This window comes from Thermovirga lienii, from assembly GCF_036847465.1.
GTDB classification, from domain to species: Bacteria; Synergistota; Synergistia; order Synergistales; family Thermovirgaceae; genus Thermovirga; species Thermovirga lienii.
The window spans coordinates 1-42,810 of record NZ_DAITZW010000011.1 but is presented as its reverse complement, the minus strand read 5'-3'; the positions used below and the strand labels follow the sequence as shown (position 1 = coordinate 42,810).

Genomic DNA, 42,810 nt, shown 5'->3' with positions numbered 1-42,810 from the left:
CATCCATTCAAATGAAGCGTTCCGCCGTGGATGCAGAGGCTTCCCCTAAGCCCAAGAAATCTGAGAAGGCCGTCGAAGAGAAACCTGTCGAAGAAGAAACTAAAAAAGAGAATTAGTGCTCGTGTAGCTCTGCGTATGGGGAGTGGATGCCACACATCCGCTCCATTTTTTATGAAATAAATATGTTTTTCTTTTCTTTTTCCATTTTTGAAGTTTGATAAAAGGAGGACAACGATGATGCTGAGAAGCGATAAGTGGCGGCTGATGATTGTGATTTTGGTCATCCTGGCTGCTGCTTTCACCATTTACCCAATAGATGGGAAGATAAAGTTAGGGTTGGACCTAAAAGGAGGAGCCCACATACTGCTCAAGGCCAAGGGCACTCCCGAGAATCCTGTTACCAACGATAGCATAGACAGACTCATAGCAGTTTTGAGAAACCGCGTAGACCAGTACGGAGTCACTGAGCCGGTCATTCAGAGAGAAGGGCAAGATAGGGTCATTGTGGATTTGCCGGGTGTCTCCGACCCTGAAGCTGCTTTGGAACTCATAGGTAAGACTGCCCAACTTGAGTTCAGAGAGGTCCTTAGCGCTCAACCTCCACTGCCACCAGGTCCCCAAAGACAGAATTACGACAGTCAGGAAGAATACGAGGAGGCCCTTTCCAGGTGGAATGCCTTGAAAGAGGAGCGCGATGCCTTTATCTCTCAACTTAAGGATGAGGTAAAAGGAAAGGCAGGTCTTGCCATATCCACTGATGACGAGGGAGCTGTGTATTTGCTCGGCAAGGTATATGTTACTGGTAAGTCCCTGGTGGATGCCAAGGCCACATACGACAATATAGGCAGGCCTGTGGTGTCCCTGGAGTTCGATAAGGAAGGAAGCAAGCTTTTTGAAGAGGCGACAGCTGCAAATGTAGGTAAGCAGATAGCCATAGTTTTGGACGGAAAGGTTATTTCAGCCCCTGTGGTCCAGGAGAGGATAAGCGGTGGAAGGGCCCAAATTTCGGGAAGGTTTACAGCAAAAGCAGCACAGAGGCTAGCTATAATGCTCAGGGCTGGTGCTCTGCCTGTACCAGTGGAGATACTGGAGAATCGATCCGTTGGCCCCACGTTGGGAGCTGACTCCATTCGTTCGGGGTTGAAGGCTGGACTCATAGGTGCCATACTGGTTGTGGTTTTCATGTTCATCTATTATCGCTGGCTCGGAGTCGTAGCGAATATCGCCCTCTTTACAGCCATGCTTCTTCTGTTCGCTGGTTTGATTAGCCTGAAGGCCACTTTGACCTTGCCGGGTATAGCGGGAATCGTGCTCAGTATAGGTATGGCCGTGGATGGCAACATCTTGATATATGAACGCATCAAGGAGGAGCTGCGTTCTGGAAAGACTTACTATGCTTCCGTTGATGCCGGGTTCCGCAAAGCCTTTACAACCATAGTGGATGCCAACCTTACCACCCTTTTGGCGGCGGGAGTTCTGTTTTATTTCGGCAGTGGCCCAATAAAGGGCTTTGCAGTGACCTTGAGCATAGGTATCCTGGCTAGCGTCTTCAGCGCAGTGGTGGTAACGAGGGCTCTGTTGCAGACCTTTTACAGATTACATCGGGCTAAGTCCGTAAGGTAGAAGCGGGGGAGGAGTATGATCATGACAAGGGGAAATTTTTCAATCAATTTCATGAAAATCAGGAGAATAGCCCTGCTTCTGAGTGCTGTCTTGATACTAGGAAGCATATCACTTTTGATGTCCCGTGGTTTGAACTTGGGGATAGATTTTAAGGGGGGCAATCTCCTTCAAATTGAGTTGCCTGAGCCAACGAATGTTTCCGAGGTGCGAAGCGCAATGAGCGAGGCTAAAGCGGAGCAGGCAGTGATTCAGGCCTACAGCGATCGGGGCTTCATAATAAGGTTGAAGACCGATAGCGATGAGGAGGTTAACAAAGTAATTTCAGTTATGAAGTCCAAATACCCTGGCATGGAGCTTTTGCGTCTGGAGAAGGTTGGGCCGGTGGTGGGACAAGCTCTAAGAAAGCAGGCGCTGATTGCGGTGTGCGTGGCCTTGCTGGGAATCCTTGCATATATAACTTTCAGGTTTAGATTCCGCTTCGCGGTCGTGAGCGTCCTGGCGTTGATTCATGACTCCCTGATAACTTTAGGAGTTTTCAGTCTGACGGGTAGGGAGATATCTCTGCCATTCATAGCAGCCATACTAACTATTGTAGGTTACTCCCTTAATGATACTATAGTTGTGTTGGATAGGATAAGAGAGAACTGGAAGCATGTGAGCAAAGAGGGGATCATCAACGTACTTAATATGTCCATAAATCAGACCTTGTCCAGGACAATAAACACCTCTTTGACGACCTTCTTGCCCGTTACGGCACTGTTCATATGGGGAGGTCCTGTTATTGTCAATTTCGCATTCGCTATAATGGTGGGGATCATAGTGGGTACGTACAGCTCCATTTATATAGCAAGTGCCCTTTTGGCGGAGTGGTACAAAGCGTCGCCGGAGAAAAGGTAGCTTGAAATAATTACACTGAAAGGAGTGTGCCGGGATGTCCATGTCAGCTTTTGACAAATTGAAAGGGATGGTATCGACCACTCTCGTAGAGAGAATAGTGAGGACGGTAGAGAGTGGGGACGAGAGGAAGCTGGCCAATTTGTTCGACCTCTTGTCCAAGTTGGCCCCTGCAAGATACCTTAGGGAAGGTTTTGCACAGTTAGCTCAGATGGCCAGAGAGAACCACCCTTTCGTGGGGGTTTTCAGAAGGGTCTTTACTGAACTCAACGAAAGCTGTAGGAAAAAGGCCATTCTGAACTTTATGGTCAACTTCATAATCCTGGGGAGAGCCATAAGAGAGAGAAAAGAGCAGCAGCTTGGAATCCACATACCAAACTTCATGGTAATAAGTCCTACCATGCGATGCAACCTTCACTGTAAGGGCTGTTATGCTTCGGCTTATTCCGAGGAAGATGACCTTCCCTTAGAGGTCGTTGATCGAGTCATCCGTGAGGGTAAGGAGCTGGGTATGTATTTTTATACTTTCTCTGGTGGAGAATGTTTCGTTAGGCCAGAACTCCTTGACCTCTGGGAGAAGCATGATGACTGTTATTTTCAGGTTTACACCAACGGGACCTTGTTGGACGAAGCTTTGACGGATAGATTGGCCAGAATGGGCAACGTAGCTCCTATGGTTTCGGTTGAAGGCTCGAAGGAAGAGACGGACTACCGACGGGGGCCGGGCACCTATGAGAAGGTTATGGAGGTTTTCGACCGTCTGAGGAGAAAAGGAATTTTATACGGGTTTAGTGCCACCTTTACCAAAAGCAGTGCCCAAAGCATTCTCAAGGATGAGTTCATTGAGCGGATGCTGGATAAAGGTTGCAAGGTAGGCTGGTTTTTCCAGTACATCCCGACGGGCAACAAGCCAGACCTCGACTACATGGCTACCCCTGAGCAGAGAGCAGCACTTCATGAAAAGGTGGAGGAGTGGAGGAACAAGTATCCCATATTTCTGGGAGATTTTTGGAACGATGGACCATACGTAGATGGATGTATGGCTGGAGGACAGCGGTATTTACACATTATCTCATCGGGAGACGTGGAGCCCTGTGTCTTTGTTCACTTTGCGGTGGACAACATAAAGGAGAAATCTTTAGTGGATGTGCTTCAAAGCGACTTTTTCAAGGCTATAAGGGAAGCACAGCCGTACGAGGACGACAATCTCCTATGCCCGTGTCTGATAATAGACCATCCCCAAGTACTGAGGGAACTAGTTGAACGCTACGGAGCCAGGCCGACCCACCCTGGTTCAGAAGCGCTGTTGAAGGATTTAGCCCCAGGACTTGACAGGTACAGTGAACGCATAAAGTCAATTTACGGCCCCCTATGGGAGAAAGAGGGCAGGGAGAAATACCTCAAGAGCCTTGAAAAAGAAGACGACAAAAGAGTCTGGGAGAGAGCTAGGAAGCATGCCAAAGGCAAATAGGTCGTTTTTGCTTTGAGAGGGAAGGTGGTAAAGGTGAGAAGTTACGCTCTAGCGATAGCGGTGGCCATGCTGGTTTCTGCGCTCTATGCTTTTCAGAACCCCCAGGAGGTACTTGTGAAGTTCTTTAGCTGGGAAAGAACTTTGCCGCAGGGCGTCTGGGAGGTTTTGATTTTTGCAGCTGGGGGAGTCTTGATGTGGCTAGTCTCCTTGTTTGCCCTTATGGAGAGCCGGGCCAAGCTGGTAAAGCAACTCAAAGAAAAGGATAAAAGGATAAAGGAATTGGAAACAGAAAAGGAATCCCTTATAAGGGCGATAGGGGAGACTAAGAAGACATCTGGCCTTGGGGAGGAACCCTCTTCAAAGGTTGATCCTGCGGCCAAAGACGAGACACAGCAGGTTGAGAACGAGATCAAGAAGGAGGAATAGTAGGGCGTTTTGAACGTTTGTCAATTAGAGAGACTTTCATTCAAATCCGTGGAACCCCAGGACCTGGAGCTGGCCGCCAGTTGTTCTTGTTCACCAGTGGTGGCAGCCCTTTTGAGGATAAAATACGGCTTCGACAAGAGCAACGTTTCCAAGGCTCGGGAGTGGCTTGACCCGAGCCTAAAAAACGTCGTGGACTCCCTGGAATTTACCGAAGAAGAGAAGCTTGCTGCGAAAGTATGGGAGAGGAACAAGGGAGCCAGGCGGGTAGTAGTTTATGGCGACTACGACGTAGATGGCGTCTCCTCTACGACCCTGGCAGTGGAGCTAGCCCTTAAAAGCTTCACGAACGTGCGCTATTTCATCCCTCACAGACATGAGCAGGGATACGGAGTCCACAAAAGTGTAATTAGAAATTTGATTAGCAACCAATGCGACCTTCTGATAGTGGTAGATTGTGGAACTAAAGACATAGAGGCTTTATCGGATGCAGCGAAAGCAGGTATGGACGTGTTGGTGTTTGACCACCATGTTCCAGGGGATGTCTTGCCTGAGGGAGCAATAGTGGTAAACCCTCACGTGAGGGGAAGTACAGAGAGCCAAACTCTCTGTGCTACAGGGGTTTTATGGAAATGGGCCTCAAAAAGTAGCCTTTTCGACCCTGACTGGTTGAAATCCAAGCTGGATTTGGTTGCCCTTGCAACTATTGCTGATTCTATGCCGCTGGGCCTACTGAACAGGGCATTGGTTAAAGAAGGAATGAAGGTTCTTCGAAAGCAGACCAGAAGCGGTCTTGGGACGCTGGCGAGCGAGATGGGCCTTATGGTGAGACTCATTGATGAGGATGACCTTGCAATGAAGGTTATACCTGCTCTCAATGCCGCAGGAAGATTGGATTTGGCGGAACTTTCGGTGAAGGTCCTTTTAGGGCAAGACGACGTCAGACTTTGCGTCCAAAAGTTGATATCGCTGAATAGGAAGAGACAGTATCTTTCCAGCAACCTGCTGGAGCAGTTGTGGCCTTTAATAGAACAGGGGGAGCATGTAGTATGTGACAAAAGATGGCCCGCTGGTGTTCTAAGCGGCGTTGCCAGTCGGTTGTGCAGTGAGACTGGCAAGGCCATAGCTTTGGCTGCCCCCGTTGGGGAAACCATCAGAGGAACACTGAGGGTGCCTAAAGGTTCAGATGCTCTTCAGGTTCTTACGGAGGTATCTCCCTACCTGGAGGCATGGGGTGGACACAAGTTTGCCGCTGGGTTCTCCGTTGATGTCAAGCACTGGGACAAGCTTAAAGACGCCATGACTGACATATTGAAGGACATAGAGCCAGTTTCCGAGGAGCTGGAAGTGTTAGAGCTTTCCCCTTCATCCCTCTCGCTGGATGAGGTCCGACAGATAAAAAGGCTTGGTCCCTTTGGAGTGACAAACCCTGCTCCTTTGTTCTTCGCCAAGAGGGAAGAGCCGCTAGTCCTGTTTCCTCTTGGCCGAGAGGGCAAACATTTCAGGATAAAATCAGGAAAGGACAGTTATATAGCCTTTAACGGAGCGCCATATAAGGATATAATAATAAATTCATACGGATGGGTTTATAGGCCTAAGATAAATTATTGGCAGGGTAACGTGAAATTAGATATGCTGCTGGAGCATGTGGTGCAGCTGTAGGGATATGCAGGATGGATGAAAAAAAAGAAAGATCCAAGCATGATGAAGTTGAAAAAGCAGACAATAAACCCAAGGAGCCCCTTTTAACCAGGGAGCGAAAGTCACTGCGTCTTCTGAGGGATAGTTTTGTTGGGCGTATTCCTGAGGATCAGAGGGATATGTCTGTGAAGATGGCGTGGCAGGAGTTTTGGGCCAGGGCATCTAGTTATTTGTCCAAGGAAGACCTGATAAAGTGCGGTGAGGCGTTTGTTTTTGCCGCCTTGGCTCACGATGGTCAATTTAGGCTTTCCAAGGAGCCTTACGTGGTTCACCCCATCAGGGTTGCAGCCATCTTGGCTGAGATGGAGTTGGACGTAAACACTTTGGAAGCTGCTTTACTCCATGATGTGTTGGAGGATACGTCGGTCACTCCAGAGGAACTTTCCAATAAGTTTGGAAGGGATGTCCTTCTCTTAGTGGACGGGGTTACCAAACTTGGTAAGATCACCTTTAAATCCTTTGAAGATTATCAGGCAGAAAACCTGAGAAAGATGTTTTTGGTGATGGCAAAGGATGTAAGGGTGGTGCTTATCAAGCTTGCCGACCGCCTCCACAACATGAAGACCATACAATATCTGAGGATGGACAAGCAAATCAGGATAGCGAAGGAAACCCTCGAGATCTATGCTCCTTTGGCTCATAGGTTGGGCATTTACCAAATAAAGAGAGAACTGGAAGATGCAGCTTTTAAGATCGCCGATCCAGAGGCATATTATGACATCAGGCGCAGGGTCAAAAAGAAGCTTCCGGAACGGGAAGAGATAATAAAGCAGGCCATGACCATCCTGGAGAAGAAGCTGAATGAGATGGGCATAAAAGCCCATATAACTGGCAGGGCAAAGCACTTTTACAGCATATACGAGAAAATGCGCAGAAAAAATTTATCGTTGGAGGAGCTTTTTGATCTTCTGGCGTTGCGCGTCATAGTTGACGATGTAGCCACTTGTTATACCGTGCTGGGTGTGGTTCACACGATTTGGAAGCCCTTGCCTGGGCAGTTTGACGATTACATAGCCAATCCCAAGAGCAACATGTATCAATCACTGCACACAGCGGTCATAGGCCCCAGCGGTGAGCCTCTTGAGGTCCAAATAAGAACGTGGGACATGCACTGGTTGGCCGAGTATGGCGTAGCATCCCATTGGCGGTACAAGGAAGGCAAGCAGAAACTTGACGAGCTGGATCAAAAGCTGTCTTGGATAAGACAGGCATTGGAGACTCAGGCTGAGACCTCTGAGCCTTCGGAGTTCTTGGAACATCTTAAGGCTGACGTTCTGTCATCTGAAGTTTTCGTCTTCACTCCAAAGGGTGACGTCATCTCCTTGCCGGCAGGCTCCACGCCATTGGATTTTGCCTATACCATTCACACTGAGGTGGGCAACAAGTTCATCGGTGCGATGGTGAACAACAGGATAGTTCCCATAGATTACGAACTTCAAAACGGCGATATAGTGAAGATCCTTACATCTCCTCACGGAAAACCTTCTAGAGATTGGCTTAACATCGCCAAAAGCAGTAGGGCCAAAAGTAAGATAAGGTCCTATTTTAGGCAGTTAGAGAAGAGCGATCGAGAAGAGAAGCTAGCCAAAGGAAAGGAATACCTCGTAAGGGAGATAAAGAAAAGGTTAAGCAAGGAAAAAGATGAAGATAAAGATAAAGAGGTGGTCCTATCAACAGCCGTCTTGAACAAAGTGGCCAAAGATGCGGGGTACTCCAACGCGGAGGACTTGCTGGTTGCTATAGGGTCCGGAGAGATGGGATCATCCCAAGTGGCTTCGAAGTATCTAGGGTTGGAGACTTCAAAAGCAATAAAAGAAGAACCCCCCTTAGATACGGCGAAGGAGAGAGAGGAAAGCAAAACCTATGACACTGAAATAGTGGTTCAGGGCATAGAAGGTCTTCTTGTCAGCAGGGCAAACTGCTGTAAGCCCATTCCAGGAGATCCAATAATAGGAGTGGTAACGAAGCGAAGAGGAGTAACGGTCCACAATCGAGGTTGTCCCAATGTAGAGAAGGTCCCTGAAGAGAGATTAGTTGAGGTGGAGTGGGGTCATAAGAGGTCAGATCGCTACAGCACCAGACTGCGAATAGATGGGACCGACCGGCCAGGTTTGTTTGCTGACGTGGCTCATACAATCAACACATGTGATGGAACGATCCTACAGGTAAGGGCCTCCGTCACTGGTACGGGGCGAGCGAGAATGCTTGTGGATTTGAAGGTAAGAGATATAGAGCATCTATATCAGATAATAGCTAAAATAAACGCTGTAAAGGGTGTAATAGAGGTAATACGGGGGTGAACGTTTTTGCGAGCGGTAGTTCAAAGGGTTGATTGGGCAAGGGTTGTGGTTGAGAATGATACTGTTGGAGCCATAGATAAAGGACTTTTGGTCCTTCTTGGCGTAACGGGTGACGATTCCGATAGGGACGTTAGCTGGATGGCGGAGAAAATCGTCAACTTAAGGATCTTTGAGGATGAAAACGGCAAAATGAACCTTTCCCTCAGGGACGTCGGAGGCAAAGCCTTGGTGGTCTCCCAGTTCACCTTGTATGGTGATTGCCGCAAGGGGAGAAGGCCATCCTTCGTCAAGGCTGCAGAACCTGCAATGGCTGAAAGATTATATGAATCATTCATGGATGCCGTAAAAGATCTTGGTGTTGCAGTAGAAAGGGGAAAGTTTGGGGCTCACATGAAGGTGGAGCTTTGTAACGATGGACCGGTCACTCTTATAGTGGATAGCAAGGAGGTCCTAGGACAATGAACATTAAGAGATTTCCCTTAGGAGATTTGTGGACCAATGGCTATCTGGTTTGGGATTCAAGGGGAATAGGTTTCTTTGTGGATCCTGGCGGGCCCGTGGATGAAGTTATAGAATTTATAGGGAACAACCAAATCCAACTGGAAATGGTGCTTTTGACTCATGGCCATTCTGACCACATTTGTGGTGTAGAAGGCATAAGGCCTTTAGCGAAAAAAGGAGTAGGAATACATGAGTTTGACGCCCCAATGTTGGAAAAGCCAGAGCTTAATCTCTCCTTATTCCTGAGCAAGCCCTGTGCTGCTGCTCCAGCGGAGATGATGCTGAAGGACGGACAAGTTTTGGAAATGGGTTCTTTGAGGATTGAGGTCATCCATACGCCCGGGCACACCAAGGGTAGTTGCTGTTTCTTGGTTAAGGACCAAGAAGAAAATATTCTTTTGTCAGGGGATACCCTTTTTGCCCGGAGTGTGGGAAGGACGGACTTACCTGGCGGAGACCCAAGAGCCCTGGAAGTCTCTCTTAGGAAACTGGCCCAGATGCCCGATGAACTCAAGGTGTTTCCAGGCCATGGCCCCGAAACGGTCATAGGTGCCGAGAGAGTGAATAACCCCTTTTGGCCTACAGAGAATTAAAGGCCTTCATAGAATTTTATTGAAAGATGGTGAAAGGGATGTTTGGTTCATTGGCTGGGATTTTTGGCAAGGACATAGGCATAGATTTGGGAACTTCCAATATAGTGGTGTACGTGAAAGGCAAAGGAATAGTGATAGACGAACCTTCAGTAATAGCTTACCGAAGGGCTAATCGGAAGAGTACGAAGGAGATAATCGCCTTCGGGCGGGAAGCCAGAGCAATGGAAGGCAAGACACCCAAAGGTGTTGAGGCTGTAAGGCCATTGCAGAATGGTGTGATAGCCGATTTTGAGATGACTGGAGCGCTGATAAGCCATGTATTGGATAAGGCCAGCGGAGGAGTGGGCTTTTTGAGCCACCCAAAGGTGGTTATCTGTGCTCCAGTGTACGTTACCGAGGTGGAGAGGAAAGCCTTCATAGACGTAACGTTGGATGGCGGAGCCAGGGAGGCATACGTAATAGAGGAGCCATTGGCTGCAGCCTTAGGTGTTGGATTGCCGATAAACGAGCCGAGGGGAAGCATGATACTCGATATTGGCGGAGGGACAAGCGAGATAGCGGTGCTTTCTCTAGGGGGGGTCGTTGTAAGTAATTCCCTTCGGATGGCAGGTAACGACATGGACGAGAGCATAATAAACATGGTAAGGCAAAAGTATACCCTCGTCATAGGACCTTCCACCGCAGAGGAGATCAAGAACTCCCTTGGCTCGGCGTTGCCCATGGACAACGAGAAAATAATGGAGATAAGGGGTAGAAACCTAAAGGATGGACTGCCCAAGTCCATATGTATCTCCAGCTCGGAGGTCCGAGAGGCTATCGATCCCGTCATAGTCAAGATAATAGAGATGGTTAGGGAGACATTGGAGGAGACCCCTCCGGAACTAGCAAGGGATATAGCTGATCAGGGGCTGGTGCTCACCGGAGGTGTAGCTATGCTTGAAGGTCTTGACCGGAGGCTTTCGGAGGAACTCAACGCTCCGGTTATAAGGGCAGAAGAGCCCAGATACTCCGTGGCCAAGGGATTGGGTAAGCTGTTGGATAACTTGGACTCCATGAGGAAAGTGATAATTTCCGTGGGGCACGGTATGCGCTGATAGAGAAAAAGCCTTTAAAAGCAGGTGAGTTAGTTGCTGAGACAGGTCAATTCGGCGATAATGCATGGAACTTTTGCGATTCTGCTGGGGGTAACGTTGCTTCTGGCATCTGCGAATAATCCCGGCGTCCATAGGATTTTCGACCTGTCGGAGAGAGTCCTGCGAATTCCGGAGTTTCCTGCCTTTGTTGCCAGGAGGTTTGTTGCCAAAGCGGTGTTCTGGTTTGATCAAGGTTTTGTCCTTAAGAAAGAGCTGGAGGCGTTAAGGGATGAGAACACAAGGCTCAAAGTTCTTCTTGCCTCCAAGGAAAAGAAAAAAGGACAAAGGGCTAAATCAAATATCCTGACTGCGGATGTAACTCTTCGTAGACCTGAGGAATGGTGGGTAAGCTTTAGGATAAACAAAGGAAGCCGCGATGGAATAAGGCCTGGATATGCAGTTTTAAGCAACGGCTTTCTGGTTGGTCGAATCTACAGAGTCGATGCTGACCAATCCTGGGTCAAGCTTCTGACAGGGTCAGAAATGCTTGTGCCGGCCGTTGTGGCCGAGACCAGGGACTTGGGGGTTGTTGCCGGCGACGGTAAAGGCAATTTACGGCTCCTTTATATCCCATCGGAAAGCCCAGTTGGGGCAGGAATGAACGTTGAGACGGCCCTGGTCAACGAGTACCTGCCAGCGGGTCTTGCAATTGGCACCGTTGGGGTCCTTTTGGAGTCCAAGGACGGGTATAATACCTTTGCCGTCAAGAGCAAGGCCAGTTTTTCTCGGTTATATGAGGTCCAGGTATACATACCTGGTGGTGATGCCAAATGATGGTTGCATCCCTTTTAATGTGGTTTTGTCAGGACCTGCTCCAGGTTTTTTTTATGGGATGGGTCCTGATGCCCCATCTTTTTTTCATGTACATGTTTTACCAAACTGCAGCTTTGGATCGTAAACTTTCAGGAGCTATATGGGTGACCTTTCTGGGAGGCCTTTTGTGGGATCTGAGGTGGTCTAGCCTTCTTGGGCTCAATGCCGTAGCGTACGTGGGAGCACTAATGCTTTCTTTCTGGCTATGGAACCTGATGCCCAAGAGTGGTCGCACCCCCCTAATTTTTGCCTCGATAATGTTTATAGGCCATTTGTGTGTGGCTGTTTTTCACCTAGTGGTTTTGGGTATTACATCCCAGCATATGTTAAATCAGGTTGTTCTCCAGCAAATATATGCCCTGGTGTTGTCTTTTATCTTCGGCTTTGTGTTTTTTAAGCGAGGGGAAAAGAGCAATGCCTCATAGGCTTGACCCAGGCGAGAAAAGAATCCAGGCACTCTTGTGGTTGGTGCTTTTTTCCATATCTCTGTTGGTCTTGGCGCTTTTCAGGTTTCAGATTCTTCAATCGGACAAATACATAAACTTGGCAGCCCAGAACAGGTTGCGATTCATACGTCTTCCTCCATCAAGGGGAGACATTGTGGATGCCAACGGAGCCATTTTGGCTACCAGCATGAAAGTGTTCGATTTGATAGGGTATCCGCAGGACTTGCTTAAGGATGAAAGTATAAACATCCTTGAAAGAGTGTTTTTGAGGCACGGAATTCCTTTCACGAAGGACAAGATAAAAGCGACGATAAAAAAGCAATACAGTGTTCCTTACAATGCTGTCACTGTCCTTTCCAACCTCACGATTGCGCAGGTTTCGGATCTGGTAAGCGATCCCGAGTATCCCGAGTTCCTCTATCCTTTGCCGGTAATGAGAAGGGTCTATCCTACGGGGAACCTGCTACCCCATGTTTTGGGATACGTGGGGGAAATTACCAAGGAAGAGCTCGAAAGCTTGGGAGGGAAAGGATATAGAGGGGGAGACATAATAGGAAAGGCCGGAGTAGAACTGATTTACGAGGATCAACTTAGAGGAGAATACGGAGAAGAGGCCATAGAGGTAGATGCCAGGGGAAGAAGAGTTAGGGTAGTGGATCGAAAGGAGCCCGTGCCGGGAGATAGGATAGCCTTAACCATAGACCTCAACGCGCAAAGCTATGCAGCTTCCCTTCTAGGCGACAGAAAAGGCGTGGTGTTTGCCATGGACGTGAGAAATGGAGATGTGAAAGTTTTGTATAGCTACCCTGGATATGACCCCAATGCCCTTGCTTGGGGATTATCAAGTAAGGAATGGGCCCTAATGCTTAAGGACAAGGACAAGCCCATGATGAATAGGACTATAAGTGGCACATATCCTCCGGCATCTACTTACAAGCTGTTGACGGCTTATGCGGCCTTAGCGGAGAAGAAGATTACCCCTAGTACGACTTACTACTGTCCGGGAGCCTTCAAGTTGGGCAACAGGACGTTTAGGTGCTGGAAAACTACCGGACATGGGACTGTGAACCTGGAGAAGGCGATCAGGGAGTCCTGTGACGTGTATTTCTATCAAGTGGGCCTTAAGACAGGTATAGATGCAATAACCTTTTGGAGCAGAAAGTTTGGATTGGGAAGCCCCACAGGCATAGATCTTCCTGGAGAAGCATCAGGTCTTGTGGCTGATCCTGTATGGAAAAAACGGGTATTTAATGAAAGTTGGTATCCAGGGGACACGGTAAATTATTCTATAGGGCAAGGGTTTTTGCTAACCACTCCTATACAGATGGCCAGGGTCTTTGCTGCCATAGCAAACGGAGGCAAGTTGGTGAGGCCCAGGCTGTATGCAGGACGCGCTGTTGAAGTAGATGATTTGGGTTTATCTGATAGATTTTTGAAGATTTTAAGGAATGCCTTATATCAAGTGGTCAAGTCGGGAACCGGTAGGCTTGCAGGAGGTTATGGAGTTGAGGTTTCAGGTAAGACTGGAACGGCTCAAAATCCCCATGGAGAAGATCACGCGTGGTTTGTGGGGTACGCTCCCTCTAAGAAACCTGAATATGTGGCTGTGGCCTTAGTTGAGGGTGGAGGTCATGGAAGCAGCGCTGCGGCTCCCATTGTGGGGCAGGTACTCAGTTTTCTTTGTCGCGGTCCCAGATGATGTGGTTATATGTAAAAAATGTGACATAATATTTATAATAAAATAACTGGCTGGCAAAATACTTGGGAAAGGTGACACGCATGGATTACTCTGGAAAAGTACAATTCAAAGGTGAAGGTGAAGGTATCCGATTGCTGATATCGGAGGACATCCCTATGGACTGTCTACATGATGCTGTAAACGCTGCCCTGGATAAGGCAGAAAAGCTAGCGATAGGGGTCCCGCTTATATTGGATTTCAAAATGCGACCCCTGACCCAGAAGGATGTTGTCAGTTTTTTGTCCAACGTGGTGATGAAAAGGCCATTGAAGATAAAAGAATGGAGGGCCTTGGATAGGGGGAGCAAAGAGGTCCTTGCGCGTATGGGATTTAAAACCCAAGAAGGGCAGAGAACCTATCAAGGTAAAGGGACCCTTTTCGTTCAGAGGTCGCTGAGGTCTGGGAATACCATAGAGCATGATGGCGATGTTATAGTGTTAGGCAACGTCAACGAAGGTGCGGAAATATATGCTACAGGTTCCGTTTGTGTGTGGGGCAAGCTGTGTGGTTTGGCCCATGCAGGATGTGAAGGTGACGATGATGTTTTCATAATAGCGGGCTCCTTTGAAGCAAACCAGGTAAGGATAAGCGATAAGATATCCTATGTTCAACCTGATACTTTCTGGACGGGCAAACCTGTAAAGGTTTATGTTGATCAAGGTAAGATAGTGGTCTCGGAGCTTTCTGGGTAGGAAGGTTATCAAGACTATATAAGATCTTATTATTAGAGTACAGCAAAACCACCTAAAAGCATGGAGGGATATTCCTTGGATACTAGGATAATAGTTGTCACATCGGGAAAAGGAGGCGTAGGGAAAACCACCGTCACAGCCAACATATCTGCGGCCTTGGCGAAGGAAGGCTACTCCGTAGTTGCGATTGATGCCGATATAGGGCTCAGAAATTTGGATGTGGTTATGGGGCTTGAAAATCGCATAGTTTACAATTTAGTGGATGTAGTGGAGAAAAGCTGCCGTTTGGAACAGGCCTTGGTAAGGGATAAGCGAGTCGATAATTTGTACCTTTTGCCCGCTGCTCAGACCAGGACAAAGGACGCTGTTTCTCCAGAACAGATGCTTGAGCTTTGTGAATCGTTGAGAGGGTCTTATGATTTCGTTATCATTGACAGCCCCGCAGGCATAGAGGGAGGTTTTAGGAATGCCGCGGTGGCTGCCGATGAGGCATTGGTGGTAGCCACTCCGGAAGTGTCCTCGGTCAGGGACGCAGACAGGATAATTGGCCTTTTGGAGTCTGATGGTAAAAGGAGCATAAACCTCATCGTGAACAGGTATCGTCCTCAGATGGTGAAGAAAGGCAACATGTTGGATGTGAGCGATGTAAGCGAGATATTGGCTGTAAAGCTGCTGGGAGTTGTTCCAGAGGACGAGGAGGTAGTGGTCTCCACCAATAAGGGGGAACCTTTGTCGTTGGGGCACAATTCTCCTGCTGCAAGGGCGTTTAGGAACATCTGCCATCGCCTCCTGGGGAAGGACATACCCCTACAGTATCCTAACGAGAATGAGGGCAAGGGGTTTTGGGAAGGAATAAAAAGTCTGTTCAGGTTATAAAGGAAAAGGAGTGAAGTCATGGGTTTCCTTTCTCGCTTTTTTAAACTCGGAGATTCTAAAAAACAGGCCAAGGAGAGGCTTCAGCTTGTTCTTATCCATGATAGGGCAGACATCTCTGCCGGCATGATGGAGATGCTTAGAAAGGACATCATAGAGGTTATAAGCCGTTATATGGAGATAGACGAGAGCCAAATAGAGCTCGAACTGGAGAAGGAGAACAAATCTGTGGCATTAGTCGCCAATATTCCGGTAGTGAGGGTCAAGAGAAATTGCCGCGACGTCAAGGTGGGCCCAGATAAGACGAAGTAGAAGACGGGAGGGTTATGAGAAAATTTTTAAAGTCTATGTTGGAGGGATTTTCTTCTCTCCGGAATATGGATTTTTGGGCGCTCGCTGCAGTGTTGCTGCTCTTTATGGTGGGCCTTATAAGCATATACAGCGCCACGGCGTCAAGAGGCTATATAGCAAGATATTTTGTCTATCGACAGATTATATGGGGCCTTATATCATCAGGGGCATTTTTATTGGTCTTTTGCGTGGGATACCAAAGGCTCTTGAAATGGTCTGCCATTATATATGCAATGGTGCTCCTTCTTATGGCCTTTGTTTTAGTTGCGGGAACCATATCGAGGGGCTCTCAAAGCTGGATAGACATAGGAAGGCTTCTCCATCTAGGTCAGGTGAGAATACAGCCATCTGAGCTAGGCAAGGTTTCTTTGGCTTTGGTGCTGTCCTCTTGGCTTTCCAGGTTCCCTCCCAGCAGGTTTAAAAATTTCCTGGGTGCTTTAATTATCGCAGGTTTAAGCGGTATGTTGGTGTTGTTACAGCCTGATCTTGGAACAGCGGCAGTGTACGCCTGTGTGACCCTGGGGATCTTGTTTGCTGCAGGGGCTCCTAAAAAATACATTGGTACCCTGATAGCGATCGCGTTGGCCTGTTTGCCCGTGGGATGGCATTTTTTGAAGGAGTATCAAAAACTGAGGTTGCTGGTGTTTATAAATCCTTATCTCGACCCCCTGGGAGCAGGCTATAACGTAATCCAGTCTCGAATAGCCGTAGGAGCGGGAGGCCTTTGGGGCAAAGGGTTTTTGAAGGGAACCCAAAGCAAGCTGTATTTTCTTCCGGAGCCTCATACTGATTTTATATTCAGCGTTTTTGCAGAGGAGTTCGGCTTCATAGGCGCTGCGTCGATAGTAGTGTTGTTTGGATTTCTGCTTTATAGATTACTGAAAACAGCGAGGCTCACAAAAGACAAGAGAGCGAAGATGTACATAGTAGGGATTTCAGCGTGGATATGGTTTCAGGTTGTGGAATCCATCGCTATGAGTATGGGATTAGCCCCGGTGACGGGGCTGCCCTTACCTCTCCTTTCGTACGGAGGTAGTTCTTTGGTCTCTATAAGCGTGGCCTTTGCTATTGTACAGAGTATTTATGCCTCTACAAAGAAACAATATAAGCTTGCGCCAGATTAAATTAGGAGGAGCGTTTTGATAGATGGATTTTCCAGAGAGGTTTGACCGACGCAAATATATATTGAGCAAAGTAAAAAAGCCCTGTCGCTATATTGGTGGCGAGTGGGGGGTAGACTTGTCTGCAGACTGGGAAGACCCCAAAAAAGTAAAGCTTTGTCTTGCCTTCCCCGACACATACGAAGTAGGGATGAGTTACTTAGGCTTCCAGATCCTGTTTGACCAGGCAAGGCGCATTCCTCACGTTTCTGTAGATAGGTGCTACTGTCCCTGGCTTGACATGGAGCAGGAGCTCAGAAGGGCCAACCTTCCTCTTACAGGTATAAATTCCGAAAAGCCTTTGTGTGAGTTTGATGTGGTGGGGTTTACTCTCCAGTATGAGCTAACCTACACCAACATACTGACCATGCTGGAGTTGGGCGGTATTCCGCTGAAAAGCTGCGACAGGAGCAATAGTGATCCGCTGGTAATAGCTGGAGGGCCGGGAGCTCTTTGTCCTGAACCCCTTGGGGATTTCTTTGACGTGTTTTGCCTTGGGGATGGAGAGATCCTTCTGCCTGAACTGTTGGATGTAGTAAAAGAGACAAAAAACGACAGGCTTGCTGCGATGGAAGAGTTGAGAAAGCGGCAAGGTTTTTACGTCCCCTTGCTTGAGGAAGCCCCTTTTGAGGAAGGGATCACATACAAAAGACGCGTGGTGCCCAATTTGGATGAGGCGTTTACCCCTACTTCAATGCTGGTCCCTCTTTCAGGTATAGTTCACGACCGGGCGGCCGTAGAAGTCTTCAGGGGCTGCACTCGGGGGTGCCGTTTCTGCCAAGCAGGAATGATATATAGGCCTTTAAGGGAGCGCTCTCCCAAGAACGTGGTAGAAATTGCAAAGAAGATACTGAAAGCCACTGGGTGGGAGGAGCTTGGTCTAGTGTCTTTGGCCTCCTGTGATTACTCTGGGCTAAAGGAAGTAATAGATGGCATTTCGCCTTTCCTGGATGAAAAAAAGGTTACTCTTAGCCTGCCCAGCTTGAGGATGGATGCCTTTTCAATAGAGCTGGCCCAAAACCTAAAGGCCGTCTCAAGGAGCGGTTTGACCTTTGCTCCTGAGGCCGGTACTCAGCGGTTGAGGGATGTAATAAACAAAGGCGTTACCGAGGAGGACATCAAGAAGACCTTCGAAGAGGTTGCAAAAAGAGGCTGGGAAGGTGTGAAACTTTACTTCATGATGGGGCTTCCAACGGAAAAAGAGGAGGATTTGGAGGGCATAATAGAGGTGGCCAAGGAGGCCATGAATAAGGGCAAAGGCTATGGGAAAAGGCTAAAAGTGAACGTCTCGGTGGCTGGATTTGTTCCCAAGCCCCACACTCCCTTCCAATGGGAACCTCAGGCAACAATGGAGTACCTGAATCAGGCGGGAAGATGGCTTAAGGGGCAGGCTAAAAAGGGAGGCTTCAAACTTAGCTATCACGATCCTGAGCAGACTTTCTTGGAGGGAGTTGTTGCCAGGGGAGACAGGAGCGTCGGAGCTGCCATAGAGGAGGCGTGGAAAATGGGTGCCCGGTTCGATGGGTGGTCTGAATGTTTTGATTTGGGCACCTGGATGAAAGCTTTTGAGGCCGTAGGAGTAGATCCTTACCAGTATGCGAACAGGGCAAGAACCCTGGAGGAGGTCCTTCCATGGGATCACATAGACGTAGGAATATCCAAGGACTTTTTGCGGAGAGAAAGAGCTAAAGCTCTGGCCGGTAAACTTACAGTGGATTGCCGGGGTGGTAAATGTAATGCATGCGGTTGGGAGACCCGAGGGTGTCCGGTAGTAGAAAGGGTAAGTGACAGATCATGATGAGGTTGAGATTCATCTATGAAAAAAGGGGACTTTTAAGTTTTGTTCCTCACGTAGAGTTGCCACCACTTATATGCAGAGCCATGCGTCGTGCAGGATACTCCATAGCCCGCACGATGGGGTTTTCCCCCAGAGACAAAATAAGCTTGGGTCCTGCCTTGCCAATAGGAGTTATAGGATTGGCTGAGCCTGCGGAGATATGGTTGGAAAAGCAAGATGTTCCCCAGGTCGAGCAGATCAATAGATACATGCCCGAGGGGCTGAGATTCCATTGTATAAAAGAAGTTGATGCAAGGGTGCCAAGTTTGAACAAACTCTGCACTGCGGCGCACTACAGGGTATACTTCAACGTCGAGAATGCCTTGGATAAGCTAAGGTCCTTTTCTGTAGAGGAATGGGACGCTTTGGGTAAGATTGAGCATCTAGTTTTTGGCAACGACTACATCGAATATGTTCAGCTTGATCCCGCAAGGGCAGGGCTTACCAAATTGGTTTCTGTGTTAAAAGAAAAAGGTGCAGTAAAAGGATGGGAGGACCTTTTCATGGTTCGACTCGCAGTTGGTGTTCTGAAGGGAGGAGAGGTGTGCCCCCCAATGGGGCCTGCGGAATTAGATGGTTAGCGAGCCAGTGGATAAGAAGATTTTTGCTAATTGCATAGATCCTGAGGAGATGAGGGTTGCTATAGTAGAGGATGGCAAACTGGTCGAATTGTTTGTGGATCGCCTCTGGGACAGCCAGAGGACAGGTGACATATACAAAGCGAGGGTTGACAGCGTTTTGCCCGGTATGAATGCCGCTTTCGTCGATTTGGGGCAGGGGAGAAACGCTTTCTTGTACCTCGCCGAGGCAAAAGGTTTGAAGATAGAGAAAAATCAAGAATTAGTGGTACAGATATCGAGGGCGGCCAGGAAAGGAAAGGGTGCCAGAGTTACCACAAGAATATCTCTGCCGGGCAGATATCTGGTTTTGGTTCCTGGCGGAACAGATGTGGGGGTATCAAGAAAGGTCCCTTCCGAGGAAAGGGAACGTTTAAGGGTTTTAGGCAGGAAGATACGTCCGGAAGGTTTTGGTTTGATCGTCAGGACGGCAGCGGTTGGGACCGATGAAGAATTTCTTTTGAAGGACGTTTCCGAACTGCTCTCTACGTGGAGAGAGATTGAGCATGAGGCCTCCATGCAGAACGCTCCATGCCTTCTGTACCAGGATATGGGCCTTTTGGGCAAGGTCATAAGGGACGAGTTGGACGAGTCCGTTACGGAGATAATAACCGATTCGGAAGAAGAGTTCCAAGCAGCGCTGAATTACGTTGAACGTTTTTGCGCCAAAGGAAACCAGCCAAAGGTCTTTTTGCATAGGGGCAAGATGCCTCTTTTCGAAATGTATGGAATCGAAAAGGAAATCGCCACGGCCTTGGATAGAAAGGTATGGCTCCACTCCGGAGCGTACCTGGTAATAGATCAGACTGAGGCCTTGACCGTCATAGACGTAAACACAGGGAAATACGTGGGAGACAAAGACCTCAGAAAGACAGTCCTCACGACGAACATGGAAGCAGCAGAGGAGATAGCCAGGCAGCTCAGGCTCAGAGCCATAGGGGGCATAGTCGTCATCGACTTCATAGATATGGAGAGCGAGGACGATCAGAAGGCTCTGCTCGAGCGCCTGGAGGATGTTTTCAGAAGCGACCGCTGTAAAGCCAAGGTTTTTGGATTGACTAGATTGGGGCTTGTTGAACTGACCCGCAAGAGAGCGAGGTCCGATATGAGAAGTACCTTTACCAGAGGGTGTCCCTTCTGTGGAGGGACGGGTCAAGTCCTTAGAGAGGAGAGTATATCAGCTGCCATAAAGCGTTTTTTGAGGAAAGTAGTCAAGTCCAGTGCCCCAGAAGCCATACTTATAGAAACTAGCAATGCCATAGCGGACTTTATACATGGGAGCATTCAAAGGCAGTGGGAAGAACAGCTGGGGATAAAACTCTTCATAATGGCCAACGATAAGATGGCGTGGGACAAATACAGAATAGAATATCAGGGGAAGCTAGAGCAGGTGCTCCATAGAGTAAACCTGCTCAAGGAGAGGGAGGCAGGATGCGTTGTTTATAGAACGGATCCTGCTTAGAGGTTTTAAAAGTTTCGGAGGGTTTCACCGATTGGATCTTTCGCCTGGTTTTACGGCGGTGGTGGGCCCTAACGGCAGCGGGAAAAGCAATATCCTCGATGCGTTGAAGTGGGCTTTGGGAGACTCTAATCCCGGAAGGCTCAGGATCCAGAGGCAGCAAGATCTTGTTTTTCAGGGAAGTGTGACTAAACCGCCGGCCAAGTTTGCGGAAGTGACCTTGTTACTCAAGGATGAAGGCAGTTTTTGCGAGATAAAAAGGCGATGGTCGCCCTCTGAGGGGGGGACTGTGCTGGTAGATGGAGAGAAGGTCAGGCTCACCGACCTGGATGAGGTCAAAAGAAAATGGAAACTGGGTGTCGACCGCTTTGCCTTTATAGGGCAGGGCGAGATAGCAGAGGTAATACAACAAGGACCATCTCAAAGGCGGGAGCATTTTGAGGCCCTTTTCGGCATTGATGTATACAGAGCACAGAGGGAAGGTGCTTTAGCGAGGCTAAAAGAGGCGAAAGACGAACTGGTCAGGTTGGAAACCCTGGCAGCGGAGCTAAGAAACAGGAAGGAATCTATTGCTCCAGAGGTATCTAGGGCTCTTAAGGCAAAGGAACTCTTGGACCGCCTCGATGAACTTAAGAGACGCTACTACTTTATCAAGAAAAACAATGCAGAAAAGATCATCTTGGAGGTTACCGAAAAGATCAGGTTGTTAGAACGAAACCAGCTCTTTGCGGCTCTATGGCCCCGCCTTTGGGGGATAGGGCTGGAGTACGGCGAATCCAAGAGACAAGAGCTTCAGGGACGGGTTAAGAAACTTTGGGATGAAAGCCAAAAGAAATCCATGTCCTTGGAAAACATGAAAAAAGAGATGTTTGGACATGGAACTACAATCAAAGATTTTTTGGGGCACGAGGAAGGAATTTTAGAGGATCTAAATAAAGAGAGGGTCTTTCTGGAGAATTTGTTGGAAGAGAAAAGCGAAGCAGAAAAGAGCGTAGCTGAAGCTCAGGAACGCCTGCTGCACAAAGAGGATCTCCTCAAGGCCATCAGGGAAAGACGGAAGCTAATCGATGAGGAAATAAAGGAGAGAGAGAGAAGAAGGAATGGGTTGCTCAAGAGGAAGGAACATCTTGAGAGAAACCTTGAACTTTTGCGCTCCGATTTATCCAAGACAGGAAAGATTTGTTTTGATTTTGGCAAGGAGAGGGACGAGCTTCAGCTCGAAATAACAGCTCTTCAGGGAAAAATATCAGCCCTGACTGAGGATGAGAGGAAAGCTCAAAAGGACCTAGAGGAAGCTTTGGCGAAGCATGGAGGATTCTTTTCAAAGCTTCAGGGTGCAGCCTCCCGTCTTCAAAAATTGAGAAAAGAGATAACCAAAACAGCTTCTGTTGTGGAAGACATAGAAGACACCATATATGGACAAAATTACCCAAAGCCTGTAAGGCATTTGCTTTCAGCTTCTAGATTGGGCAGGTTGGGAGTGAAGCTGTCAGTCGTAGCGGAGACCATTGAAGGACCTCAGAAGATACTTTCGGCAATAGAAGCTTTCCTTGGGGGACGCCAGTATTGGGTGCTTGTAGAGGATTTGGACGCTGCCGGTCAGTGTATCAAGAGCTTGAGAGATAGCGCTGCAGGTAGGGCTACCTTTTTGCCTTTGGAGAAGGCAAGACCGCGCACTCCATCAGCCGAATCTCTTATTGAGGGATTGGATGGGGTTATATCCTGGGCTTGTGACCTCATAAAGATAGACGAAAAATGGGAGACGGCCATCAGACATTTGATGGGTGATCTGTTGATCGTGAAGGACTACGACACGGCGAAAGAATTGTCGAGGAGGGGGTTTCCCTGTCCCATTGTCACATTGGAAGGAGACGTGCTCAATCCGTCAGGGACCGTCGTAGGAGGCTCCAAGGACAGAAAGACGGGGGCTATCACTTCTAGGGCCCATTTGTTGGAGAAGAAAACATACCTTGAACAGCTTGAAAGGGAGAAAGAATCTCTTCAGAGGGAAATAGAGCTTTTGGAGAAAGAAGAACATTCTTGGTCTTTAAGGAAACAAGCAGCTCTACGTGATGCCGATTTGGTGAAAAGCGCCTTGGAGGAAACACGAAAGAGGCTTTCTAGGCTTGAGCAAAGAAAGGAAGATGTCGAGTGCCTTAGGCAAAAGGCGTTAAAGAAGTTGAAAGAGCTGGGAAGAGGTTATTTAAATGTTTTGCAGGAATTGGAGCAACTAAAGGAAGATCTCCTTGTCGAGGAGGAAAAGCATTTATCCATAGGGGAACTCAAAAGGGAAGAGGAACAGGCCAAGGTAGCGGTAGAGATAGAGGCAGAGAAGTTGAAAGCTGCGCAGGATATCTTGAACAGAATCGCTTCCGAGGAAGAGCGCCTCAAAAAGAGCATCTCCTCCAGAGAGGAATCTGCCAGGCTGTCTGAACAGAGGAGAAAGTTCGCTTTGGAGGCGCTTAAGGCCCTGGGAAAGCAGTATTTATCCGAGTGGAATGCTCGCAACGAGTTGATTGGTCGTATCCATGAGATTGAGAAGGAAATTGGATTGTGGGAGGACAGGTTGTCTCACTTAAAGAAGAAAAAGGCCATGGCAGACATTAGGTTCAAGGAAAGGACATTGGAGATAGAGGAGTTGAAACTGAAAAAAGCATCGGCTGAGACGGAGCTGGCAGAGTTGGCGGAGATGTGGGACGGGCAGGCAATAGGACCGTCACCATTGGAGGAGACAGAAAGAAGGCCAGAGGAGATAAAGAAGAAGATAAGACAGCTGGAAAGAACACTAAAAGAGATGGGAAACGTCCAAATGGGTGTCCTTTCCGAAGATGAATCCCTGCAGAGAAGGTTGGAATATCTAGGGGAACAGCTAAGGGATGTAAGTTCCGGGATAGAGGAACTGGAGAGACTGATATCCAAGGCCGATGAACACGCAAGCCGGATTTTCAAAGATGCATTGAGGAATATAAACTCGCGTTTCAGCGAGCTGTTTAAAAACCTCTTTGGAGGAGGAGAAGCACAATTGAGGATGGCCGAGGGCGGAGATCTTTGGGAGTCTGGAGTTGAAGTCATTGCCTGTCCTCCAGGAAAGAGGCCCCAGCACATCGGCCAGCTATCTGGAGGAGAGCAGTCCCTTGCTGCCATTTCCTTGCTCTTTGCAGCCATGGAGGTTGCAGAAGTTCCTATAGCAGTTTTGGATGAAGTGGATGCTGCGTTGGACGAATCCAACCTGAGACGATTTGCCGCCCTTGCCGAGGAGTATGGGAAGAGGATACAGCTGCTTTGTATGACCCACAGGCGTGCAACAATGGAGCATGCGGATATCATGTACGGAGTCACCTTGTCTGAGCCGGGTTTGTCTCAGATTGTGGGGGTGCGCTTGGAGGATTGGGATTGATGGATATAACCCGTGACGATATTTTGTACGGAGAACTGGTACTGAAACAGCCAGTGGATGGCCCTAGGGTAAACGTGGATACCGTGCTTCTGGCTGCCTATTGTAGAGTGAGGCGTGGTGAGAGGGTTTTGGAGTTGGGGGCTGCTCATGGTGCAGTAGCTTTGCTTTTGGCCAAAAGGTACCCCCATGCCTCGAGCATAGAGGGTCTTGAGGTCCAAAAGGATCTATGGGAACTATCAAGGCAGAACGCTGAGGAGAACGGCCTTTCCGATAAGGTGACGTTCAGACAGGGGGATCTCAGGGAGGTAAGACGGCTTTACAAAAGCCAGTCCTTCGATGTGGTAGTAGTTAACCCTCCATATGACGAAATAGATAGGAGCAGACCTAGCCCTAATTTTAGAGAGGCCACTGCCAGGCACGGGGTGGCTTGTACTTTCGAAGATGTTGCGGCTGCAGTCAAGTTCCTCCTGCGGAACAAAGGCAGGCTCTATCTGGTAATGAGAGCCAAGAGGCTTGCCGAGGTGTGCAGCAAGTTGACCCAGAAGGGGCTTCAACCTAGACGTTTGAGGTTAGTCCATCCGAAGCCAGAAAGCGACGCTTCAGTTTTTTTGATGGAAGCTACCAGGTCCGATGGAATTGGCATGCTTGTGGAGCCTCCTTTGTTTATTCACGGAAGCGATGGCTCTTACACGGAGGAACTATTAAGAGCCTACAGGATAGGTGATAACCTTTGCCGTTAGTGATAGTACCTACTCCCATAGGAAACATGGAAGATATCACTCTACGAGCTTTGAGGGCTCTGCGCCAGGCAGACATCGTGGCTTGTGAAGATACAAGAAGGACCAGGAAAATACTTGAGCGATTCAACATCAAGGCAAAGCTCGTCTCGTACCATGAGCATAACGAAAGGCAGAGGACTCAGTGGCTCCTGGGGATCCTGAGAGAAGGAAAGGTGGTGGCCCTTGTATCCGATGCAGGAACTCCGGGTATATCGGATCCAGGAGCAGTGGTTATAAAGGAGGCAATAAAAGAGGGGATAAAGATAGAGGCTTTGCCAGGACCTACGGCTCTTATACCAGCTTTACTGCTGTCAGGTTTTCCGTTGGAGTTTTTTTCGTTTTTCGGTTTTCTGCCACGGAAGAGAAAGGAGAGAAAAGCTTACTTTGAAAGAATAACTAAAGCCCCGCCCCCTGTGGCTCTATATGTATCTCCCCATAGAATAAAAACCGATATCTCAGATTTATTGGAAGCCTTGGGCCCCGTAGAGGGTGCAGTGATCAGGGAATGTACCAAGGTCCATGAGGAAGTGGTGCGAGGGCCCTTGAACGTGCTGTTGGAGTGGGCAGAAGAAAATGAGCCGAGGGGTGAGATGGTGTTGGTTCTATATCCTTCTTGCCATGAGGAAGATAAGGAAAGGCAAGTAGATGGGAATGGTTGGTTATGCAAAGCCAAGGAACTCATAGATAAAGGCGAAAAGGTAAAAGATGTTGCAAAAAGGATACAAGAGGAGTATGGTATACCGAAAAATAAAGTAAAAAAAGAGCTACTCCATATGAATACTGAAGAAAGGAGATGAGAACCGTGGGACAGAAGGCTTTTTATATTACCACGCCTATATATTATGTTAACGATGTTCCCCATATAGGTCATGCCTACACCACGATAGCTGCGGATGTCATGGCCCGGTACAAAAGGATGAGAGGTTACGATGTGATGTTTGCCACGGGGACCGATGAGCACGGCCAGAAGATTCAGCAGGCTGCGCAGGCCAAAGGCCTTACCCCTCAAGAGCTGGTAGATCAAGTGGTGGTGAATTTCAAGAAGCTGTGGGAAAGGCTTGGAATAACCCACACAGATTTCATAAGGACCACTGAAGAAAGACATATCCGGGTAGTAAGGTATATTTTCGAGAAATTGCTCAAACAAGGGGATATTTACAAGGGTACCTACGAAGGGTGGTATTGTGTACCTTGCGAGACCTATTTTACTGAGAGCCAGCTTGGTGAAGACAAGCTGTGCCCCGATTGCAAAAGACCCCTTCAGAGGATGACTGAAGAAAGTTATTTCTTCAGGATGTCCAAGTATGAAAAACCCCTTTTGGATTACTATGAGAAAAACCCCGATGCTATTCTCCCCAAGACTAGATACAACGAGATAGTGAGCTTCATAAAAGGGGGGTTGAAGGATCAATCCATCTCCAGGACTACCATTTCATGGGGGGTTCCTCTGCCTGGAGATGAAAAGCACGTCATATACGTGTGGTTTGACGCCTTGATCAACTACTTGACGGTATGTGGTTATCCTGACAATGAAGAAATGGTAAGGAAGTTCTGGCCTACTGTGAACCATATAATGGCCAAGGACATAATAAGGTTTCACTGCATAGTGTGGCCTGCCATGCTTCTTGCCTTGGGGCTTGAACCGCCAGCAAGGGTATTTCCCCACGGTTGGTGGACTGTAGAGGGCGAGAAGATGTCCAAATCCAAGGGCAATGTAGTTGACCCCTTTGAAATGGTGGATCTCTACGGAGTGGATCCCTTCAGATACTTCCTCCTTCGTGAGGTTCCCTTCGGCCTAGATGGTGATTTCTCGGAGAGAGCCCTTGTTGGCAGGATAAACTCCGATTTGGCGAACGACTTGGGCAACCTCTTAAACAGGACGATGCAGATGATCAACAAGTTCGCTGAAGGCCAAATACCCAAGCCTGCAACGTTGGAGGATGTGGATTTGGAGGTAAAGGGCTTGGCTGAGGAAACAGTGGAGACTTACACAAGTCACATGGATGTCTATGCTTTTGACGAGGCCCTTAAAGCATTGTGGACATTAGTTAGGAGGGGCAACAAGTATATAGATGAGACCATGCCTTGGAAGCTTGGTAGGGAAAAGGAAACGGAGCGTTTGGGTACGGTGCTTTACACCCTGGAGGAAGTTTTGAGGTTGGTAGGTCTACTGGTGGCTCCATTCATGCCTGATACGGGTAGGAGAATATGGAGCCAACTTGGGATAGACGAAGATCCTTATAAGTGCAATATAGACGACTTCCGCTGGGGAGAAAGAGAAAGCGGCTCAAAAGTGGGACAGAAAGAAGTGCTTTTCCCAAGGATAGATATGGAGGAATGGGAAAAAGAGAAGGCAAAAAGAGAAATGGCCAAAAACCTGGCTCCAGATCCTGGAGAGCACGAGGAGCAGATAACCATAGATGACTTTAGGAAGGTGGAGCTTAGGGTTGCCAAGATAATATCTGTGGAGCCTGTACCCAAGGCTGATAAGTTATATAAGTTGGATTTGGATCTGGGTTATGAGAGGCGCACCATAGTGTCGGGCATCAGGGAGTTCTATACTGAGGAAGAGCTTTTGGGCAAGAAGATAATAGTGATATGCAATTTGAAGCCCGCAAAACTCAGGGGAGTGGAGAGCAACGGCATGCTGTTGGCCGCGGAGACCCCTGATGGAAAGGAAATAGCTCTTTTGACGGTGGATGGCGACATAAGGTTGGGGGCGAGGGTTCACTAGTATGGAAGGTGTACCAAAATTTGTTGATACCCACTGCCATCTCGCAATGACAGAGCTGAGCGAGGATCTATGCCAAGTCCTCGAAAGAGCGCAAGCCCAAAATGTTACGGGGGTTTTGGCCGTTGGCTCCGACGAAGAGAGCAGTTTGATCTCCGTAGATATTGCAAATAATCATGCAGGGTTAGTTTTCGGTGCCGCGGTGGGTATACACCCTCATGAAGCTCAACAATTTTCTGGGAAGATGCCTTTTGGCCTCAGGGAGCAGGCCAAAAGGCATCCTGTCGTTGCAGTAGGCGAAACGGGGCTAGATTACTATTACGATAATTCTCCTAGAGACCTTCAGAAGCAGCTTTTCGTTGCCCACATTGAGTTGGCAAGGCGGGTTGATAAACCTCTAATCATGCATGTAAGAGACGCCTTTGATGATGCTTTCAGTATTCTGCGAGCGGAGGGAGTTCCTCCCAAAGGCGGAGTGATACACTGTTTTTCGGGGACGTATCAGGATGCCCGAATGGCCCTAGACATGGGCCTTTATATTTCCTTTTCAGGTATCCTGACCTTTCCTAAAGCAGAAGGGTTGCGGGAAGTAGCTAAAATGGTACCCTTAGACAGACTGCTTTGCGAGACCGATGCCCCGTATCTTGCGCCCGTTCCCAAAAGGGGAAAAGTAAACGAGCCTTCGTTTGTAAGGTATGTTTATGAGGTTTTGGCTTCCGTTAGAGGTATGGAGGTCGAGAAGTTGTCAGAAAAGATTTATCTTAACGTCAAGACTTTGTTCGGTGGAGTAGAGTGAAATGTTGAAATTCAAACTAGAAGCCACATGTAATAAGACCAAAGCACGGGCGGGAGTCATAGAGACCCCTCATGGCAAGATTGAAACCCCGGTTTTTATGCCAGTTGGCACTAGGGCTACAGTTAAGGCAATGGCGCCTTTTGAGCTCAAGGCCATTGGTGCCCAGATAATACTAAGCAATACTTACCATCTTTATTTGAGGCCTGGAGCGGATGTGGTGGCAGAAGCAGGGGGGCTGCACAACTTTATGGGATGGGACAGACCCATTCTCACAGACAGCGGAGGCTTCCAGGTTTTTTCCCTGTCCACTCTGAGAGAGATAACCGACGATGGGGTTTTGTTTCAGTCCCACTTGGATGGCACTCGTCATTTCATGACGCCGGAGAAGGCCACGTTGGTTCAAGAGCAGCTCGGAAGCGATATAGCCATGTGTTTTGACGAGTGCGTGCCCTATCCTTGCAGCCCTGAGAATTCCTATAAGGCCGTTGAGCGGACCATAGCTTGGGCAGAGCGATGCAAAAAGGCTCACAAAAGGTCAGATCAATCCTTGTTCGGTATTGTACAAGGTTCGGTGTATCCGGAGCAGAGGATTTACTGCGCCTCCGAGCTTAAAAAGATGGATTTTCCGGGGTATGCAATCGGAGGATTGTCCGTGGGTGAACCTCATGAAAAGATGTATCAAATGTTGGATGTGCTTTCTGAAGAACTTCCTCACGAAAAGCCCAGATACTTGATGGGAGTAGGTTATCCCCTTAACCTGCTAGAGGGAGTAGCAAGAGGAGTGGATATGTTCGATTGCGTTTTACCTACGAGGAACGGACGAAATGGAACGGTATTTACTTACAGCGGCAGGATCAACCTCAAGAATAAAGCTTACGAGAGGGACTTTTCGCCTATAGATCCCAATTGCAACTGTTATGCCTGCAGAAACTTTTCTAAAGCCTATATAAGGCACCTGTACAGAAGCGGCGAGATATTGGCTTCCAGGCTGTGTACTTGGCACAACCTCCATTTTCTTGTCGATTTGATGTCCAAGGCTAGGATCGCCATATTGGAGGGCTCCTTCGAGGACTTCAAGAGACGTTTTGAGGATAACTTTAACGACGAAGGCGGAAGGCGATGAAAACAAGGCTTTTGAAGGTGGATAAGTGGAATCCCCAAGAGAGCTTATTGGAAGAAGCTGCAGAAGTGATAAGAAAGGGAGGGTTGGTGGCCTTTCCCACGGAGACCGTTTACGGGCTAGGTGCCAACGCTCTGGATGAAAAGGCCGTTTTGTCCATCTTCAGGGCCAAGAACCGACCGGCTGATAACCCTCTAATAGTGCATGTTTCGCGGACAGAAGACGTCGATCAGCTTGCCCATTTAAACCATATAGCCTTGCGGCTCATGGAAAGGTTTTGGCCGGGCCCTTTAACCTTGGTGTTGCCTGCCAAGGGAAGGGTCCCCAAGGTTACAACGGGTGGGTTGGATACTGTAGCGGTCAGAATGCCGGACCATCCGGTTGCTTTGGGGCTGATAGAGAAGTCTCAAGTTCCCATAGCAGCTCCGAGCGCAAATTTAAGCGGGAGGCCCAGTCCTACTGACGCCGAATCGGTCATGGAGGATATGGAAGGGCGTGTTGAGGTCGTCTTAGATTCAGGTCCTACCGAGGTCGGTGTCGAATCTACTGTCCTGTACGTGAAAGACAAGGAAACGGTGTTGCTTCGTCCTGGAGGCTGTCCGCTGGAGGCCTTGGAGGAGATTGTTCCAGTTTTGGTCCCTTCTGAAAAAGATTTCTCCACAAAGCATTCTCCCGGAACGAGATACAGGCACTATGCGCCCTCCGTGCCTGTAGTGATAATGGACGAATTGGGCACATGGAGAGAACACCCGGCATATTTGGGAAGTTGCTCAAATGTGGGGTTCGTAGGCTTACATAATCCCCCTTTCAACGTTGAAAGAGAAATAATATTTGATTCAGTGCTCCACTATGGAAGGGGCCTTTTCGCTGCCCTCAGGGCCATGGAGAGGTGGAAAGTAGGTGTGATTCTGGTAGAACTGCCTCCGGAAGAGGGAATAGGGAAAGCTGTAAGAGATCGACTTATCAGGGCGGCTTCGGGATAAGGTGATATAGCACTTGCAAAAAAGTCTACACATTGCTACAATCATCGCCGTTGGAAGGGGAAGTGGCGGAATGGTAGACGCGCTGGCCTCAGGAGCCAGTGTCCTTTACGGATGTGGGGGTTCGAATCCCCCCTTCCCCACCACTATGTCAGGTGGTGTTCAGCATAAAGCAGAATGACGCATCAAAAAATATAGCCTGTTTTTGAGTGAGCAGGAAAAAGGGTCGCGTTGTGCTCTTGACACAACGTGACCCTTTCGCTATCCTCTTATTTTGTCACGTAAAGAATCCCCAAATTTTATGATAGGGAGGTCGTGTTTCTCCCATGGCAGAGTTTGTATCTGTTGGTAGAAATCGCAAGAGGTTAACTTTTGGTAGAGTGCGCGATTTGGTGGAATTGCCCGATCTGGTGTCCATTCAGCGGGACTCGTACAGATGGTTTTTCCAGTTTGATGAGAACGGTAAGTTGGTGGAGCCGGAGAATCGGGTGAGTCAAGGGCTACAAGAGCTTTTCGATGAGATTTTCCCCATTGAAAGCTACGATGGCTCTTTCTCTTTGGAGTTTGATTCCTACACGGTAGAGCCTCCAACCATAACGGAGGAGGAGGCCCGTCAGAGAGATTTGACTTGGGCCTGTCCCGTCAAGGCTACGATAAGGTTGGTCAATAGAAAGACCATGGAGATCAAGGAAGAGGAAATTTACCTCGGGGATTTCCCGGCGATGACTGAGAGGGGAACCTTCATAATAAACGGCACAGAGCGAGTGGTTGTGAATCAGCTTGCCCGCTCTGCAGGTGTTTATTTCAGTGCTGAGGAAAGCGTCCCTGGGCAAGAGCGTTATGCTGCAAAGGTCATACCGGACAGAGGAGTATGGTTGGAGTTCGACTTAACGCCAGGAGAGGTCTTGTCTGTAAACGTGGACAACAAGAAAAAGCTCCCCTTAACCATGCTTCTTAAGGCCTATGGAGTCCGCAATAACGATGAAGTTATCAAACTTTTTGGTGGTAGGGAAAAGCAAGCGGACATGGTTGAAGAGGAAATAAGGGGCTGTCTCTTGGCGGAAAGCATCATGGATGAATCTGGTAACGTGGTGATTCCAAGGAACAAGAGGATAACCAAGGAGGACCTGGAGATCCTGTGGGACATGGCCAGGACCAAGGTCTGGATTTGGGATGTGGATCCTTCTTTAGCCGCAACTCTGGAGAGAGATCCAACCTCAAACAGTGACGAAGCGACATTGGAAATATTTAGAAGGCTTAGGCCCAACGAGCCGGCCAGGATGGAGAACGCCAGAGAGTACGTAAATGGCCTTTTCTTTGACTCCAGAAGGTATAACCTGGGACGTGTAGGCCGATATAAGCTCAATCGACGTTTGGGTATTGATATACCTGAGTCGAACAGGCTTCTAACTGTAGAGGATATAGTTCTTATAGTAAAAGGTCTTTGGGATTTAAGAGATGGCAATGGTAAGGTTGATGATATAGATCACCTTGGCAACAGGCGTGTGAGGGCGGTGGGAGAGCTTCTTCAGAACCAAGTGAGGATAGGCCTTCTCAGAATGGAACGCATAGCCAAAGAGAGGATGACCACAATTCCCGATTTGAGCTCTGCTACTGCTAAGGATTTGATAAACGTAAGGCCTATATCTGCTTCGCTGAGAGAGTTTTTCGGTTCAGGTCAGCTTTCTCAGTTTATGGATCAGACCAACCCTCTTGCGGAACTGACCCACAGAAGGCGCCTTTCTGCGCTGGGCCCTGGTGGGTTGAGCAGAGAGCGGGCAGGTTTTGAGGCTAGGGACGTTCATTACACTCATTACGGAAGAGTCTGTCCTATTGAGACCCCTGAAGGCCCCAACATAGGTCTTGTGACTTCTTTGGCTACCTATTCGAAGATAAATGAGTATGGATTCTTGCAGACTCCAAAAAGAAGAGTAGTAAACGGAAAGGTAACCGACGAAGTTGTCTACCTCTCTGCCGACGAAGAGGACGAGTTCTATGTGGGACGTGCCAATACTCCACTGAAAGAGGATGGTGTCACTCTGGCAGAGGATATGGTTCACGTAAGGCACAAAGGTGAGATATTGGAGGTTCCGCCGGAGAAGGTAGATTTTCTTGATATCTCGCCTAAGCAGATTGTTTCGGCCTCGACAGCCCTTATTCCTTTCTTGGAACACGACGATGCCAACAGGGCATTGATGGGGTCTAACATGCAGAGGCAGGCTGTGCCTCTTATAAAGGCGGAGGCGCCTGTCATAGGTACGGGTATCGAGGGGAAGATAGCGTCAGATTCAGGATCATGTGTGAAAGCCAAGCGTTCTGGTGATGTTGTATATGTTGATGCGGACAAGATAATAATTCAGCCTGCTGAGGGGGACGGCCCTGATGTTTATCCCATGATAAAGTTCAGACGCTCCAATCAGGGCACCGTTATCCACCAGAAGCCCATAGTTCAGGTGGGCGATCAGGTGCGAAAAGGTGAGATTATAGCCGATGGTCAGTCCATAGATAATGGAGAATTGGCATTGGGAAGGAACGTCTTGGTAGCCTTCATGGCTTGGGAAGGATATAACTTCGAGGACGCAATACTTTTGAGTGAGCGGCTCGTCAAGGAAGACGTTTATACGTCCATTCACATAGAGGAATATGAAGTGGAGTCCAGGGATACTAAGCTTGGACCAGAGGAGATAACCAGGGATATTCCAAACGTCGGTGAGGATGCCCTCAAGAACTTGGACGAGGACGGAATCGTTCGTGTGGGCGCAGAGGTCTCTGCGGGTGATATTTTAGTAGGTAAGGTGACCCCTAAGAGCGAGGCGGACCAGTCTCCTGAGGAAAAACTTTTAAGGGCTATTTTTGGTGAGAAAGCCAGAGAGGTTAGGGACACGTCCCTCCGCGTACCCCATGGCGAAGGCGGAAAAGTCGTTGCGGTAAAGAGACTTACTAGGGAAAAGAACGGAGAAGACTTGAGCCCTGGAGTTAACGATGTGGTGAAAGTGTATGTTGCTCAATTGAGAAAGATAACTGAAGGAGACAAGATGGCTGGGCGACACGGTAATAAGGGGGTAGTCTCCAAGATACTGCCGGAGGAAGACATGCCCTACTTGCCTGATGGCACACCAGTGGATGTGGTACTCAACCCCTTGGGTGTTCCTAGCCGAATGAACCTAGGGCAGGTTTTGGAGACCATAATGGGCTTCGTTGCAGTACAGAATGGATGGCATATAGCAACCCCTGTATTTGAAGGAGCGAAAGAAGAAGATATTACTGAACTCATAAGGCAGATAAAGAAGGGGGATCTTAAGGATCTCAGGGACGATGGAAGCATCGTGCTCTACGATGGTAGAACTGGGGAACCCGTAGAGTACCCGGTTACTATAGGCTACATGTATATGATGAAGCTAATACACTTGGTTGATGACAAGATTCACGCCAGGTCCATAGGTCCTTACAGTCTTATAACCCAGCAGCCTTTGGGTGGAAAAGCCCAGTTTGGTGGTCAGAGGTTTGGGGAAATGGAAGTGTGGGCCCTTGAAGGTTACGGTGCAGCTCATGTACTACAGGAAATTCTTACCGTAAAGTCTGACGATATCAGGGGAAGGCTCAAGACTTATGAGAAGATAGTCAAAGGCCAGAATATAGGAGAATACGGAGTGCCCGAAAGCTTCAAGGTTTTGGTCAAAGAGCTTCAAGGGCTGGGGCTTGACGTTGAAGTGGAATACGATGACGGCACTATGGGGGAACTGGTGTCGGATGAAGAGGATCTATTGGAGTCCTATTCGCCTCAGGACACGGAAGATGAAGCCCCATCAGATGTGGATATGCTGGCTGATGTTTTTGAGGAACCGAATTCTGGTGAGAAGGACGCCGGCGCGGAGGAGCCAAATGGGGAGGCTGATGTGTAAATGAGCCAACATGAGATCACAGGAGTGAAGATAAAGCTAGCTAGCCCGGAGAGGATAAGGGAGCTCTCAAGCGGAGAAGTCAAAAAACCTGAGACAATAAATTACAGGACTTTGAGGCCTGAGAAGGATGGGTTATTCTGCGAGCGCATCTTCGGGCCCACCAAAAGCTATGAATGTGCTTGTGGTAAGTATAAACGCAGCGGCCCCAAGTTTAAGGGGGTAGTTTGTGATCGCTGTGGTGTTGAGATAACCGATAGTAGGGTGAGACGTGAGCGATTGGGGCATATTGAACTTGCCGCCCCAGTGGTGCATATATGGTACCTTAAGGGGATACCAAGCCGGTTGAGTCTCCTGTTGGGCACGCCTTCGAAGGATCTGGAGAAAGTTGTTTATTTTGCTCCCATAAGGCGAAGGGAACAGGTCTTCAAGGTCGTCATAGATGGTAAGAAGACGAACCTAGTAAAACGGGGTGACCTGATCTCTGCAAGCGAGGAGAGAATACACAGGCACTATGACCATAAGTTCAAATCAGAGGAAGCCTACAGGGTTGTGCAGGTAGAGGATGTTCCTTTGAGTGAGGGAGACATCATATCTGCCCACCAGCTTGGCATGTATAAGAGGGATTACGGAGACAAGATCTTCCAGGCGGAGCCTGCCTTCAGAGTTGTGCGGGATAGTGCAGATGGACGATTTAGTGAGGGAGACGTTCTGTCTCAAACGGAGTTGAATAATCTCAGGAACGATGGAGTGTCCGTGGAGGTGGAAAGAGCTCTTGCAGGAAGCGAAGAGGGCTTTGTGGTAACGGCCGTTTCCAAGCTGCCTTTCTCTAAAGGGGACGTCATATCGGCGAGCGAGAATCAGCTTTTCTCCCAGAAGTATCCTGGAAGGTTCACAGTGCAGCATGAAACTGTGACTCTGGAGGATCCATGCTACATAGTTATAGACGGTGGCAACTCCCCTTTTAAAGTGGGCGATGTGATCCTTGAGAGAGAATACCGCCTTTGTGCCAGTTACGATAAAGAATTCAAGGCCGGGATAGGGGCAGAAGGTGTCTTGGAGTTGTTAAAAACCCTGGATCTAGATGAGCTCAGCGCATCTCTTAGAGAGGAGATTGCTGAGACCACGGGTCAGAAGAAGCGCAAACTGATCAAGCGCTTGCAGGTTGTGGAGGATTTCCGCAAAGGAGACAGCAAGCCTGAGTGGATGATATTGGAAGTATTGCCTGTCATTCCGCCGGATTTGAGACCGATGGTTCAGTTGGACGGAGGTCGTTTTGCCACTTCAGATCTAAACGACCTGTATCGTCGAGTGATCAACAGAAACAATAGATTGAAGAAACTTCAAGAACTTAGGGCTCCGGACATAATTATAAGGAATGAAAAAAGGATGCTTCAGGAGTCAGTGGATGCCCTTATCGATAACGGCAGAATGGGTAAAGCAGTACTGGGAGCTGGCAACAGGCCTCTCAAGAGTCTCACCGATCTTTTGAGAGGTAAGAAGGGGCGATTTAGGCAGAACCTGTTGGGTAAAAGGGTTGATTATTCAGGCCGTTCTGTCATAGTGATAGGTCCTAACTTGAAACTCAACCAATGTGGTCTTCCCAAGGACATGGCCCTGGAGTTGTTTAAGCCCTTTGTCATACAGCGCCTCGTGCAAAAAGGCTTGGTTCCCAACGTAAAAAGCGCGAAAAGAGCCATAGAGAGGCGAAGGGAAGAGATTTGGGAGGCCCTGGAAGAGGTCATCAAGGGTCATTCAGTGCTGTTGAACCGAGCACCTACGCTCCACAGGTTGGGAATCCAGGCTTTCGAACCGGTCTTGATGGAAGGTAAGGCGATACGCCTGCATCCTTTGGTCTGCGCTGCCTTCAATGCCGACTTTGACGGAGACCAGATGGCCGTACACGTACCTTTGTCCATTGAGGCAAGGGTGGAGGCCCAAATGATAATGCTCTCCGCCAAGAACTTGTTGTCCCCAGCGAGTGGTAAGCCTGTGGTCACCCCAACTCAGGACATAGTCTTGGGTATTTACTATCTGACGGGCATGAGAGAAGGCCTAAAGGGTGAGGGGACATATTACAGAGATATCGATGATGTCCTGAGTGCGTTAGATCATGGGTTGGTGCACGTAAATGCGAAGATAAAAGTGAAACATGCCGGAGAGTGGGTTGAGACATCTCCGGGTAGGGTTCTCTTCAACAGCGTTATACCAGAAGAACTCAGGTTCATAAACTCGCAGATGAACAAAAAGTCATTAGGGTCCTTGATAGATGCAGCGTACGACAAGGTTGAGCATGAAAAGCTTGTCAAAATGTTGGACGACATCAAGACTTTGGGATATCACTGGGCGACCGTAAGTGGCTTGAGTCTGTGTCTTGGCGATGTCGTTGTTCCGCCTCAGAAACAGGACATAGTCAAAAAAGCATTGGAAGAGGAAGAAGAACTTAGCGCCCAGTACCAAATGGGTATTTTGACAGAGGACGAGTACTTGAGGCAGAAGGAAACCTTGTGGTCGGAAGCAAGCCGTCAAGCAGCGGATTCCATACTGGCCAACATGAGTGACACGAATCCCCTTAAGATGATGGTTCAGTCAGGTGCTAGGGGCAGTAAGAGCCAGTTGGCTCAGATGGCAGGAATAAGAGGACTTATGGCTGATCCATCGGGTCGCATAATAGACTACCCGATTGTCTCCAACTTCAGGGAAGGCCTGAACATGTTGGAGTACTTTATTTCTACCCACGGTGCACGAAAGGGTCTTGCGGATACGGCGCTCAGAACTGCTAAATCAGGATACTTGACCAGAAGACTCGTTGATGTGGCTCAAGACCTGATAATAACAGGAGAGGATTGCGGTACTGATAAAGGTATAGCGATAAGAGCTCTCGTGAGGGATGAAAAGGTAGTTATACCCCTTAGTGAAAGGATAGCGGGTAGGACGGCATTAGTGGATGTCATCAACCCCTCTACTGGTGAAGTAATAGTAAGGGGTGGAGAGATAATTGATAATGAAACGGCAGAGCTAATAGAGAAGCTGGGTATAGAAGAAGTAATGGTGAGGAGTCCTATGACCTGTGCTCTTCAAAATGGCATATGCAGGACCTGCTACGGTACGGACCTATCCCAACGTAGGAAGGTCTCCATAGGTGAGGCTGTGGGTGTCGTTGCTGCTCAGTCCATAGGAGAGCCAGGAACCCAGCTTACGATGCGCACCTTCCATACGGGTGGAGTTAGGATAACAGGTGAGGACATAACTCAGGGTCTGCCGAGGATCGAACAACTCTTTGAGGTCCGGAAACCCAAGAAGATAGCCTATCTTGCTGAGATAGATGGAGTAGTCAGCGAGATAAGGGAGATGGAAGGCAAGAGGAAGATCTTTATAACGTCGGAAAAGGATGGAGTTGAGTTTAAATCCTCCTTCACGGTTCCTGCGTCACAGAACTTGCTGGTAGAGGAAGGGCAGAAAGTCAAGAAGGGACAGGCCTTGACGGAAGGATATGTAGATCCATATCAGTTGTTGGAGATTGAAGGCATTGAAGCGGTACAAAACTATCTAGTGGATAGCATCCAAGACGTCTATCGCTCTCAAGGTGTTTCCATAAACAACAAACATATTGAGGTCATATTGAGAAAGGTTGCTCCTGTCAACCGAGTTAGGATAGTGGATGAGGGAGATAGCTCCTTTGTCGCCAACGACCTGGTTTGGGTCAGAGACCTGGAGAGGGAAATAGAGGAGATTCGGGCAGAGAACGATAAGTTTATAAAAGAAGCTGTGGAAGCCATTGAGGGCAAGGTTCTAAAGGAGGCTAAAGGCCAGGGGAACCTTGAGAGCGTTATTGCCTTCAAGGATGAGGCCCTGGATGAGAATAAGATAAGGCGCATATTGATGCCTGGTACCCCTGTCAGCGAGCTGTATTTGGAGGACCAAAAAGGAACCTTGCGGGTGATAGTTGGAGAGGCTTCTTTCAGAAGGGAGCTTGAGGGGCTGGAGTTGGTTGAGCCCGTACAGCTGGAAGGTGATAAAAGAATAGAAGCCAATTCGCCTTTGACGGCGGGACAACTTGCGCTCCTCACTAAGGGCAAACCTGCAGAATATATGGTTAGGGATGTCGAGCTTCTGGAGGAGCTGGAAGATAAAGCGTACTTAGCGGATGACCTGATATTGGATGGAAAAGTGGTGGCCTTCAAGGATAGAGTGATAACGCCTGATGTGGTGAGCATAATCAGGGACCAGAATATCGAGGAGCTTAAACTGTGGAGAAATCCTGAGACGGTTACCGTGGCAGACGCAATGCAAAAGAAGCTGATAGATGAACTTTGGGGTAAATCTCTGACAAAGGCAGTCGATGAAGAGGGTAACGAAGTTGCGGATATTCCTCACATGGTTGATGGACGGGTCGTTAGAGGTCTCATTGCAAATGAGCTCACGGCTATAGAGGTTGAGGGTCATATATATACAAGGCAATCCATATTGCGCCAGGCTCTGACCGACGTAGCTTATGGCAAAGTGTTGCTGGAGGATGTCTTTGATGGCAAAGGGGAGCTTGTTGCTTCTGCTGGAATGGATGTAAATCATCAGGTTTTGGATGCTCTTGTGGAAGCGGATCCAGAAGTGCTAATACTAAGGCCAATATATGCTCATTCGGAGACAAAGAGGGTTATACAGAGAGTCTCCTTTGTACGTCGCCTGCGAAACGAACCAGTTTGGAAGCCTGTAATTCATGGCGTGACCAAGGCAGCCTTGAATACTGACAGCTTCTTGAGTGCCGCATCGTTCCAGCAAACTGCGCAGGTCCTTGCGGGAGCAGCGGTGAGAGGAGACCACGATAAACTCAAAGGATTGAAGGAAAACGTTATAATAGGGCACTTGATTCCAGCAGGTACGGGGAGAGAGGAATACAGGAAAATACAAGTGTTCCCCAAAAAAGTAGAGTCTGAACCTGGGAAAGAAGAAAGTGAAGAATCAGCGAACTTAGAGGATATATTTGAATAGAAAAAAGTCGTATTAGTTGTTTGAAAAGTATAGGAAATCTTGACATCGGGGGCTGACATTGATAACATGTGTCGGTCCCCTAGTAAGGGGGGATAGTGTGCCCTTACATGAGTTAGCTGTGCCTTATAGGGTAGTGGGTGCTAAGGCGGTAAAAAAAGCCTTGGAAAAGGGGAAGGTTAGAAAAGTTTTTATTGCGAAAGACGCTGATCCGTCCGTATCAGATGCATTGTTGGAGCAGGCCGTAAATGCGGGCGTTGAGGTGGAATGGGCGGATAGCAAAGTGATTTTAGGGCGAGCGTGTGCCATAGATAGGCCGGCTTCAGCGGCAGCAATAAGAAATGAAGAAAAATAAAAAATAACAAAAATAAAAATAACAAAGGAAGTTCTCATGAAGGAGGGAGCTTTGTGCCTACGATTAATCAACTTATAAGAAAAGGTAGAGAAGAAAAGAAGAAACGCTCGGGAACGCCGGCGCTCCAGGGGAATCCTATGCGAAGGGGAGTTTGTACTAGGGTCTATACCGTTACTCCTAAAAAACCTAACTCCGCTCTGCGTAAGGTTGCGAGGGTAAGGCTAACCAACGGTTTTGAGGTGACCTCATACATACCTGGTGTGGGTCACAATTTGCAAGAGCACTCTGTTGTGCTGGTTAGGGGAGGGCGTGTAAAGGACCTTCCTGGTGTAAGGTATCATATAGTTCGTGGCACTTTGGATTGTGGCGGAGTTGAAGGCAGAAAACAGGGTCGTTCCAAGTACGGAGCCAGGAGACCCAAGTAGCCTGAAAAGAAAAGAGTTCCGAAGGAGGGCAATTGGAGAATGCCAAGAAAAGGTCATATTCGTAAAAGGAAGCCGCAGGTGGATCCTCGGTTTGGTCGGACCGAAATTGCTAGATTTATCAATTGCATCATGTGGGACGGTAAGAAGAGCTTGGCTGAAAGAATAATGTATGGAGCCTTGGATCTGGCTGCCAAGCGCTTGAACACCGATCCATTGGATGTATTTGAGAAAGCTATGGAGAACGTGAAGCCCATAGTAGAAGTTAGGCCGAGGCGTGTCGGTGGTGCCACATATCAGGTACCAGTGGAAGTTCAGCCTGAGAGGGCTCAAGCTCTTGCCACGAGATGGATAATTCAGTATGCCCGAGCAAAGAAGGGTATGCCCATGGTGGAGAGGCTTGCTCGTGAGTTTATGGATGCTTACAAGGGTGAGGGTAGCTCTGTTAAGAAGAGAGAAGATACCCATAAGATGGCAGAGGCTAATAGGGCTTTTGCACATTACAGATGGTAGAGTTCGTCAGGTGTGCAACGTGGCCCTGGCGGGATGGTGAGAAGGAATGGACGTTGAAAAGATGAACAAACTTAGACGCATAAGAAATATAGGGATTGCTGCGCATATCGATGCGGGTAAGACTACCACTACTGAGAGGATACTCTTTTACACCGGTCGGAAGCATCGCATCGGGGAGGTTCACGAGGGTGCTGCCACCATGGATTGGATGGAGCAGGAGAAGGAGAGGGGAATTACCATAACTTCTGCTGCTACTACGTGTCTTTGGAAAGATCACCATATTAATATCATTGATACGCCCGGCCACGTGGATTTTACGGTAGAAGTCGAGCGTTCCATGAGAGTTCTTGATGGTGCGATAGCTGTTTTTTGCTCTGTTGGTGGGGTTGAGCCTCAATCTGAGACGGTGTGGAGGCAAGCGGACAAATATAGGGTTCCTAGGATAGCCTTTGTGAATAAAATGGACAGGGTGGGAGCCGATTTCTTGGGTGTGGTCTCTCAGATGAAGGAAAGGCTGGGGGCGAATGCGGTTCCGATACAAATGCCTGTCGGCAGCGAGGACTCCTTTTCTGGCGTTGTAGATTTGGTGAGTTGTAAGGCTGTCTTGTATCAGGATGAACTGGGTTCTCAGTATAAAGTCGTAGATGTTCCTCCTGAGTTGCAGGAGGAGGTCCAGTTAGCAAGAGAAGCCATGGTGGAGGCCTTGGCCGAGTTGGACGAGGAGTTGATGGAGTTATATCTTGAGGGGGAGGAAATCCCGGAGGAACTTCTAAAGAGGGTTATAAGGGAGAATACTATAAAGCTTAAGTTGTACCCAGTTCTCTGTGGTTCTGCATTTAAAAACAAGGGTATCCAGCCTCTATTGGATGCGGTCGTGGATTATTTGCCGAGCCCGTTGGATCTTCCCCCCGTTCAGGGAGAGGATCCTAACACCGGTGAGATTGTAGAGGTTTGCCCCGATCCGGATGAGCCCTTTGCAGCTTTGGCGTTCAAGATAATGGTGGATCCTTTTGTCGGCAGGTTGGTGTATTGCAGAGTTTACTCTGGCACCGTTAACGCAGGGGAGACTCTTGTAAACACTACGGCTAGAACGAAAGAGCGAGTGGGAAGGATCCTGCGTATGCATGCCAATAAACGAGAGGAGCTTGATCGTGCTGAGGCTGGTATGATAGTGGCTCTTCCGGGACTTAAAGCCACTAAAACGGGAGATACTATCTGCAGCGATAAGCGCCCAGTCGTGTTGGAGAGCCTGGAGTTCCCGGAGCCAGTCATCTCTTTGGCTGTGGAGCCCCAGAGTAAAGCGGACCAGGTGAAATTGTCCAAAGGGCTTGCTGGTCTTTCGGAAGAGGATCCGACCTTCAGAGTGCGCACCGATGAGGAGACTGGGCAGACCATTATATCCGGAATGGGAGAGCTTCATCTTGAAATAATAGTAGATAGATTGAAGCGTGAATTTGGGGTTTCTGTGCGTGTGGGTAAACCCCAGGTTGCTTATCGTGAAACCATTAAAGCCAAGGCTACCGCGGAAGGTAAGTTCGTGCGCCAGTCTGGCGGTAGAGGACAGTATGGTCACGTGGTGCTGGAACTTGAGCCTCTTGAGTCTAGATCGGGCTTTGAGTTTGTCGATAAGATAGTAGGAGGGGCTATTCCTAAGGAATATATACCCGCAGTTCAGAAGGGTATAGAAGAGGCAATGAACGCTGGAGTGCTGGGAGGATACCCTGTCATAGGAGTGAGAGCGACCCTTATCGACGGAAGCTATCACGAAGTGGATAGTTCCGAGATGGCATTCAAGATAGCGGCTTCTATGGGCTTCAAAGAAGCTATGAAAAAGGCTCAGCCGGTGCTGTTGGAGCCCATAATGGAAGTGGAGGTTGTAACTCCGGAGGATTATCTAGGTGATGTTATGGGCGACCTCAATGCTAGAAGGGGACGTGTTGAGGGTATGAGCATGCGCGCCAATGCCCGTATTGTGAAGGCGTATGTGCCCCTTGCAGAGATGTTTGGATACGCAACGGAGCTTAGGAGTAAAACTTCAGGTAGGGCTTCTTACTCCATGAAGTTTTCTCACTATGAGGAAGTTCCGCAGAATATTGCGGAAGAGCTTTTAAAGAAATAAAAAATATTTGAGGCAGAATTACAAGGAGGGAATAGAAATGGCGAAGGAGCATTTTGATAGGTCTAAGCCGCATTTGAACATAGGAACG

At 48.4% G+C, this 42,810-nt stretch carries 32 protein-coding genes and 1 tRNA gene; all 33 read left to right on the top strand.

All coding sequences use genetic code 11. The features are described from left to right. Window positions 1-237 precede the first annotated feature (237 nt). Window positions 238-1,623, top strand: coding sequence for a protein translocase subunit SecD (secD, locus tag V7Z69_RS04910; RefSeq protein ID WP_334138879.1), 1,386 nt, complete (start codon window positions 238-240; stop codon window positions 1,621-1,623). A gap of 21 nt (window positions 1,624-1,644) precedes the next feature. Continuing rightward, window positions 1,645-2,520, top strand: a complete 876-nt coding sequence (gene secF / locus V7Z69_RS04905) for a protein translocase subunit SecF (protein WP_334138875.1) — start codon at window positions 1,645-1,647, stop codon at window positions 2,518-2,520. A 34-nt stretch (window positions 2,521-2,554) separates the two neighbouring features. Then, complete coding sequence (locus V7Z69_RS04900; RefSeq protein ID WP_334138873.1) at window positions 2,555-3,988, top strand: radical SAM/SPASM domain-containing protein; 1,434 nt, start codon at window positions 2,555-2,557, stop codon at window positions 3,986-3,988. Window positions 3,989-4,021: 33 nt separating this feature from the next. Beyond that, complete coding sequence (locus tag V7Z69_RS04895; RefSeq protein WP_334138871.1) at window positions 4,022-4,414, top strand: LapA family protein; 393 nt, start codon at window positions 4,022-4,024, stop codon at window positions 4,412-4,414. A 9-nt stretch (window positions 4,415-4,423) separates the two neighbouring features. Next, window positions 4,424-6,073 (top strand): single-stranded-DNA-specific exonuclease RecJ, encoded by a 1,650-nt coding sequence (locus V7Z69_RS04890; protein ID WP_334138869.1) that lies wholly within the window; start codon window positions 4,424-4,426, stop codon window positions 6,071-6,073. A gap of 11 nt (window positions 6,074-6,084) precedes the next feature. Continuing rightward, window positions 6,085-8,412 carry a RelA/SpoT family protein gene (locus V7Z69_RS04885; RefSeq protein ID WP_334138868.1) on the top strand — a complete coding sequence of 776 codons (2,328 nt, stop codon included), beginning with the start codon at window positions 6,085-6,087 and terminating at the stop codon, window positions 8,410-8,412. 6 nt (window positions 8,413-8,418) lie between these two features. Further along, complete coding sequence (gene dtd / locus V7Z69_RS04880; protein ID WP_014162772.1) at window positions 8,419-8,874, top strand: D-aminoacyl-tRNA deacylase; 456 nt, start codon at window positions 8,419-8,421, stop codon at window positions 8,872-8,874. Then, window positions 8,871-9,506, top strand: a complete 636-nt coding sequence (locus tag V7Z69_RS04875) for an MBL fold metallo-hydrolase (protein ID WP_014162773.1) — start codon at window positions 8,871-8,873, stop codon at window positions 9,504-9,506. The genes dtd and V7Z69_RS04875 overlap by 4 nt, the downstream gene beginning before the upstream one ends. Window positions 9,507-9,532: 26 nt before the next feature. Then, a complete protein-coding gene (mreB, locus tag V7Z69_RS04870) occupies window positions 9,533-10,600 on the top strand; it encodes a rod shape-determining protein (RefSeq protein ID WP_334138865.1) in 1,068 nt (355 codons plus the stop codon). Window positions 10,601-10,633: 33 nt separating this feature from the next. After that, a complete protein-coding gene (gene mreC / locus V7Z69_RS04865; protein WP_334138864.1) occupies window positions 10,634-11,413 on the top strand; it encodes a rod shape-determining protein MreC in 780 nt (259 codons plus the stop codon). Continuing rightward, window positions 11,410-11,877: a rod shape-determining protein MreD gene (gene mreD, locus V7Z69_RS04860; RefSeq protein ID WP_334138863.1), complete on the top strand. Its 468-nt coding sequence runs from the start codon at window positions 11,410-11,412 to the stop codon at window positions 11,875-11,877. Before mreC ends, mreD begins: the two co-directional genes overlap by 4 nt. After that, complete coding sequence (gene mrdA, locus V7Z69_RS04855) at window positions 11,867-13,597, top strand: penicillin-binding protein 2 (RefSeq protein WP_334138861.1); 1,731 nt, start codon at window positions 11,867-11,869, stop codon at window positions 13,595-13,597. The genes mreD and mrdA overlap by 11 nt, the downstream gene beginning before the upstream one ends. A gap of 80 nt (window positions 13,598-13,677) precedes the next feature. Then, on the top strand, window positions 13,678-14,328 hold the full coding sequence (gene minC, locus V7Z69_RS04850) for a septum site-determining protein MinC (RefSeq protein WP_334138877.1): 651 nt from the start codon (window positions 13,678-13,680) through the stop codon (window positions 14,326-14,328). Between the two features lie 75 nt (window positions 14,329-14,403). After that, complete coding sequence (gene minD / locus V7Z69_RS04845) at window positions 14,404-15,204, top strand: septum site-determining protein MinD (protein WP_334138860.1); 801 nt, start codon at window positions 14,404-14,406, stop codon at window positions 15,202-15,204. 18 nt (window positions 15,205-15,222) lie between these two features. After that, window positions 15,223-15,513, top strand: a complete 291-nt coding sequence (minE, locus tag V7Z69_RS04840) for a cell division topological specificity factor MinE (protein ID WP_334138859.1) — start codon at window positions 15,223-15,225, stop codon at window positions 15,511-15,513. A gap of 65 nt (window positions 15,514-15,578) precedes the next feature. Beyond that, window positions 15,579-16,676 (top strand): rod shape-determining protein RodA, encoded by a 1,098-nt coding sequence (gene rodA / locus V7Z69_RS04835; RefSeq protein ID WP_334138857.1) that lies wholly within the window; start codon window positions 15,579-15,581, stop codon window positions 16,674-16,676. A gap of 22 nt (window positions 16,677-16,698) precedes the next feature. Beyond that, window positions 16,699-18,510, top strand: coding sequence for a TIGR03960 family B12-binding radical SAM protein (locus V7Z69_RS04830; protein WP_334138855.1), 1,812 nt, complete (start codon window positions 16,699-16,701; stop codon window positions 18,508-18,510). Further along, window positions 18,507-19,130, top strand: a complete 624-nt coding sequence (locus V7Z69_RS04825) for a TIGR03936 family radical SAM-associated protein (RefSeq protein ID WP_014162783.1) — start codon at window positions 18,507-18,509, stop codon at window positions 19,128-19,130. The genes V7Z69_RS04830 and V7Z69_RS04825 overlap by 4 nt, the downstream gene beginning before the upstream one ends. Further along, window positions 19,123-20,628, top strand: a complete 1,506-nt coding sequence (locus V7Z69_RS04820; protein WP_014162784.1) for an Rne/Rng family ribonuclease — start codon at window positions 19,123-19,125, stop codon at window positions 20,626-20,628. The genes V7Z69_RS04825 and V7Z69_RS04820 overlap by 8 nt, the downstream gene beginning before the upstream one ends. Next, a complete protein-coding gene (gene smc, locus V7Z69_RS04815) occupies window positions 20,603-24,022 on the top strand; it encodes a chromosome segregation protein SMC (protein WP_334138854.1) in 3,420 nt (1,139 codons plus the stop codon). Before V7Z69_RS04820 ends, smc begins: the two co-directional genes overlap by 26 nt. After that, entirely contained in the window at window positions 24,022-24,762 is a 741-nt protein-coding gene (locus tag V7Z69_RS04810) for a tRNA1(Val) (adenine(37)-N6)-methyltransferase (protein ID WP_334138853.1), read from the top strand. The genes smc and V7Z69_RS04810 overlap by 1 nt, the downstream gene beginning before the upstream one ends. Further along, window positions 24,762-25,598, top strand: coding sequence for a 16S rRNA (cytidine(1402)-2'-O)-methyltransferase (gene rsmI, locus V7Z69_RS04805; RefSeq protein ID WP_014162787.1), 837 nt, complete (start codon window positions 24,762-24,764; stop codon window positions 25,596-25,598). The genes V7Z69_RS04810 and rsmI overlap by 1 nt, the downstream gene beginning before the upstream one ends. Window positions 25,599-25,603: 5 nt before the next feature. After that, the gene (metG, locus tag V7Z69_RS04800) at window positions 25,604-27,535 is read left to right on the top strand and encodes a methionine--tRNA ligase (RefSeq protein ID WP_334138851.1); all 1,932 of its coding nucleotides are present in this window, start codon (window positions 25,604-25,606) and stop codon (window positions 27,533-27,535) included. 1 nt (window position 27,536) lies between these two features. Further along, window positions 27,537-28,328, top strand: coding sequence for a TatD family hydrolase (locus V7Z69_RS04795; protein ID WP_334138850.1), 792 nt, complete (start codon window positions 27,537-27,539; stop codon window positions 28,326-28,328). A 1-nt stretch (window position 28,329) separates the two neighbouring features. Beyond that, a complete protein-coding gene (gene tgt / locus V7Z69_RS04790; protein ID WP_014162790.1) occupies window positions 28,330-29,451 on the top strand; it encodes a tRNA guanosine(34) transglycosylase Tgt in 1,122 nt (373 codons plus the stop codon). After that, window positions 29,448-30,431 carry an L-threonylcarbamoyladenylate synthase gene (locus tag V7Z69_RS04785; protein ID WP_014162791.1) on the top strand — a complete coding sequence of 328 codons (984 nt, stop codon included), beginning with the start codon at window positions 29,448-29,450 and terminating at the stop codon, window positions 30,429-30,431. The genes tgt and V7Z69_RS04785 overlap by 4 nt, the downstream gene beginning before the upstream one ends. A 56-nt stretch (window positions 30,432-30,487) precedes the next feature. Beyond that, a tRNA-Leu gene (locus tag V7Z69_RS04780) sits at window positions 30,488-30,574 on the top strand. A gap of 180 nt (window positions 30,575-30,754) precedes the next feature. Continuing rightward, window positions 30,755-34,330, top strand: coding sequence for a DNA-directed RNA polymerase subunit beta (rpoB, locus tag V7Z69_RS04775; protein WP_334138849.1), 3,576 nt, complete (start codon window positions 30,755-30,757; stop codon window positions 34,328-34,330). After that, a complete protein-coding gene (gene rpoC / locus V7Z69_RS04770; protein WP_014162793.1) occupies window positions 34,331-39,316 on the top strand; it encodes a DNA-directed RNA polymerase subunit beta' in 4,986 nt (1,661 codons plus the stop codon). It abuts the gene before it with no gap. Window positions 39,317-39,413: 97 nt separating this feature from the next. Continuing rightward, window positions 39,414-39,668, top strand: a complete 255-nt coding sequence (locus V7Z69_RS04765; RefSeq protein ID WP_041445733.1) for a ribosomal L7Ae/L30e/S12e/Gadd45 family protein — start codon at window positions 39,414-39,416, stop codon at window positions 39,666-39,668. 53 nt (window positions 39,669-39,721) lie between these two features. Continuing rightward, window positions 39,722-40,093, top strand: coding sequence for a 30S ribosomal protein S12 (gene rpsL / locus V7Z69_RS04760; RefSeq protein ID WP_334138847.1), 372 nt, complete (start codon window positions 39,722-39,724; stop codon window positions 40,091-40,093). 39 nt (window positions 40,094-40,132) lie between these two features. After that, window positions 40,133-40,603, top strand: a complete 471-nt coding sequence (rpsG, locus tag V7Z69_RS04755; RefSeq protein ID WP_334138845.1) for a 30S ribosomal protein S7 — start codon at window positions 40,133-40,135, stop codon at window positions 40,601-40,603. Between the two features lie 46 nt (window positions 40,604-40,649). Further along, on the top strand, window positions 40,650-42,722 hold the full coding sequence (gene fusA / locus V7Z69_RS04750) for an elongation factor G (protein ID WP_334138844.1): 2,073 nt from the start codon (window positions 40,650-40,652) through the stop codon (window positions 42,720-42,722). Window positions 42,723-42,810 lie beyond the last annotated feature (88 nt).

What these genes read in the sequence shown, in the direction of transcription:
- secD (WP_334138879.1), top strand. Translation starts at nt 238, where the DNA reads ATGCTGAGAAGCGATAAGTGGCGGCTGATGATTGTGATTTTGGTCATC.
- secF (WP_334138875.1), top strand. Translation starts at nt 1,645, where the DNA reads ATGACAAGGGGAAATTTTTCAATCAATTTCATGAAAATCAGGAGAATA.
- V7Z69_RS04900 (WP_334138873.1), top strand. Translation starts at nt 2,555, where the DNA reads ATGTCCATGTCAGCTTTTGACAAATTGAAAGGGATGGTATCGACCACT.
- V7Z69_RS04885 (WP_334138868.1), top strand. Translation starts at nt 6,085, where the DNA reads ATGGATGAAAAAAAAGAAAGATCCAAGCATGATGAAGTTGAAAAAGCA.
- V7Z69_RS04875 (WP_014162773.1), top strand. Translation starts at nt 8,871, where the DNA reads ATGAACATTAAGAGATTTCCCTTAGGAGATTTGTGGACCAATGGCTAT.
- mreB (WP_334138865.1), top strand. Translation starts at nt 9,533, where the DNA reads ATGGTGAAAGGGATGTTTGGTTCATTGGCTGGGATTTTTGGCAAGGAC.
- mreD (WP_334138863.1), top strand. Translation starts at nt 11,410, where the DNA reads ATGATGGTTGCATCCCTTTTAATGTGGTTTTGTCAGGACCTGCTCCAG.
- mrdA (WP_334138861.1), top strand. Translation starts at nt 11,867, where the DNA reads ATGCCTCATAGGCTTGACCCAGGCGAGAAAAGAATCCAGGCACTCTTG.
- minC (WP_334138877.1), top strand. Translation starts at nt 13,678, where the DNA reads ATGGATTACTCTGGAAAAGTACAATTCAAAGGTGAAGGTGAAGGTATC.
- minE (WP_334138859.1), top strand. Translation starts at nt 15,223, where the DNA reads ATGGGTTTCCTTTCTCGCTTTTTTAAACTCGGAGATTCTAAAAAACAG.
- rodA (WP_334138857.1), top strand. Translation starts at nt 15,579, where the DNA reads ATGGATTTTTGGGCGCTCGCTGCAGTGTTGCTGCTCTTTATGGTGGGC.
- V7Z69_RS04830 (WP_334138855.1), top strand. Translation starts at nt 16,699, where the DNA reads ATGGATTTTCCAGAGAGGTTTGACCGACGCAAATATATATTGAGCAAA.
- V7Z69_RS04825 (WP_014162783.1), top strand. Translation starts at nt 18,507, where the DNA reads ATGATGAGGTTGAGATTCATCTATGAAAAAAGGGGACTTTTAAGTTTT.
- V7Z69_RS04820 (WP_014162784.1), top strand. Translation starts at nt 19,123, where the DNA reads ATGGTTAGCGAGCCAGTGGATAAGAAGATTTTTGCTAATTGCATAGAT.
- V7Z69_RS04810 (WP_334138853.1), top strand. Translation starts at nt 24,022, where the DNA reads ATGGATATAACCCGTGACGATATTTTGTACGGAGAACTGGTACTGAAA.
- V7Z69_RS04795 (WP_334138850.1), top strand. Translation starts at nt 27,537, where the DNA reads ATGGAAGGTGTACCAAAATTTGTTGATACCCACTGCCATCTCGCAATG.
- tgt (WP_014162790.1), top strand. Translation starts at nt 28,330, where the DNA reads ATGTTGAAATTCAAACTAGAAGCCACATGTAATAAGACCAAAGCACGG.
- V7Z69_RS04785 (WP_014162791.1), top strand. Translation starts at nt 29,448, where the DNA reads ATGAAAACAAGGCTTTTGAAGGTGGATAAGTGGAATCCCCAAGAGAGC.
- rpoB (WP_334138849.1), top strand. Translation starts at nt 30,755, where the DNA reads ATGGCAGAGTTTGTATCTGTTGGTAGAAATCGCAAGAGGTTAACTTTT.
- rpoC (WP_014162793.1), top strand. Translation starts at nt 34,331, where the DNA reads ATGAGCCAACATGAGATCACAGGAGTGAAGATAAAGCTAGCTAGCCCG.
- rpsG (WP_334138845.1), top strand. Translation starts at nt 40,133, where the DNA reads ATGCCAAGAAAAGGTCATATTCGTAAAAGGAAGCCGCAGGTGGATCCT.
- fusA (WP_334138844.1), top strand. Translation starts at nt 40,650, where the DNA reads ATGGACGTTGAAAAGATGAACAAACTTAGACGCATAAGAAATATAGGG.